39 protein-coding genes and 2 pseudogenes are annotated in these 41,606 nt (G+C 57.9%); 38 read left to right on the top strand and 3 right to left on the bottom strand.

The window, feature by feature from the left end; all coding sequences use genetic code 11:
* Window positions 1-287: 287 nt before the first annotated feature.
* The 37 genes and pseudogenes from HMPREF2129_RS02955 (at window position 288) to HMPREF2129_RS10550 (ending at window position 37,111) form a co-directional block, all read left to right on the top strand.
* Window positions 288-674 carry a hypothetical protein gene (locus HMPREF2129_RS02955; protein ID WP_034662940.1) on the top strand — a complete coding sequence of 129 codons (387 nt, stop codon included), beginning with the start codon at window positions 288-290 and terminating at the stop codon, window positions 672-674.
* A 484-nt stretch (window positions 675-1,158) separates the two neighbouring features.
* Window positions 1,159-1,380, top strand: coding sequence for a hypothetical protein (locus HMPREF2129_RS02950; protein WP_034662938.1), 222 nt, complete (start codon window positions 1,159-1,161; stop codon window positions 1,378-1,380).
* Window positions 1,381-1,416: 36 nt separating this feature from the next.
* Window positions 1,417-2,229, top strand: coding sequence for a TrmH family RNA methyltransferase (locus HMPREF2129_RS02945; RefSeq protein WP_034662935.1), 813 nt, complete (start codon window positions 1,417-1,419; stop codon window positions 2,227-2,229).
* Between the two features lie 59 nt (window positions 2,230-2,288).
* Entirely contained in the window at window positions 2,289-3,104 is an 816-nt protein-coding gene (locus HMPREF2129_RS02940; protein WP_034662933.1) for a class I SAM-dependent methyltransferase, read from the top strand.
* Between the two features lie 48 nt (window positions 3,105-3,152).
* Window positions 3,153-3,476: a cupin domain-containing protein gene (locus HMPREF2129_RS02935; protein WP_373277169.1), complete on the top strand. Its 324-nt coding sequence runs from the start codon at window positions 3,153-3,155 to the stop codon at window positions 3,474-3,476.
* A 175-nt stretch (window positions 3,477-3,651) separates the two neighbouring features.
* Window positions 3,652-4,701, top strand: coding sequence for a phenylalanine--tRNA ligase subunit alpha (gene pheS / locus HMPREF2129_RS02930; RefSeq protein ID WP_232218078.1), 1,050 nt, complete (start codon window positions 3,652-3,654; stop codon window positions 4,699-4,701).
* A 27-nt stretch (window positions 4,702-4,728) separates the two neighbouring features.
* Window positions 4,729-7,239 (top strand): phenylalanine--tRNA ligase subunit beta, encoded by a 2,511-nt coding sequence (pheT, locus tag HMPREF2129_RS02925; protein WP_034662927.1) that lies wholly within the window; start codon window positions 4,729-4,731, stop codon window positions 7,237-7,239.
* A gap of 85 nt (window positions 7,240-7,324) precedes the next feature.
* The gene (gene argC, locus HMPREF2129_RS02920) at window positions 7,325-8,368 is read left to right on the top strand and encodes an N-acetyl-gamma-glutamyl-phosphate reductase (RefSeq protein WP_034662924.1); all 1,044 of its coding nucleotides are present in this window, start codon (window positions 7,325-7,327) and stop codon (window positions 8,366-8,368) included.
* A 38-nt stretch (window positions 8,369-8,406) separates the two neighbouring features.
* A complete protein-coding gene (gene argJ, locus HMPREF2129_RS02915) occupies window positions 8,407-9,567 on the top strand; it encodes a bifunctional glutamate N-acetyltransferase/amino-acid acetyltransferase ArgJ (RefSeq protein ID WP_034662921.1) in 1,161 nt (386 codons plus the stop codon).
* Between the two features lie 31 nt (window positions 9,568-9,598).
* Window positions 9,599-10,555, top strand: a complete 957-nt coding sequence (gene argB, locus HMPREF2129_RS02910) for an acetylglutamate kinase (protein ID WP_034662919.1) — start codon at window positions 9,599-9,601, stop codon at window positions 10,553-10,555.
* Window positions 10,552-11,775 (top strand): acetylornithine transaminase, encoded by a 1,224-nt coding sequence (locus HMPREF2129_RS02905; protein WP_408605815.1) that lies wholly within the window; start codon window positions 10,552-10,554, stop codon window positions 11,773-11,775. The genes argB and HMPREF2129_RS02905 overlap by 4 nt, the downstream gene beginning before the upstream one ends.
* Before the next feature lie 2 nt (window positions 11,776-11,777).
* The gene (gene argF / locus HMPREF2129_RS02900; protein WP_034662917.1) at window positions 11,778-12,728 is read left to right on the top strand and encodes an ornithine carbamoyltransferase; all 951 of its coding nucleotides are present in this window, start codon (window positions 11,778-11,780) and stop codon (window positions 12,726-12,728) included.
* 1 nt (window position 12,729) lies between these two features.
* Window positions 12,730-13,248, top strand: a complete 519-nt coding sequence (locus HMPREF2129_RS02895) for an arginine repressor (protein ID WP_034662915.1) — start codon at window positions 12,730-12,732, stop codon at window positions 13,246-13,248.
* Window positions 13,249-13,306: 58 nt separating this feature from the next.
* Entirely contained in the window at window positions 13,307-14,509 is a 1,203-nt protein-coding gene (locus tag HMPREF2129_RS02890; RefSeq protein WP_034662912.1) for an argininosuccinate synthase, read from the top strand.
* 51 nt (window positions 14,510-14,560) lie between these two features.
* Window positions 14,561-15,997 (top strand): argininosuccinate lyase, encoded by a 1,437-nt coding sequence (gene argH, locus HMPREF2129_RS02885; protein ID WP_034662909.1) that lies wholly within the window; start codon window positions 14,561-14,563, stop codon window positions 15,995-15,997.
* A 196-nt stretch (window positions 15,998-16,193) separates the two neighbouring features.
* Window positions 16,194-17,300, top strand: coding sequence for a hypothetical protein (locus HMPREF2129_RS02880; RefSeq protein ID WP_232218077.1), 1,107 nt, complete (start codon window positions 16,194-16,196; stop codon window positions 17,298-17,300).
* A gap of 14 nt (window positions 17,301-17,314) precedes the next feature.
* The gene (locus HMPREF2129_RS02875) at window positions 17,315-18,889 is read left to right on the top strand and encodes a VWA domain-containing protein (RefSeq protein WP_034662907.1); all 1,575 of its coding nucleotides are present in this window, start codon (window positions 17,315-17,317) and stop codon (window positions 18,887-18,889) included.
* Entirely contained in the window at window positions 18,876-19,505 is a 630-nt protein-coding gene (locus HMPREF2129_RS02870) for a hypothetical protein (protein ID WP_052092584.1), read from the top strand. The genes HMPREF2129_RS02875 and HMPREF2129_RS02870 overlap by 14 nt, the downstream gene beginning before the upstream one ends.
* A gap of 20 nt (window positions 19,506-19,525) precedes the next feature.
* On the top strand, window positions 19,526-19,717 hold the full coding sequence (locus tag HMPREF2129_RS02865; protein ID WP_034662905.1) for a Trm112 family protein: 192 nt from the start codon (window positions 19,526-19,528) through the stop codon (window positions 19,715-19,717).
* Between the two features lie 75 nt (window positions 19,718-19,792).
* Window positions 19,793-21,067 carry a tyrosine--tRNA ligase gene (tyrS, locus tag HMPREF2129_RS02860; RefSeq protein WP_034662903.1) on the top strand — a complete coding sequence of 425 codons (1,275 nt, stop codon included), beginning with the start codon at window positions 19,793-19,795 and terminating at the stop codon, window positions 21,065-21,067.
* Window positions 21,046-21,909, top strand: a pseudogene (locus tag HMPREF2129_RS02855) (tetratricopeptide repeat protein); the annotation flags it as partial. The gene tyrS and the pseudogene HMPREF2129_RS02855, both read left to right, overlap by 22 nt.
* 9 nt (window positions 21,910-21,918) lie before the next feature.
* On the top strand, window positions 21,919-22,941 hold the full coding sequence (locus HMPREF2129_RS02850) for an HAD-IIA family hydrolase (protein WP_034662900.1): 1,023 nt from the start codon (window positions 21,919-21,921) through the stop codon (window positions 22,939-22,941).
* A gap of 5 nt (window positions 22,942-22,946) precedes the next feature.
* Window positions 22,947-23,132: a hypothetical protein gene (locus HMPREF2129_RS02845; protein WP_146014928.1), complete on the top strand. Its 186-nt coding sequence runs from the start codon at window positions 22,947-22,949 to the stop codon at window positions 23,130-23,132.
* A gap of 11 nt (window positions 23,133-23,143) precedes the next feature.
* Window positions 23,144-23,971, top strand: coding sequence for a TlyA family RNA methyltransferase (locus HMPREF2129_RS02840; protein ID WP_034662896.1), 828 nt, complete (start codon window positions 23,144-23,146; stop codon window positions 23,969-23,971).
* Window positions 23,971-24,927 (top strand): NAD kinase, encoded by a 957-nt coding sequence (locus HMPREF2129_RS02835; RefSeq protein ID WP_034662893.1) that lies wholly within the window; start codon window positions 23,971-23,973, stop codon window positions 24,925-24,927. Before HMPREF2129_RS02840 ends, HMPREF2129_RS02835 begins: the two co-directional genes overlap by 1 nt.
* Before the next feature lie 4 nt (window positions 24,928-24,931).
* Window positions 24,932-26,662: a DNA repair protein RecN gene (gene recN / locus HMPREF2129_RS02830; RefSeq protein ID WP_034662892.1), complete on the top strand. Its 1,731-nt coding sequence runs from the start codon at window positions 24,932-24,934 to the stop codon at window positions 26,660-26,662.
* A gap of 66 nt (window positions 26,663-26,728) precedes the next feature.
* On the top strand, window positions 26,729-27,952 hold the full coding sequence (steA, locus tag HMPREF2129_RS02825) for a putative cytokinetic ring protein SteA (protein WP_034662889.1): 1,224 nt from the start codon (window positions 26,729-26,731) through the stop codon (window positions 27,950-27,952).
* Window positions 27,953-27,967: 15 nt separating this feature from the next.
* Window positions 27,968-28,966 (top strand): copper transporter, encoded by a 999-nt coding sequence (locus HMPREF2129_RS02820; RefSeq protein ID WP_034662886.1) that lies wholly within the window; start codon window positions 27,968-27,970, stop codon window positions 28,964-28,966.
* 52 nt (window positions 28,967-29,018) lie between these two features.
* Entirely contained in the window at window positions 29,019-29,693 is a 675-nt protein-coding gene (locus HMPREF2129_RS02815; protein WP_034662883.1) for an NUDIX domain-containing protein, read from the top strand.
* Window positions 29,693-30,598 carry a site-specific tyrosine recombinase XerD gene (gene xerD, locus HMPREF2129_RS02810; RefSeq protein ID WP_034662880.1) on the top strand — a complete coding sequence of 302 codons (906 nt, stop codon included), beginning with the start codon at window positions 29,693-29,695 and terminating at the stop codon, window positions 30,596-30,598. Before HMPREF2129_RS02815 ends, xerD begins: the two co-directional genes overlap by 1 nt.
* 105 nt (window positions 30,599-30,703) lie before the next feature.
* Complete coding sequence (locus HMPREF2129_RS02805) at window positions 30,704-31,579, top strand: ParA family protein (protein WP_034662946.1); 876 nt, start codon at window positions 30,704-30,706, stop codon at window positions 31,577-31,579.
* A 21-nt stretch (window positions 31,580-31,600) separates the two neighbouring features.
* Window positions 31,601-32,440: a segregation and condensation protein A gene (locus HMPREF2129_RS02800; protein ID WP_052092579.1), complete on the top strand. Its 840-nt coding sequence runs from the start codon at window positions 31,601-31,603 to the stop codon at window positions 32,438-32,440.
* 5 nt (window positions 32,441-32,445) lie between these two features.
* Window positions 32,446-33,009, top strand: coding sequence for an SMC-Scp complex subunit ScpB (scpB, locus tag HMPREF2129_RS02795; RefSeq protein ID WP_034662878.1), 564 nt, complete (start codon window positions 32,446-32,448; stop codon window positions 33,007-33,009).
* Window positions 33,010-33,020: 11 nt separating this feature from the next.
* Window positions 33,021-34,061: a pseudouridine synthase gene (locus tag HMPREF2129_RS02790; protein WP_034662876.1), complete on the top strand. Its 1,041-nt coding sequence runs from the start codon at window positions 33,021-33,023 to the stop codon at window positions 34,059-34,061.
* Entirely contained in the window at window positions 34,062-34,766 is a 705-nt protein-coding gene (gene cmk / locus HMPREF2129_RS02785) for a (d)CMP kinase (protein WP_034662873.1), read from the top strand.
* A complete protein-coding gene (gene der, locus HMPREF2129_RS02780; RefSeq protein ID WP_034662870.1) occupies window positions 34,766-36,367 on the top strand; it encodes a ribosome biogenesis GTPase Der in 1,602 nt (533 codons plus the stop codon). Before cmk ends, der begins: the two co-directional genes overlap by 1 nt.
* Window positions 36,368-36,460: 93 nt before the next feature.
* On the top strand, window positions 36,461-37,111 hold the full coding sequence (locus HMPREF2129_RS10550; protein ID WP_198021514.1) for an alpha/beta hydrolase family esterase: 651 nt from the start codon (window positions 36,461-36,463) through the stop codon (window positions 37,109-37,111).
* Here the strand turns inward: HMPREF2129_RS10550 and HMPREF2129_RS02770 are convergent.
* The gene (locus HMPREF2129_RS02770; RefSeq protein ID WP_034662867.1) at window positions 37,108-37,899 is read right to left on the bottom strand and encodes a class I SAM-dependent methyltransferase; all 792 of its coding nucleotides are present in this window, start codon (window positions 37,897-37,899) and stop codon (window positions 37,108-37,110) included. The genes HMPREF2129_RS10550 and HMPREF2129_RS02770 overlap by 4 nt on opposite strands.
* Window positions 37,900-37,966: 67 nt before the next feature.
* Here HMPREF2129_RS02770 and HMPREF2129_RS02765 point away from each other — a divergent pair, with 67 nt between their 5' ends.
* Window positions 37,967-38,929: an alpha/beta hydrolase family esterase gene (locus tag HMPREF2129_RS02765; RefSeq protein ID WP_034662864.1), complete on the top strand. Its 963-nt coding sequence runs from the start codon at window positions 37,967-37,969 to the stop codon at window positions 38,927-38,929.
* Between the two features lie 24 nt (window positions 38,930-38,953).
* Here HMPREF2129_RS02765 and HMPREF2129_RS02760 read toward each other — a convergent pair whose 3' ends face one another.
* Together HMPREF2129_RS02760 and HMPREF2129_RS02755 are read right to left on the bottom strand one after the other, a co-directional pair.
* Complete coding sequence (locus HMPREF2129_RS02760) at window positions 38,954-41,149, bottom strand: hypothetical protein (protein ID WP_034662861.1); 2,196 nt, start codon at window positions 41,147-41,149, stop codon at window positions 38,954-38,956.
* A 179-nt stretch (window positions 41,150-41,328) separates the two neighbouring features.
* Window positions 41,329-41,606, bottom strand: a pseudogene (locus HMPREF2129_RS02755) (hypothetical protein); the annotation flags it as partial.

Raw genomic sequence — 41,606 nt, 5'->3', positions numbered from 1 at the left:
CCTAGTAGTGGGGTGCCCCGTCTACTGCATTAAAAAGCTGTTTAGTTAGGACTCTCGATTTCTCCGAACCATTCACCGAACGCACTACAGGAAAACGTCAACGCTCCGAAGACTGTTTAGGCCCGGCGTCTGCCTGTGCACCCTGCTTTCAGCGATCGCCCCGTTGCTCCGGTTTTACTCCAGGATAGCGGAGCTTTGTGCTGTAATAATCCATGCTTGCCCCGTGATGCTGCCACGGGGTGGAGGAGGGACATGGTGCATTTGGCGGCGGAAAGGCCTAGAAGCACATGGCGCTGCGCGTTGGACAACCGCCATCCGCGGGAGCCAGGCTTTTCTTTGAGCGTGCTTTTCAGGCAGCAGCCGAAGATCCGGAGCGATTCAACCCTACGGATCCGTTCGAGCAATCCCGTCGGCTTGATATGCCGGCCATTCGGCAGCTCTTTGGGGTCAAATACAGCCTGATCATCCTCGGCGTGTTTCTAGGTTTCATGATTATCTTCAATGTGGTGGGCATGATGGTCGTTGTGGGGCGCGAGAACTGGCTGTTTGCGGGCCTCAATACAGCGGTGGTTGGGTTGAGCCTCTTTTACTACCTTCGCCTTCGCCTCGACAGTGGCGGAACAAACGGCGCGCATTCTCAGCTGGGAGCTTGGAGGCGTTGCGTCCTCTTGTAAGGCAGGCCCAGCGCGACACATTCAATGGCTTCGACGCGTACCCATATGCCCGGACGTTTGCGGAGGCCACATATCGCCGGCAGCAGTTGGGGCTGGATCTAGAGAATGCTTTACCCTTTGAGGTGCAGATCTGCCATGACGTCGGGGTACTCCTGCGGAGTAGGGCATCAGTCAGACGTGCCCACGAGAATGACGTGCGGGCAGTAGACCCGATTATCTTCTCTGGCCTCGATTTTTTCCACCGACAGAAGACAGGAGCGGAATCGCTTCCTCGGCTCTCTTCTGGAGCAAGCTCAAAAGGAAGAAGCACTGCGGGTGGGGGAGATAATTTCCACCTGTGGCGGAGTTGTCGTCGCTGATATTAAGTGGTGGAACGGCACATTGACTTTGATGCGGGACGGCCCCATCTCTGGATGAGAACCTCGGTTCGGAGGAGCTGTCCCGCTACCGTTCGATCTGCGCGCTGGCGGATGCTGCCCGCCTTGTGGGCGGTGGGGATATCGAGTTCGTACTCGTCATCGTTTCTGGCGGCAACGTCAAGGGCGGAAAACTGGAGACCAAGATAAGAAAGCAGCGCGTTATCGTCGCCGAGTGGACTGAGGCGATGGGGGAGTTCATCCACCTTGATGCACGCAAGACGGTCGTGCCCCCGACAATAATCGACGAGATCTTGGACCGTACTCCCGTCGCGGGGCGCGCACGTTAGCGCGGCCGGAACGCTCTAGCTATACGCTTGGGTGCCATGAGTCTTGATTTCTCCCAACCATTCACCGAACGCACCCCGCGCGTGGTCAACGCCGCCAAGTTGAACCGGGCTGCTGGCAGGAAGAAGGCCAAGGCCTTCCTTGCGGAGGGGGAGAACTCAGTTGAGGCCGCTGTAGCTACCGGCGCGGCCACCGATCTTTTTGTCACGGAAGCTGCTGCTGATCGCTTCGCTGACATTGTCACCACGGCTGGGTACATGGATGTGTACGCCCACGCGATTACGGACAAGGCTGCCCAGTCGCTCACGGACACGGTGCACACCACCGGCATCTTTGCGGTGTGCAAGCCAGTCACGTGGACGCTCGGCTCGATCCTCAAAGGCCGCCCCAAACTCGTCGCCGTGTGCGTGGAAACCAATGATCCGGGCAACGCGGGCACGATCATCAGGCTTGTCGACGCACTGGGGGCCGACGCTGTAGTCTTCGCCGGCGACACGGTCGACCCGGAATCACCGAAGGTCGTGCGTTCTTCCGCCGGCTCACTGTTTCACGTTCCCGTCGCCCGGGAGCGCGACATCAAGGGAGTGCTTGGTCAACTCCGGGCAGCAGGCTTATCGACGTTGGCAACGACCATGAACGGTAACCTCGACCTGACCAACGCTGGCGATGCGCTGAACAAACCCACGGCGTGGCTATTTGGCAATGAAGCCCACGGTTTGCCGGACGACGTCCTCGCTGCCGCCGACGACACAGCCTCCATCCCGATCAAGGGTTCCGCCGAATCGCTCAACCTGTCCACCGCGGCGTCCATTTGCCTGTGGGAGTCAGCAAAAGCGTTGCGCGAGAGGTGATCCTTATCGCACAGATATAAGGGTAGGCAAGCCTAAGTTTCTGCTGTAAGGTTGGCCTCATGGGAACGAATGGAAGTCAACCGCCATTACCGCAGAGCGACAGATCGACCAACGTTGCTGCAGGCCATTGGGTGCTCGCTCGAGCTGGGAAGCGCGTTTTGCGTCCTGGTGGTTTGAAGCTGACGAATCGTTTGTTGGATGCAGCAGAACTGCAGGATAAAAGGGTGGTGGAATTCGCGCCTGGGTTGGGGCGAACTGCCACCATCATGCTTGAACGGGACATCGCGTCCTATGTCGGTGTAGACCAAGATGTGGATGCAGTGACACGCGCGCAGTCCGTGGTGGGATCGCGTGGCACAGTGGTCAATGCTAGTGCCGAATCCACCGGCCTTGAAAGAGGTTCTGCCCAGGTGGTGGTCGGTGAGGCGATGCTGACAATGCAAGGTGAGAAAGGCAAACGCGCGATTATTGCTGAAGCGTTCCGTTTGCTGGAGCCAGGTGGTTTGTATGCGATCCATGAGCTGGGACTCACCCCCGACACAATTGATGCAGAACTCGCTGATCAGTTGCGGAAGCGCCTAGCGAAAACGATCCGCGTGAATGCTCGCCCACTTACGCGCCGAGAATGGTGTGGATTGTTGGAGGAGTCGGGTTTTGACATTGAATGGGTTGGAACTGAGCCGATGGCCCTACTGTCAATGCGCCGCAATCTTGCAGATGAAGGTTTTGGCGGAGTTTTTCGGATTTTGCGTAACGTAGTGCGGGATAGGGATTTGCGTCACCGTGTACTGGAGATGCGTAGAACCTTTAATGAATATCGAGACAATCTCACCGGCATCGCTATCATTGCTCGAAAACCCGATGGCAGCGTGTAAAAGAAGGAGATTAGATTCATGAGCGGACACGAACACGTGCCAGAAGCCATGCTTGGTTACGTCGAAAATATGGCGGAGCATGTTGAGTATTCCCCAAACTCGATCACATCGACCAAGCTCCTGCGTGCCGAGGGGGTCAACGTGGTGTTGTTCTCGTTTGATCAAGGGGAGGAACTTTCAGAACACACCGCTGCGATGCCAGTGATTGTGCAGGCCCTAGAGGGTGAACTGGAAATTACTGCCCACGGTAAAACGGTGATACTGCGTCCTGGCGGTTTGGTGCATTTCACCACGCGCCTACCGCACGCTGTTAAAGCACTGACCCCGGCAAAAATGGTGCTGTATATGTTGAACCGTCCTACGGCGGTTTAAAAAGGGGTGGTTGTCACGCTCATGACCACAAAACAGCACGAGATTCGGCGTGCGCCCAGAGTCCGCACTGTATAGATGCAGGCACAACTTATCCTCCTAGGAGACAGCCGAATACCCGCGGGTATGCTTGTGAACGTTTTGTGATGCCGCCGAAGTGGAAAGGTGCGGGTGTGCAGTGAGCATTGACAAACTCGAAATTGAACTGACCGAGGAGAACCTGAATCGGGCTGCGGACGAGGCTATCGCGGCGTTCGAAAAAGCCGCGGACCTGGCGGCGCTTGAAGAGGCCAAGCGCGCGCACTTGGGTGAGCAGTCGCCGATTATGCAGGCGCGGAAGTCGCTGGGTTCGATTCCGAAGGACCAACGTAAGGATGCCGGCCGGTTTGTGAACATGGCGCGTGGGCGTGCGGAGAAGGTGTTCTCGCAGCTGCGTGCGGTGCGTGAAGCGGAGCACCGTGAGCAGCAGTTGCGTGCGGAGAAGGTGGATGTGACGCTGCCGACCACGCGTACGCAGGCAGGCGCGATGCACCCGATTACGGCGTTGAGTGAGCAGATCGCGGACATCTTCATCGGCATGGGTTGGGAAGTTGCTGAAGGCCCGGAGGTCGAGGCGGAGTACTTCAACTTCGATGCGCTGAACTTCATCCCGGATCACCCGGCGCGCACGCTACAGGACACGTTCTACGTGGGCAAGGAAGGCTCGCGTCAGGTGATGCGCACGCATACGTCGCCAGTTCAGGTGCGCACGATGCTGGAGCGTGATCTGCCGATCTACATTGCTTGCCCGGGTCGTGTGTTCCGTACGGACGAGCTTGATGCCACGCACACGCCGGTCTTCCACCAGGTGGAAGGGCTCGCAGTGGACAAGGGCTTGACCATGGCACACCTGCGCGGCACGCTGGACCACCTGGCCAAGGTGTTGTTCGGCCCGGAGACGAAGACACGTATCCGCACCAACTACTTCCCATTCACGGAACCGTCCGCTGAGGTGGACGTATGGTTCCCGAACAAGAAGGGTGGCGCCGGCTGGATCGAGTGGGGTGGCTGCGGCATGGTCAACCCGAATGTGCTTCGTGCGGTTGGTATTGATCCCGAGGAATACCAGGGCTTCGCTTTCGGTATGGGCATTGAGCGCACGCTGCAGTTCCGCAATGGTCTGACGGATATGCGCGACATGGTTGAAGGTGATGTGCGCTTCACGCAGCCGTTTGGTGTTCAGGCGTAACAGGGAAAGGTCTAAGGAGAGTAGAAAATGCTGATTTCTCAGAAGTGGTTGACGTCCCTGCTGAACAACGCGGGTAACCCGGGCTGGTCCGTCAGCGCGGAGGAGTTGGATGCTGGGTTTGTGCGTGTCGGTTTTGAAACCGAGGGCTATGAGCCCCTGCCGGAGACCACCGGCCCGCTCGTCATCGGTCGCGTAGAAGAAATTGAGGAGCTCACGGAGTTCCGGAAGCCAATTCGCTACTGCCAGGTAAACGTCGGCAAGGCGAATGGCACTGGTGAGCTGCAGGGCATCATCTGTGGTGCGCGCAACTTCAAGGAGGGGGACTACGTTGTGGTGTCCCTTCCGGGCGCTGTGCTGCCCGGTGGCTTCGAGATCGCCGCGCGTGAGACCTACGGTCACATTTCCAACGGCATGATGGCATCTGAGGCTGAGCTTGGCTTCACATCCAAGAGCGATGGCATCATCACTCTGCCTGAGGGCGTCGGTGAGCTCGGCCAGGATGCGCGCGAGGTGCTTGGTGGTCCGGACACGATCTTCGAGGTGAACGTCACCCCAGACCGTGGGTACGCACTGTCCGCGCGCGGCTTGGGCCGCGAGGTCGCGTCGGCTTTCGACCTTGAGTACAAGGACGTGGCGAAAGATCCTTCTGTCGCGGGTGTCGATGTTTCTAGCGTCCCAGCGCCGACGGGTGATCTCATTCCGATCACTCTTGAGGAGTCCACGAAGGCGCAGCGGTTCGGTCTGCGCAAGGTAGAGGGCATTGATCCGACTGTGCAGGCACCGTTCTGGATGCAGCGCGTGCTCATGCTCGCGGGCGTGCGTTCCGTCAACGCTGCGACGGATGTGACCAACTACGTCATGTTGCTGCTTGGCCAGCCGATGCACGCCTTCGACGCAGATAAGGTTGCCGGTGGTTTGCGCGTGCACAATGCGCAGGGTGGGGAAGAGTTTGAGACCCTGGACCACACCAAGCGCACGCTCACCCCGGGCGATGTGGTTATCTCCGATGACAATGGCATCCAGTCGCTCGCAGCCATCATGGGTGGTACGACCTCTGAAATTGGCGACGATACGACGAATGTTTACTTCGAGGCAGCTTCGTGGGGCGCACTCACCGTTGCGCGTTCCGCACGTCACCACAAGCTGAGCTCGGAGGCTTCTCGACGTTTCGAGCGTGGCGTCGATCCCACCATCATTGAGGTAGCGCTGGATATGGCGTGTGCTCTGCTGGTGGAGATCGCCGGCGGCACCATCTCCGACAAGCGCACCTTGGTTGAGGGCACGGCGCAAAACCGTGAGCCGATCAACCTGCGCGTGGCGCATCCATCTGAGCTCATTGGTGTGGAGTACTCCAAGGAGACCGTGATCAAGCGCCTGCAGGAGGTCGGCTGCGACATTGCCGATAACGGCGATGTCCTCGTGGTCACCCCGCCGGCGTGGCGTACGGACCTCAATGAGCCGGTGGAGCTCATCGAAGAGATTGTTCGTCTGGAAGGCCTGGATGATATTCCGCTGGTGCTGCCCACTCCGCGCGGTGGCCGTGGTCTCTCCCAGGAGCAGCGTCGTCGCCGTGCAGTGACCCACGCGTTGGCCTACTCCGGCTATGTGGAGATCATCCCGACCCCGTTTATGTCCAATACCGTCGTGGATACGTGGGGCCTGGATGCAGACGATCCGCGCCGCAACACCGTTGGTGTGCAGAACCCGCTCGATGCGGATTATGCAGTGCTGGCCACCACGCTGCTGCCAGCCATGCTGGAAGCCGTCGGCCGCAATGTCGCCCGTGGCCGCCATGACCTCAGCCTGTACTCCGTGGCACAGACCGCGGAGAAGACTGCTGATGAATCGCCGATGCCAAGCGTGGCGGAGCGTCCGAGCGACGCCGTGGTGGAGGAGCTCGTTTCCTCGCTGCCGGTGCAGCATCTGCACGCAGCCACCGTGGCTATCGGCAATATTGAGCCCGAAGGTCCGTGGGGCGATGGCCGCGCATACACGTGGGCTGACGCCATTGAATCCGCGCAGGTTGTTGCACGCGCGTGTGGCGTGACTCTGGACATTGAGTCCGTTGAGCACCTTCCGTGGCACCCGGGCCGTTGCGCCCAGCTTTCTGTCGATGGCGTTGTCGTCGGCTACGCCGGTGAGCTGCACCCGCAGGTCCTGGAAGCCCTTGGCCTGCCGGAGCGCACCTGCGCGATGGAGATTGATCTCACCGCCGTGCCCTTCAACCAGACCCTGCCGGCACCGGTGCTGTCATCCTTCCCGGCTCTGCACCAGGACATCGCATTGGTTGTGGATGAGGCAGTGCCGGCGGAGTCCGTGCGCCGCACGATCGAGCAGAATGCTGGGGACTTGCTTGAGGCAGTTGAGCTTTTCGACGTCTACCGGTCCGAGTCCCTCGGCGACGGCAAGAAGTCTCTGGCTTTTGGTCTGATCTTCCGTGCGCCTGACCGTACGCTGACGGATGATGAGGCATCGGCCGGACGTCTTGCGGCAGCAGAAGCTGCTGAAAAGGAGTTCGGTGCGCAGATGCGTGCTTAGGGTTACGGTCCCCCGCTATAAATTTATAAAATAAAACTCACGGAATAGTTTACATTCGTGCGCTTGGGGGAGTAGCCTGTCCGCTATGGCTATTTCTGTCGCTGTGGCGGGTGCTACCGGTTATGCCGGTGGCGAGATCCTGCGCCTGCTGCTGAACCATCCGCGGTACCTTGACGGCACCTTGAGCATTGGTGCACTGACCGGCAATTCTAATGCCGGTCAAAGTGCTGCGGTGGTGCTCCCGCACCTTCCGCAATTGGCGGATAAGACGATCCAAGAAACGACCACAGAGATTCTCTCCGGTCATGATGTTGTCTTCCTGGGGCTCCCGCATGGCTTCAGTGCATCGATCGGCGCTGCTCTTCCGGAAGACACTCTTGTTCTGGACTGTGCCGCTGATTTCCGTCTGCGCTCTGCGGATGATTGGGAGAAGTACTACGGCAGTGACCATGCTGGCGCCTGGCCCTATGGCATCCCGGAGATGCCCGGCCACCGTGAGCAGATTGCGGCTGCTCGCCGCATCGCCGTACCTGGCTGTTTCCCCACTGGGGCAACGCTGGCCGCGTTGCCCGCTGTTGCCGCCGGTCTCATCCAACCAGCCCTGAACGTGGTATCCGTGACCGGTGTTTCAGGTGCCGGCAAGAAAGCGAACGTGGACCTGTTGGGTTCGGAGATCATGGGCTCTTTGAAGGCTTACAACGCGGCTGGCAAACACCGCCACACCCCAGAGATGGTGCAGAACCTCAGCGAGGTCACCGATGAGGATGTGACGGTGAGCTTCACTCCGGTACTTGCACCGTTGCCCCGCGGAATTCTCACTACGATCACCGCGCCTTTGAATGGTGATGTCACTGAGGAAGCAGCACGCGCTGCTTATGCAGAGTTCTACGCCGATGAGCCGTTCATGTACCTGCTTCCGCAGGGCATCCAACCGCAGACGCAGAACGTGGTTGGCTCCAATATGTGCCACATCCAAGTTGAGGTCGATGAGGGGACAGGTGTTCTGGTGCTCACCTCGGCTATTGATAATTTGACCAAGGGCACGGGAGGCGCTGCCGTCCAGTGCATGAATATCGCGCTTGGTTTTGAAGAAACAGATGGTCTGCCACGTGCAGCCGTCGCGCCATAACCATTAACTAATCACTACTGAAAGAGAGTCCGATCACTATGGCAACCACAGGCGTGACTGCCCCAGCAGGTTTTGTGGCCGCAGGAGTTACAGCAGGTATTAAGCCTTCGGGCAATCCGGACATGGCCCTCGTGGTCAACACTGGCCCAGAGTATGTGGCAGCTGCTGTGACCACGCGCAACAAAGTTGTGGCTGCGCCCGTGAAAGTAACCCGCAAGGCTGTAGCCGACGGTGTGCTCAGGGCAGTGGTGTTTAACTCCGGTAACGCTAATGCCTGCAATGGCCGACAGGGCGATGAGGATGCGGTGGCGATGCAAGAGCACACCGCGGCCGCCCTTGGTGTTGCCGCCGATGATGTGGCTGTGTGCTCCACCGGGCGCATTGGTGATCTGCTGCCCATGGATATCATCCGCAAGGGTATTGATCAGATGAGTACATCGCTGGGTGATGATGGCACGGCTGCCGCTACCGCAATCATTACCACGGACACCGTGGCAAAAGAAGCAGTTGTTGTCCGTGACGGCTGGACCGTCGGCGGCATGGCTAAAGGCGTGGGCATGATGGCACCATCCTTGGCCACGATGCTCACGTGTATTACTACTGATGCGTTGGTCACTCCGGAGGTACTGGATCGTGCGCTGCGTGCGGCGAGTGCAGTCACCTTTGACACCCTGGACATCGATGGCACAACCTCCACCAACGACTCTGTGGTGATCATGGCCTCCGGCGCATCTGGTGTGACGCCTTCCGCGGAGGATCTTGCGGACGCGGTGCTGGACATCAGCCGTGATCTGGCACGCCAGCTGCAGTCAGATGCTGAAGGTGTAACCAAGCGCGTGTCCATCACCGTGGAAGGCACCACTACTGATGAACAGGCGCTCAATGCGGCCCGCACGATTGGTCGGGACAACCTGTTCAAGTGCGCGATGTTTGGTTCTGACCCGAACTGGGGTCGCGTTCTCGCCGCCGTCGGTATGGCCGAGGCCGACATGGACCCAGACAACATCAGCGTGTACTTCAACGGCCAGCCAGTGTGCGAGGGAAGCACTGGTGCTCCGGGCGCACGAGAAGTGGACTTGAGCGGTGCGGACATTGAGGTCCGCGTGGACTTGGGCACCGGTGGCTCCGGTATCGCGACCGTGAGTACCACCGACTTGTCCTACGCCTACGTGGAGATCAACTCAGAGTACTCGACCTAAAAAAGCTGGGGAATAGACAATGGACAGCAGTATGAACGCAGTAACGGAACTCACCCGTGGTTTGACCAACCAAGACCGAGCCCATGTGTTGGCGGAGGCTCTGCCGTGGCTTCAGCACTACCGCGACAAGATTGTTGTGGTGAAGTACGGCGGTAATGCCATGATCGATGATGACCTCAAATCGGCATTCGCAGCTGACATGGTCTTCCTGCGCACCGTGGGCGCCAAGCCGGTGGTGGTGCACGGCGGTGGTCCGCAGATCACCACCATGCTTGGCCGGCTCGGTCTTGACAGTGGTGAATTTATTGGTGGATTCCGCGTGACCACGCCAGAGATTCTGGACGTTGTTCGGATGGTTCTCTTCGGCCAGGTCGGGCGTGACCTCCTCGGGCGCATCAACTCCCACGGCCCGTACGCGGTGGGCACCTCAGGAGAGGATGCTGGTTTGTTCACTGCTGAGAAGCGCCTGGTTGAGGTCGATGGTCAGCTGAAGGATATTGGCCTTGTCGGTGAGATTGTGGATGTGAACCCCGCCGCTGTGATGGATATTATCGACGCTGGCAGGATTCCCGTTGTCTCGGGTATTGCACCTGGTGTGGACGGCAATGTGTACAACATCAACGCCGACTCCGCTGCGGGTGCGCTCGCGGCAGCGCTGAAAGCAGAGCGCCTGGTGGTACTCACCAATGTCGAGGGCCTGTACACCGACTGGCCGAATAAGGATTCGTTGCTATCCAAGATCGAAGTCAACGAACTGGAAAAGATCGTGCCCAACCTCGATTCGGGCATGATCCCCAAAATGGAAGCATGCCTCACCGCCGTGAACGGGGGAGTGGCAGCAGCACATGTGATTGATGGGCGTATCCCGCACTCGGTTCTCTTGGAGCTGCTCACCATGGGTGGCATCGGCACCATGGTGTTGCCGAATGACTATGAGCGGGAAAACTACCCGGATGGCACCGTGTTCAGGAAGGACGATGTGCAGTGAGTAACGCAGTGTCGAACACTTCGCTTTCTAACGCGAAGGCGCTGGCCGAATGGTCGGGCGTGTTCATGGATTCCTACGGCACCCCACAATTGCACCTTGTATCGGGCAATGGCGTCACCGTGACGGACGCGGATCGCAAAACCTACATCGATATGTTGGCGGGCATTGCCGTGAATTCCTTGGGGCATGGGCACCCGGCGGTTGTGGAAGCCGTCGAGAAGCAAGTGCGCACCCTCGGACACATTTCTAATTTCTTTGGCTCTGACCCAGCTCTGGCGGTGGCTAAGGAACTGCGTGCGCGCTTTGGTGATGATCAGGCGCGGGTGTTCTTCTGCAATTCCGGTGCAGAGGCCAATGAGGCGGCGTTCAAAATCTCGCGTTTGACGGGGCGGACGCGGGTGCTCAGCGCGGTGCACGGTTTTCATGGGCGCACGATGGGTGCGCTCTCATTGACCGGTCAGCCGGCGAAGCAGAAGCCCTTTGAACCGCTGGTGCCGGGCGTGGAGTTCTACACGTACGGCGATATAGAGAACCTCCGCGGGCTCGTCGAGCAGGATCCTGCCAACACAGCCGCTATTTTCCTGGAGCCGATCCAGGGTGAGACCGGCGTGATCCCGGCGCCGGAAGGCTTCCTGGAAGATGTCCGCGCGCTGTGTGATGAGCACGGGATCCTCATGGTGGTGGATGAGGTGCAAACAGGTGTCGGACGTACTGGAGACTTCTTCGCACACCAGGCAGCAGGCATTACCCCAGACATTGTCACGATGGCCAAGGGTTTAGCCGGTGGCATGCCTATTGGCGCGGTGATCGCCCGCGGTGAAGCGGCGACGCTGTTTACCCCTGGCTCCCACGGAACGACCTTCGGCGGGAACCCGGTGTCCTGCGCCGCGGCGCAAGCAGTGCTGGGCGTTGTGGACGATGAGTTCTGCCAGGCGGTAAGGATGAAGGGGGAGAAGCTCGCACGGAACGTCGAAAAGCTATCTGGCATTAACCACGTGCGGGGCCGCGGGCTCATGCTTGGCGTTGTATTGGACGCGCCTGTGGCAAAGAAGATGGTGGTGCGGGGACTGGAAAACGGCGTGATCCTCAACGCACCCACGGACAACGTTGTGCGCCTGACCCCGCCGCTGACCATCACGGATGAAGAACTGGATGCGGCAGTAGAAGCATTCGCAACAACCCTGACGGAGTGCATCCGCGCGGAAGCTGGAGGAGAGTAAACATGATTCATGCAGCACCACGAAACTTTCTGGCGGACGATGATCTTTCGCCCGCTGAGCAGGCAGAAGTGCTCGCTCTTGCGGCAAAGATGAAGCAGGACCGCTACGCATATCGCCCGTTGGAAGGGCCACAATCCGTCGCCGTGCTCTTTGACAAAACCTCCACGCGCACCCGCTTTTCGTTCATGACGGGTATCGCGGAACTTGGCGGATTTCCCATCGTGGCGGAAACTGGCAATTCGCAGATGGGCAAAGGCGAGACCTTCCAGGACACAGGTGCAACCTTGTCGCGGTACGTCTCCGCGATAGTGTGGCGCACATACGCTCACTCCAATTTCCTGGAGATGGCGCAGGGATCCACCGTGCCCATCATCAACTCCCTTTCAGATGACTTGCACCCCTGCCAGATTCTTGCTGATCTGCAGACCATTATTGAAAACCTCTGCCCTGAGGAAGGGGCCGCGGGTCTCGCTGGTAAAAAGGCTGTGTACCTCGGTGATGGGGATAACAACATGGCCAATTCCTACATGATTGGTTTTGCCACAGCAGGGATGGATATTTCCATCGTTGCGCCGGAAGGTTTCCTGCCCAAGCCGGAGTTTATTGATCGTGCACACACCCGTGCACGGGAGACCGGTGCCACGGTCACGGTGACGACCGATTTGGCTGAGGTTGACGGCGCTGATGTTGTGATCACCGATACATGGGTGTCCATGGGTATGGAGGAAGACGGCAAGGATCGTCGCACGCCTTTCATGCCATACCAGGTCAACCAAACGGTCATGGATCGCGCTGCGAAGGATGCGATCTTCCTCCACTGCCTTCCGGCGTACCGCGGCAGTGAAGTCACTGCTGAGGTCATTGATGGCCCGCAGTCGCGTGTATTCGATGAGGCGGAAAATCGCCTGCACGCACAGAAAGCCCTCCTTACCTGGCTTCTGGAGAACCAGTGACATGACCACACCGAATTCACGCGCCGTGCGCCAGGCAAAAATCCTGGCCATCTTGGATCACACTCGAGTCTCCTCCCAGGTGCAGTTGTCGGAGTTGCTTCTGGACGAAGGCATTGACATCACCCAAGCCACCCTGTCCCGTGACTTGGATGAGCTGGGGGCCCGCAAGGTCCGCCCGTCCGGTGGTGGTCGCTCATACTACGCGGTAGGGGAGGAAGCACAGTCCTTCCAGGCTGCGCCTAAAGGTCCACGGGACAAATTGCGCCGTATGCTCGCTGAGTTGGTAGTCTCCATCGACCACACTGGCAACATCGCAGTGCTGCGCACGCCGGCCGGTGCGGCACAGTATTTGGCCAGCTACATTGATCGCGTGGCGCTCGACCAAGTGGTGGGTACCATCGCGGGTGATGACACGGTGTTCGTGTTGGCCCGAGAACCCCTTACCGGCAAAGAATTAGCCGAGGAGTTCATGGGGGACCGGGACGAGCATTCCGACGGCGATGAGCCCGGGGCCGGGTAGTACGCTGTCATACATTCTTTACTAAGCATTCAACAGAGCTAAGGAGCCCTGAAAACATATGACCAATCGCGTCGTTCTTGCTTATTCCGGCGGCCTGGACACGTCCGTCGCAATCCCGTACCTCGCTGAAATGACCGGCGGTGAGGTGGTTGCTGTTTCCCTCGACCTCGGCCAGGGCGGCGAGGACTTGGAGTCCGTGCGTCAGCGCGCCCTTGACTGCGGTGCGGTGGAGTCCATCGTTGTGGATGCCCGCGATGAGTTCGCCGAAGAGTACTGCCTGCCCACCATCAAGGCGAACGGCATGTACATGAAGCAGTACCCGCTGGTGTCTGCGATTTCCCGCCCGCTGATTGTCAAGCACCTCGTCGAAGCTGCTAAGGAGCATGGTGGCACCCACGTTGCACACGGCTGCACCGGTAAGGGCAACGACCAGGTGCGTTTCGAGGTTGGCTTTGTCAACATGGATCCGAACCTGGAGATTATCGCTCCGGCACGTGATTACGCATGGACCCGTGACAAGGCGATCGAGTACGCCGAGGGCAAGGATCTTCCGATTGAGCAGTCCGCTGCATCGCCGTTCTCCATTGACCAAAACGTTTGGGGTCGTGCGGTTGAGACCGGCTTCCTCGAGGATCTGTGGAACCCGCCGACAAAGGACCTGTACGCCTACACCGAGGACCCGGCCCTGGGGAATGCTCCGGACGAGGTGATCATTTCCTTCGAGGGCGGCAAGCCCGTTGCCATTGACGGCCGCAAGGTGACCATGCTCGAGGCCATCGAGGAGATGAACCGCCGCGCTGGTGCGCAGGGCGTTGGCCGCCTGGACATGGTGGAGGACCGCCTGGTGGGCATCAAGTCCCGCGAGGTCTATGAGGCTCCGGGCGCTGTTGCACTCATCACCGCACACGAGGCACTTGAGGATGTCACCGTCGAGCGTGAGCTTGCACGTTACAAGAGGCTTATCGACGCACGCTGGTCCGAGGAAGTCTACGACGGCCTCTGGTTCGGCCCCTTGAAGCGCTCCTTGGACGCTTTCATTGAGTCCACTCAGGAGCACGTCACCGGCGATATCCGCATGGTTCTGCACGCAGGCTCCATCACGGTCAACGGCCGTCGTTCCAGCCACTCGCTGTATGACTTCAACCTGGCTACCTACGACACGGGCGATACCTTCGACCAGTCCCACGCCAAGGGTTTTGTCAAGCTGCACGGTTTGTCTTCCGAGATCGCTAACAAACGTGACCGCGAAGCTGGGAAGTAAACAGAGCACGGTCAAAAACACGCTCAAGGACGCGAGGGAAGGACGATAGGAATGGAACAGCACTGTACGAATGAAGGTGCGCTGTGGGGTGGCCGATTTTCCGGTGGCCCATCGGAGGCAATGTTCGCACTGTCAGTGTCTACCCATTTCGACTGGATCCTCGCTCCATATGACGTATTGGCGTCCAAGGCTCACGCCAAGGTGCTCAACCGCGCGGGCCTTTTGACCGATTCGGACTTAGAAGCGATGCTCGCTGGCCTGGATCAGCTTGGCCGTGATGTAGCTGATGGCTCTTTCGGCCCAGAACCCTCCGATGAAGATGTGCACGGAGCGATGGAGCGTGGCCTCATTGATCGGGTTGGCCCCGAACTCGGTGGCCGTCTGCGCGCTGGACGTTCCCGCAATGACCAGGTTGCAGCCATGTTCCGAATGTGGCTGCGCGACGCCGTGCGCGCTATCTCCCTCGATGTCACAGACCTCGTGGATGCCCTGAGTAAACAGGCGGCAGCTCACCCGGATGCCATTATGCCGGGCAAGACCCACTTTCAGGCAGCCCAGCCCATCCTGCTAGCCCACTCACTGCTGGCCCACGCACAGCCTTTACTTCGTGATCTTGAACGCGTCCGCGATCTAGACAAGCGGCTGGCAGTCTCGCCGTACGGTTCTGGTGCGCTCGCCGGATCTTCGCTGAAGCTCGACCCCGAAGCGATTGCCGAGGAGCTCGGTTTCGACTCCGCTGCGGATAACTCCCTGGATGGCACCTCCTCCCGCGATTTTGTGTCGGAGGCAGCATTCGTCCTTGCTCAGATTGGGGTGGATATTTCTCGCCTTGCTGAGGAGATTATCGCGTGGTCAACGCCAGAATTCGGCTACATCACGCTTGATGACGCGTGGTCAACGGGATCTTCGATCATGCCGCAGAAGAAAAACCCGGACGTTGCAGAGCTTGCTCGCGGTAAGTCCGGCCGCCTCATTGGTAACCTGACAGGTCTTCTGGCTACGTTCAAGGCCATGCCGCTGGCCTACAACCGTGACCTGCAGGAGGACAAAGAGCCGATCATTGACTCAGTCAATCAGCTTCGGATCCTCCTACCAGCCATGACTGGTTTGGTGTCCACCCTCGTTTTCCATGAGGATCGCATGAGGGAGCTCGCTCCGGCGGGCTTCACCCTTGCTACAGATCTGGCGGAGTGGATGGTGCGCCAAGGCGTTCCGTTCCGTGAAGCACACGAGGCGTCTGGTGCCTGCGTTCGCATTGCGGAGTCTCGAGGAGTTGATCTTGTGGATTTGACGGATGAGGAGCTCGTTAGCGTCGATAAGCGACTCACCCCTGACGTCCGTAAGGTGCTCACTATTGATGGTGCCGTGGCCTCCCGTTCTACCCGTGGCGGCACAGCTGGCGTTCGCGTTGCGGAGCAGCGCCAGCGTGTTGATGAGGCGAATGCACAGGCCCGCGCATGGGCCCGATTCCGTCCCACGGGGGCTTAATTAGCACGACGCACCCCCTCAGCCTGCAAAGTTAACAAGCGCACCTTAAACTGAGAACATGTCCACACAAAAGCCTTACGCCGACCTCGGAAGAAACAGTCCCTCCAGCTTTGGGGCACACCGTGCTGCTAGCCCAAGAAGTAGTTCATCCGGAAAGAGTCGTCAGAGATGGTCCATCGGCCTCGGTAGTTTGCTCGTGATTGTTGCGGTTATCGCCGTGCTCATGGGCCGCGGCATCATTCCCGGATTTACCGGCGCCACCGATCGTTTCGGTCCTGGCGGAAATGGGAGCGCTGGCCCAGCCAAGGGCACACAAGCGGTACACGGTGTCGTGGGTTCTGAAAAGCGGGAGTACTTTGAGGATCCGGCCGTGGTGGAGCGTCTCCGGGAGCTTGGCTACACAGTCACGGTTAACACTGCTGGCTCGCGACGCATCGCAACTGAAGTAGACCTCAAAACAGAGGACTTTGTTTTTCCGTCCTCGAGCCCCGCGACCCAGAAGATTACGGATCAAGGCTTAGGCTATTCCGCCGATTACCCCTTCTTTTCCCCCATGGCGGTGGCCACTTTCCAGCCAATCGTGGACTTGCTTGTTGGGGCTGAAGTGGTGCGAAAAGAAGGGGACACCTACGTCCTGGATATGAACAGGTTCATCGAGATCACCCAGGAGGGGAAACGTTGGCGCGACTTCGGCGATAGTTTCCCTTCACCGCGCAATGTCCAGATTTCCACGACGGACATACGCTCCTCAAATTCCGCGGCGATGTTCTTGTCTATCTTGGCGTGGCAGTTCGGTGAACGTGAACCGGACAAGGCAAACGATGTTGACTGGCTCACGCAGCAGGTCGCTCCGTTTTTTACCGATCAAGGCTATACCCAATCTTCTTCCGCAGGGCCCTTCAATGACTACTTAAGCCAAGGTATGGGGTCCTCGCCGATGGTGCTTGTCTACGAGGCCCAGTTCCTTGGGGAGCAAATGAAGCCGAACTCCCGCATCAAAGACGATATGGTGCTTGTCCAGCTAGACCCGACGGTGCTGGCTAACCATGGCATCGTAGGAATTAGCCCAGAAGGCAAGGAGCTCGGTCGTCTCTTGTCTACTGATGAGACTTTGCAACGGCTGGCTGCTCAACATGGCTTCCGGCCAGCTAGCCACGATTACCTCACGGAAATTCTGGGAGAAAAGGGCTTCCCGCCACCATCGAGTTATGTGTCGTCGGTTGACCCACCGAACTATGACCGGTTGGAAGCACTCATTGAAGGGACGGGTAAACGCTTTGGCTCCATCCCGCCGCGGCAGTAGGAGGAGCAGGAGAAATGAAAAAATTAGTAGCACTGCTTGTCGCTTCGCTCATGAGTTTGACGCTCACCGCGTGCGAGTTGACAGAAGAAGCAAGCCAATCGTTGGGGTCCAACTCAGATACTCCATTGAGCATTGTCGCTGCAACTGAGTTGGAGGACTTGGAACCCCTAGTCCAGCAGGCCGCCGAAGAACTTGGATTTCCCATTAATTTGGAATTCCATAAAGGCACGCTTCAGAACTCCCAAGACCTAAGGGACGGGAAATTTGATGGCTCAGTAGATGCCACGTGGATGGCCACCAACCGCTACGTTGACCTCATTGGTGCGCGTGGTGCGCTTGCGAATGAGACGAAGATAGCCACGAGCCCTGTCGCCTTCGGTGTGCAAAAGGCAAAGGTCCGCGAGCTTGGCTGGGATCAAAAGCAGCCCACGTGGAGTGAATTCGCAGCTGCTGGCCGCGAAGGTAAGTTCACATTCGGTATGACGGACCCGTCAGCGTCTAACTCAGGCTTCTCCGCGCTCGTCTCCGTAGCCACTGCAATGGCTGACACTGGTTCCGCGCTGACGGACCAGGATATTGAGAATGTGGGACCAAGCCTCCACGAACTTTTCCAGGCTCAGTCTCTGGTTTCTGGATCATCTGGGTGGCTCGCTGATTCTTTTCTGGAGGATCCGACAGAGGCAGATGCGATTATCAACTATGAGTCCACATTGCATCAGATGCGCGCCGAAGGAGCTGATATTGATGTCATTGTTCCTGCTGATGGGGTGATTTCCGCAGATTATCCGTTGTCCACGCTAGCTAATCCAGTTAGTGACGATGGTGCGGAGAAGGTTAAGGCACTCGCGGACTGGCTGCTTGACCACCAGCAATCTATCGCGGACTCTTACCGTCGCCCCGTACACGATGTGGAGAATATTCCGGCTGAGCTGCAGAGCCAAACCGTTATTGAACTGCCATTTCCAAGCAACTACGGAACGGTGCAGCACCTCGTCCAGCGCTACAACAATGAGTTCCGCACAAAGGGCAACACCACATTCGTGTTGGATATCTCCGGTTCGATGGAGGGTGAGCGCCTTGATTCGCTCAAACAAATCATGACGTCTCTGGTGGATGGCACTGCAGCAACGACCATTGGAAACGTGTCGTTGCGCGATGGGGAGACGGTGACCTTCCAGAAATTCTCCGCAGAACCGGGAGAGTCATTTACCGGCACGTACAGCACGACTGATCCGGCAGTGCAGCAGCAGTTCCTGGACTATATCAATAGCCTCGTCGCTTTTGGCGGAACGAACATCTACGACACGATTCTGGATGTGACGGAGACGGCGGACCCTAATGCGGGCATCACGTCGATCGTGTTGTTGACGGACGGGGAAGTGACGGCCGGGCGTGGCATGGCTCAGTTCAAGGACGATTACGCGAGGGTGACCGCGGATAAGGGGGTCGTCCCTGTGTTTGTCATCCAGTACGGTGAAGCCAACGTGGAAGAAATGAAAGAACTGGCGGACATGACCGGCGGCGCTGTGTTTGATGCGATTAACGGTGACCTCGCTGACGCGTTCAAGGAGATTCGTGGGTACCAGTAAACACTCCGCCACACCCGCACGCGGCGATAGCTTCTTCACCTCCAACAAGAACTTGGTGGGAATGGGCCTTGCCATTGCGGTTATCGGCGCGCACGTGATTATTGGCCTTGGCTTCCTATGGCCGATTGTTGCGGCCGCTGCTTGGGGCGCTGGCGTGATGCTGACACCTGCGCCATCGCAGAAAACTCTTCCGTCCGTCGCTTCACCACCTCTTCCATCGGGGGAGCAGTTGGAACAAAAGCTCACGGAAAACCTTAGTTCTCTCTATAACGTAGATCCTCCGGTACCTGTTGCTGTACAGGCGATGAAGTTAGAGAACACGCTGAGATTTGTCTTTGAGGAGTGGGATGACCTGGAATCGGCCCCGCAGCACCAGCAGACCATTTGGAGCATTGTGAATATCTACCTCCCTGAGGTGATCACGACTTATCTGGATGCGCCGCAGTACCGAAGCCCAGAAGCCGCCGATGTGGTCACTGGCTCACTAGCCACGTTGACCACCGCTGCCGCGAAAGTGAAGCGGGGCATCTTGGACCAGAACCTGCGTGCTTTGGATTCTCAGGCCCGAATGTTGCGGGAAGCCTTCGGCGACCTGCCTGGGTTGGATAAGAATTAGACAAGGTACGATGAGGCACCATGACGTCCAACACTCCAACGCTTGACCCACTGCTTCTTGACATCCTTGCATGTCCGAAGGACAAGGGGCCCTTGGAGTATCTCAAGGACGAGCAGTTGCTGGTCAATCGTCGTCTTGGCATTGCCTATCGTATCGATGAAGGCATTCCAGTTTTGCTTATCGACGAAGCTGTGCCGTATCCCGCCGAGTAGCACCCGAATTCTGGCTATTTAACCTTGCTAAAGTAATTCCATTTAAAACTCAACGAGGCTTGAAAGAACTGTTCTATGGCTGACAGTGCAAACATTATTGATGAACTAGAGTGGCGCGGACTGATCAATCAGTCCACTGACTTGGATGCCCTGCGGGAAGTCACGGCAGCGCCGATCACCCTGTACGCAGGATTTGACCCGACGGGACCGTCCTTGCACGCCGGCCACCTCGTCCCGTTGCTCATGCTGCGTCGTTTCCAGGAGGCTGGTCATCGTCCGATCGTGCTCGCTGGTGGTGCTACAGGCATGATAGGGGATCCACGTGATGTGGGGGAGCGCTCCATGAACTCGGCCGACACTGTCGGTGATTGGGCGAAGCGTATCGCTGGTCAGCTCGAGCGCTTCGTCTCCTTTGAAGGTGAGAACGCCGCGATTATGGCGAACAACGCTGACTGGATCAATGAAATGTCCGTGATCACCTTCTTGCGTGATGTGGGTAAACACTTCTCCCTGTCCACCATGTTGTCTCGTGACACGGTGAAGCGTCGTCTGGAAAATGACGGCATCTCCTACACCGAGTTCTCCTACATGCTGCTGCAGGCAAACGACTACGTGCAGCTGCGTCGCCGCTACGACTGTGTGTTGCAAGTTGGTGGCTCTGATCAGTGGGGCAATCTTGTTGCTGGTGTGGACCTGAACCGGCGCATTGACAGTGCGTCCGTGCACGCTCTGACTGTGCCGCTAGTGACGGACTCTGAGGGCAAGAAGTTCGGGAAGTCCACTGGTGGTGGCTCGCTGTGGCTCGACCCGGAGATGACCAGCCCGTACCGCTGGTACCAGTACTTCATTAATACCGCTGACGCTGATGTGATCCGTTACCTGCGTTGGTTCACCTTCTTGACCAAGGAGGAGCTGGATGAACTCGAGGTTGAGGTCAAGGAGCGCCCATTTAAACGCGTCGCGCAGAAGAGGCTTGCGCAGGAAATGACGGATCTGGTCCACGGGCCGGAGGCTACAAAGAACGTTGAACTGGCATCCCAAGCTCTCTTCGGCCGTGCCGAGCTGACGGACCTCGATGAGGCAACCCTGGCTGGTGCAGTGTCTGAGACCGATGTGTTTGAGATTGGTGCGGGCGAACCACGCGGAATCGTCGATATGCTCGTGGGAACTGGTTTGGCCGAGTCCAAGGGCGCTGCACGCCGCACCATCAAGGAAGGTGGCGCATACGCGAACAATCAGCGTATTGATTCAGAGGACTGGGAGCCGACAGCCGCGGACTTGCTCCACGGTTCCTGGATTGTGCTGCGCCGCGGTAAGAAGAATTTCTCCGGCGTGAAGGTGAATGGGTAGGTGACGCAATGAGCGAGGACAACAACCAGACACACGGGCGCGTGGGCCGTGAAGGCCGCCCACGTCGTACGCACGCGAACCGTGGTGGCGCCGGACGCGACGGCAGCAACGGCAAAGTGCGCCATGATCGCTCCAACCCTTATCGCCAGGGTTTCCGTGAGGACCGTATGGCACAGAAAGAAAATGAGCCGGCATTGCCGGACGATATTGATGCGTCCGACCTTGACCCTTCGGTGCTGCAGGACCTGCGCGTATTGGCTAAGGACAACGCAGACAAGGTGGCCAAGCACATGATCATGGCGGCATCCTGGATGGCCGATGATCCGCAGTTGGCTCTGAGGCACGCGCGTGCAGCGAAAAACCGCGCCGGACGTGTTGGTGTGGTCCGCGAAGCAGCAGGTATTGCTGCGTACCACGCTGGTGAATGGAAAGAGGCTTTGTCGGAGCTGCGAGCCGCACGCCGCATGAGCGGTGGCCCAGGCCTCTTGGCTGTTATGGCGGATGCGGAACGTGGACTCGGTCGGCCGGAGAAAGCAATTGAGATCGGGCGTAGCCCGGAAGCGAAACAGCTGGATCCCGATTCCCGGATTGAACTGGCCATTGTGGTTGCTGGTGCACGCCACGACCTGGGTCAGCACGAATCTGCGTTGGCAACGTTGCAGCAGATGAACCCGTCGTTAAGTGCCCAAGGTTTCGCGCAGACCCGTCTTGCCTACGCTTACGCGGATGCGTTGCAGCAAATTGGTCGTACGGACGAGGCGCGCCACTGGTTTGAACACGTCGCCGCGGTGGACGAGGACTCGTGGACTGACGCCAGCCAGCGTCTCAAGGAACTGAGCTAGGGGGCTGCGATGAGCGTGATTGCGCCATATGATGCGCTGTTGCTCGATCTTGATGGCACCGTATGGGCTGGTGGTAGCGCTATCCCGCACGCGGTTGAGAACATCAATGCGTGTGCGGCGTCGCAGTGCGCCGTGGCCTACGTGACGAATAATGCGTCCAAAGGCCCGGATGAGGTAGCTGGCAAGCTCCAAGCCATTGGTCTTGAGGCCACCCCGGCTGATGTATTGACCTCAGCGCAAGCTGCCGTGGTGCTTGCACAGCGTCACGCGCAGCCCGGCGCGAATGTTCTCGTGGTTGGGGCAGATTCTTTCAAGGAGTTGGTGCGCGACGCAGGGTTTGTCGTTGTGGACTCCGCTGACGACAATCCGGCGGTGGTTTTGCATGGGCACAATCCGGACACCGGGTGGCGGCAGCTCTCCGAAGCGGCCTTGGCTATCCGCAAGGGCGCGGTGTACCTGGCCAGTAACTTGGACTCGACTTTGCCTGCGGAGCGTGGATTCATGGTGGGCAATGGTTCCATGGTCGCCGCGGTGACTAATGCCACCGGTGTTGTGCCTGAAGCTGCCGGCAAACCAGGGCGCGCCATGTTCGATCTGGCGCAGGAAAAGCTTGGCGTGCACAAGCCATTAGTGGTGGGGGACCGCTTGGATACGGACATCGCCGGTGGTGTGGCAGCGGGGATGGATACCTTGCACGTGCTTACCGGCGTGTCCGGTCCGCGGGCGCTCATTTCTGCACCGATGGAACAACGCCCAACATTTATCGCTGAGGATCTGCGTGTGTTGAACAGCTGTGCAGGAGGCTTTAGCTCTTTGGCTCCGGCTGCTCAGGGTGGTTTCACCGCAGAGGTTGAGCAGCAGACTGCCGATGGCGTTGTTATCGTTCTCGATGGTGGCAATGCGGACGCTACATGGCTCCAAGCGCTACGCACTGTTCTGAGTGTGGCTTGGTCTCTTGAGGGCGCGCCCACAATCATCGATGTGAGGTCAGCTTCCCCTGTGGCAGGTACGGCGATAAAGGCGTGGTGGTAATCCTCATGCAACCTCATAACACCCCGGTTCCGAAACCGCGCGATCCCCGTAAGCCTGAGATAACACCGGATGAGTTGTCCACGCGTTTTGAGGCGGTGCTCTCCCGTCCGATGGATGATCTGGCTGCCGAGTTGGTTGAGTATGAGGCGGCGTATGAGGTGCTTGCAGAAGCACTCCAGGACCGGGCTTGAAGGGGACAGGCATGACGCCAGGGCGGAGACGTTTGGACGCGGAACTCGTGCGCAGAAAGATCGCACGTTCACGCGATCAGGCTGTGGAGTGGATTAAAGCTGGCCGAGTTGAGGTTGGCGGTTTTGTGGCTCAGAAGCCGGCCACCGTTGTGGAACCGGATGTGTCCATCAAGGTTGCGGAGGCTGACGGAGATGATTGGGCTTCACGCGGAGCCCACAAGTTACTTGGGGCACTAGATGCCTTCGAACCTCTTGGCCTCAGTGTTGCTGGTAAACGAGCCCTTGACGCTGGTGCCTCCACCGGCGGGTTTACCGATGTGCTCCTGGACCATGGTGCAAAAGAAGTCATTGCTGTGGATGTGGGGTATGGCCAGTTAGTGTGGCGTCTGCAAAACGATGAACGCGTGACAGTGTTAGACCGCACCAATATCAGGCACCTCACCCCAGACATGATGGGCGGGCCCGCGCAGGTGATGGTGGGTGACCTCTCATTCATATCCCTGGAGTTGGTCCTTCCGGCTATCGCGAACTGCCTAGAAGACGGTGCTGACCTGCTTCCTATGGTGAAGCCACAGTTTGAGGTGGGAAAGGAGCGCCTGGGCAGCGGGGGAGTTGTGCGCTCCCCGGAACTGAGAGCAGAGGTGACCTTGGGGGTCGCGCAATTCGCTCATACTTTAGGCCTAAGTTGTCGCGCTGCAGTGGCTTCTCCGCTTCCTGGGCCGAGTGGGAACGTAGAATACTTCCTATGGCTGGTTAAGGATGATGGCCACAGCGCCCCGAGCGATGGCGAGTTGGCCGCTATGATTCAGCGGGCAGTAGAGGAAGGACCGAAAAACTAATGGCTACAAGCAGTGACCGTGCTGTTCTTTTGGTGCCCCATACTCGCCGTGAAGGCAACATTGCTTCTGCTGCCCGAGCAACTGAGCTGCTGCTTGAGGCCGGCTTCACTGTCCGTTTGTTGGGTGATGAGGAATTGCCTTACGCCGGTAACTACCCGGCTTTGGATGAGCTATGCCGAGTTGAACCGGATGATCATGCTGCGGAAGGGTGTGAGCTTGTCCTCGTCCTTGGCGGTGATGGAACGTTCCTGCGAGCTGCTGGTTTTGCCCGCGCCCAGGATGTGCCTGTCTTGGGCATCAACTTGGGCCACATTGGCTTCTTGGCAGAGTGGGAAGAAGATAGCCTGGAAACCGCTATCCGTCGCGTCATCGACCGCGAGTACTCGCTAAATAGCCGCATGACCATTGATGTCACTGTTCATGACCATAACAATGATTTAGTGGGCACTGGTTGGGCTCTGAACGAGGCTAGCTTGGAGAACTTGGATCGTCGTGGTGTCCTGGATGCGATCCTTGAAGTTGATCTTCGCCCGGTGAGCTCCTTTGGTTGCGATGGTGTGCTGATTTCCACCCCGACGGGTTCTACGGCCTACGCGTTCTCCGCCGGAGGCCCTATTTTGTGGCCAGAGTTGGATGCAATTCTGGTCGTGCCGAATAACGCGCACGCGCTGTTTACTAAGCCCCTCGTGGTGTCGCCTAGTTCCAAGGTCGCGGTTGAGTCCCTGATCACTACCACGCCAGCCGATGTCGTGCTGGATGGTTTCCGCCACCTGGAAATGCCACCTGGTTCGCGCCTTGAAGTTGTTCGTGGCGAGCGCCCGGTGCGTCTCGTGCGCCTGGACGATAGACCATTCACGGACCGTTTGGTGAGCAAGTTGCACCTGCCGGTCAATGGCTGGCGCGGTCCTGTGGTCAAGGATGATTTCTCTTACGCCGATAACGTGACGCAACGGTAGGTCTATGCTCACCGAAATCACTATCGATAACCTTGGCGTTATCCCGCATTCATCCGTCGAATTCTCACCGGGTCTCAATGTCCTCACCGGTGAGACTGGTGCGGGTAAAACAATGGTTGTTACCGGTTTACGTTTGCTCACCGGAGGCCGCGCGGATGCGTCGAAGGTGCGCACTGGGGCTGCGCAAGCCACTGTTGAAGGTGCCTTCAGCACGAACATGCTTATCGACGATGCTCTGGCCGCCATCACCGCCATCACCGACGAGGCCGGGGCGCAACCGGATGAGAACGGTGAATACCTTATAGCCCGCTCGGTGAAAGCTTCTGGCCGTTCCCGTGCGCACCTTGGTGGCCGAACAGTCCCGGCGGCAACTCTGGCAGAGTTCACCTCGCACTTGTTGACTATTCACGGTCAGAATGATCAGCTCCGCCTGCTTGCGCCAGCAGAACAACTCGCTGCATTGGATGCGTTTGACCCGGCGATTGCTCCGTTGAAGGAGCGCTACCGTAAGGCTTACACGCAGTGGCGCGCGACGTCGAAGGATCTGCGAGAAAGAACAGAGAAGCGCCGTGAGTTGGCCCAAGAAGTTGATCGGCTCCAATTCGCCGTCGAAGAAATTGATGGCATTGATCCCCAAGAGGGGGAAGACACCGATCTGGTAGCAACGATCAACCGCTTGCAGGACGTGGATGCGTTGCGCGCATCTGCGCTTGGTGCACTCGTGGCCATCGATGGGGCGGAGGCTGCTGGCGACTATGGGACTGGTGCTGAAAGCACCGATCCTGCTTCCACGCTTATTGGCCAAGCTGCATCATCTTTGCAGCAAGCAAGCGATGGTCATCTGCGTGAACTGGGGAGCCAGTTGGCGGATGTCGCGGCGGTGCTTACGGATGTCTCCGGTGAACTCGGTACGTTCTTGTCTGATCTGCCGAGTGATCCGGATGAGTTGGAACGGTTACTTCAGCGCCAGCAGGAGCTTAAAACCCTCACACGTAAATACGCCCCCGATATCGTAGGTGTGCTCGCTTGGCGTGCGAAGGCAGCAAAACGCTTAACCTCGATTGATACCTCTGCGGAGGCGATCGAGGAGTTGAAGAAGCGCGTTGCAGCCAGCGAAAAAGAAACGACTACTGCAGCGAAAGCCCTCACTAAAGCGCGTACCTCCGCAGCGAAAGCGTTGGAAAAGGCGGTGACCGAGGAGCTGCGTGGGCTGGCGATGCCGAAAGCGCGGATAACCGTGGCCGTCGATAAGCAAGAATTCGACCGTAACGGTGCGGACAGCGTTGAGTTGCGATTGGCACCGAATGATGCGCTTGAGCCACAACCCTTGGCATCCAGTGCATCTGGTGGTGAGCTTTCTCGCGTCATGCTTGCCTTGGAGGTCATTCTGTCCAGCAAACAGGGTGGTGCAACGTTGGTTTTTGATGAGGTAGATGCCGGTGTCGGTGGCCGTGCTGCTGTCGAGATTGGGCGACGCCTAGCCCGCTTAGCGCAAAACAACCAGGTCATTGTGGTCACACACCTGCCACAGGTTGCCGCATATGCCACAACCCACCTGCATGTGTCCAAGAACGTGGGGGATGAATCCGTGACTTCGGGCGTAGACGTCCTTGAAGGTGATGCCCGGATCGATGAGCTCGCTCGGATGCTCGCCGGCATGGATGATTCTGAGACGGGTCGTGCACACGCTACCGAGCTTATGAAGCGAGCCCAGACTGAGATCGCTTCATTCTAAAAAGAGGGCAGTTCTTACAGCGCGCCTCCACCAATAAAGCTGGTTGATGCAGCAAGATCGCGTGTTATGAGCTCTACTTCCAACGCCTCCGCGACGAAAGAACCTACCCCTCAGAAGGTTGGCTTTCCCAATGTCTCAATCCATGCACACCTGCGCGATTGCACACCGCAGGGAAAGGGCCTGCGCAAGTTCAACGCGGGCGATATTGCCGTGGTGGATGCGCCGGACTTGACTCGTCGTGAGGCGCAGGCGCTGCTTCGGAAGCGTCCGGCAGCTGTTGTGAACATTGGAAAGTTCTCTACCGGCAACATTCCTAACTATGGGCCACAACTCTTGCTGGACGCCAACATCCCGCTGTATGAGGAGGCTGGCGCTGCTACGCGCGAGTACTTCCGTGATGGCAAAAAAGCAACGCTTGCCCCTAACGGTGATGTCATCGTGGGTAAGAAGGTGATCGCGCAGGCGACGTATCTGAGTCGCGACAACGCGAACAAAGTTTTTGATACCGCTCAGCGCACCCTCGTTGACAATATGGAAGCTTACTTTGGCAACAGCATCGAGTTCATTCATTCCGAATCGCCGCTGCTTGTCGACGGCGTCGGAGTCCCCGAGCTCGGCGATGTCATGGATGGCCAGAAAGTCCTCATTGTTGCTCCCACCCCCGATGCGCGTGAGCGAGTGAGGAATCTACGAAACTTCATCCGCGAGTACCGTCCCGTAATCATCGGTGTTGGTAGTGCTGCTGACACGTTGCTGGATTTGGGTTACGCCTGCGAGTTCATCGTCGGCGATCCGGCCGATATCTCCACGGATGCGCTGCGTGGCGACGCACGTGTGATCCTACCGGCAGACCCGGACGGGCACGCCGCTGGGCTTGAGCGCATCCAGGATCTTGGCGTTGGCGCGGTGACATTCCCCGCAGCCGCTGATTCGGCTATGGACTTGGCTATTTTGCTGGCTGTCTTCCACGACGCTGAAACAATTGTCACCGTCGGTGACCTCGTCGATCTGGACCGTATCTTCGCCAACGACTTAGCAGCCTCCCCAGCCGCAATGCTCACTCGCCTCAAAGCGGGGAATCGCATTGTGGAATCCACGGTGGTTGAGAACCTGTACAAGACCAGCTCTGGTTCTGGTGCGGCATGGGCCTGGGCAATTCTTGGCCTGTTCGTGGCAATCGCAACAGTGGTCCTCATTGTCGGTTTCATGGGTAACGGCACGTTCGTTGACAACCTCGCCGACACGTGGGACAACTTCGCCCTGACCGTCCGGAACCTTTTTAACCGCTAGAAGGGGTGCAACAACATGTCGAAAAAGAAGACAGGCAGTGCTGGATTGGTTGCCAGTGGCCTCGCATGGGGGCTTGCGGGTGGACTCGCACTGGGCACCCTCGTGGTTGCTCCCTCCCTAGCACCGATTTCTGATTACGCGTTTAACAACATCGACTCCACCAGCGGGGGCGGCGCCGAGAAAAACGAGCAGGAGGGCGAGGCCCCAGGTAACCCGGAGGCGAACTCCGCTAACGCTCTTCTGGCCGGCCACTCCACGCGCATCGTGGAAAGCACGTTGGAGCAGCGCCCCTACATCATCGTACGTGCCCCGAACGCAGATGAGGAGGATGTGAAGGCCATCGAAGCTCTCGCTCAGCAGGCGGGCGCCACGGCTGCGGGAGAAATCTTCCTGACGGACAAGTTCCTCTCTCAAGACGGAGCCGATGAGCTGCGCTCCATCATCGCGAATACTCTTCCAGCCGGTGCTCAGCTGTCAGTGGATAATCAGGCACCAGGCATCCATGCCGGTGAGTCCCTGGGGAGCGCGTTGATGTTCGATGTAGAGAAAAATGAGCCGATTGCAACGGTTGAAGACCGTGCTTTGGTTTTACACGCGCTGCGTGATGCTGGATTCATCGAATACGCTGACGGCACCATAACCCCGGCGCAGGGCATCATCGTGGTAACCGGCGGGAGTGTTGAGGAAGGCGAGGGCGCCCAGGACGATGCGGAAGCCTTTGCCGCCACAGTCCTGGCTGATTTTGTCCAGGGGTTGGACTCCCGCGGGGGTGCTGTTGTGCTCTCTGGTCGCCGCGGGGCAGCAGCGCCGCATGGTTCCATTGAGCTCATTCGTTCCAATGCTGAGGCGAGTGCTGCAGTATCTACCGTGGATTCCGTCGACACCGAGACCGGGCGCATCTCCACCATCCTCGCACTAGCGGAGCAGCTCAACGATAAGTCCGGTGCCTACGGGGCAGCCTCGAATGCGCAGGCACCAGCGCCGGAACGTCCGCGCACTGAGCCAGCTGAATAAAACAAAGGATCCGGCCCGAACTGTGCCTCCGCGCTGGGCTTAGATTGGTGTTATGACTTCCCACTCACAATCACAGCGACACGAATTCAGTGTGACTAACTCTGAGCTGCTGGTGGACGCACCTATTGTGGCGCTCCGCCGTGACTCCGTGACCATGCCGGGTGGTGGCAGCGCTCACCGCGAGATCGTAGAACATTTCGGGGCTGTTGCTGTTGTCGCTGTGGATAGTCAAAATCGCATTGCACTCGTGGAGCAATACCGTCATAGCGTAGGTCGGCGTTTGTGGGAACTTCCCGCAGGTTTGCTGGACGTTGCGGGTGATAGCGAATTGACCACAGCGAAACGTGAGCTGGTGGAAGAAGCCGGACTCAAGGCGCAGGACTGGTCACTCCTGCTTGACCTGGTCACCTCCCCGGGTTTCGCCGAGGAAGCTGTACGTGTATTCATGGCTACTCGTTTGAGTGAGGTTGAACGCCCACCAGCTGAAGATGAAGAAGCAGATATGGGCTTCACGTGGATGCACATTGAGGACGCACGAGAAGCCGTCATGTCCGGCCGGATTGTGAACTCGATTGCCGTTGCTGGGATTCTCTCTGCGGCAGATGTACTTTCAGGACAGTCCAAAACCCGGCCCATCGACACACCGTTTGAGGTGCGACCCACGCATATGGCCAAACGGCGTCAGCGCCAAGGCGTACAACCGGACATGAAAAAGATCGGACAGTAGTGAAAGCACAGGCTGTTGGTCAACTGTGGCTTGATCACCTCGCTGTGGAGAGAGGTGTTTCGGAGAACACGCTGAGCAATTACCGTCGTGATGTTAAGCGCTATGTTTGTTGGCTCGAGCGCGCCGGCAAAACGGACCTCGCATCGGTGACTACAGCGGATCTCGAGGCCTATGTCGCGGATCTGCGCCGCGGCGATGAGCACCGGAAACCACTCGCGGCATCCTCCACGAACCGGGCGCTCGTTGTTGCCAGAGGCCTGCACAAATTCGCCACCGTTGAAGGCATCGTTATTGCGGACGTTGCGGCACGCGTGTCTCCGCCGAAACAAGGTGACAAGCTGCCAGACACTTTGAGTATTGATGAGGTGAGCAAACTTCTCGACGATTGCCCGACCGATACCCCCATCCAATTGCGGGACAAAGCGTTGTTAGAAATTCTTTATGCCACGGGAGCGCGTGTTTCGGAGGTGCTGGGGTTGGTTGTGGATGATGTCTCCCAGATGCCTGGGTACATCAAGGTCACTGGAAAAGGGGATAAGCAACGCATCATCCCGGTGGGGCGCACAGCGAATCACGTTTTAGATGCCTACTTGGTGCGCGGACGTCCTGCGCTATCGCAGGGCAAAACTCATGCGTTGTTTTTGAATAAGCGTGGGGGAGCGCTGTCACGTCAGAGCACGTGGACAATTATCAAGGATGCGGCTTCACGCGCGGGGATTGCAAAGGAAGTCTCACCACACACGCTGCGCCATTCCTTTGCAACACACCTTCTTGAGGGTGGGGCAGACGTCCGTACGGTCCAGGAGCTACTCGGTCACGCCAGTGTGACAACAACGCAGATCTATACTCATGTCACTCCAGAGAACTTGCGTGAAGTCTGGCGCACCGCGCACCCGCGTTCCTAAACCACTCCGAAAACACGGCGAACAGACGCATTACGCGGTAAATAACACCTGTGTAAGATGACGGACAGTAATGTTTTGGTCGACCTGATGATGAAGGGCGGGACCGTGGCAGACGAAGGACTCTTCGATGCGGAGCAGGCGGCAGTCGGACTGACTGGACGCCCACTGCGCGATCTCCCTCAGCCGGAGCCACTGGAGAAGCATGGCCCGGCCACGATCATTTCTATGGTCAACCAAAAAGGTGGAGTGGGTAAGACCACCTCATCCATCAATCTCGGTGCCTGCCTTGCGGAGCAGGGCCGAAAGGTTCTACTGGTTGACCTGGACCCGCAAGGCGCTTTGTCCGCTGGTCTTGGAGTCACTCAAGATGAGGATCAAGTCACGGTATATGACTTGATGTTGGACAATACCTCCACAATCCACTCCGCTATTAAGCACACGAATGTGCCTGGCCTCGATCTCGTGCCGGCCAATATCGATCTGTCAGCGGCTGAAATCCAGTTGGTTAATGAGGTTGGCCGTGAACAAACCCTCGGCCGTGCACTGCGCCCGGTGCGCGGGGAGTATGACTTCATCATCATTGACTGCCAGCCGTCGTTAGGTTTGCTAACCGTGAATGCGCTTGCGTGTTCCCAAGGCGTCATCATCCCGATGGAGTGCGAGTACTTCTCCCTGCGTGGGTTGGCTCTACTGGCGGATACCGTGGAGAAAGTCCGTGACCGTATCAATTTTGACTTGGACATCGTAGGCATCCTGGTCACCATGTTTGACCGCCGTACCACGCATGCTCGTGAAGTCATGGAACGTGTAGTAGAGGTCTTCGGCGACCGTGTCTTTGACACAGTGATTACCCGTACCGTTCGCTTTCCGGAAACCTCAGTTGCCGGTGAACCAATTATTACGTGGGCGCCTAACTCCCCGGGTGCGGAACAATACCGGCGTCTGGCGCTAGAGGTCATCGAGCGCGCGTCCCAGCACTAGTAAGGGAGCCGTTGATCGGGCATGACAACAACGCACACAAATCAACCGGTGGATGGTCATGAGGGCTATCAGCCAGAGATTACTGGTTTCACCATTGTCCTTAACAACTTTGAGGGCCCTTATGACTTGCTGCTGAATCTCATTGGTGCCAGGAAGCTCGACATCACCGAAATTGCTCTGGCTGAAGTCACTGATGAGTTCATCGAATACGTGCGTTTGTTGGGGGAGACGGCACAGTTAGATGAAGTCACTGAGTTTCTGGTCACGGCAGCAACGCTGTTAGCGCTGAAAACACAGCGGCTCTTGCCACGCAGCGGTGAGGACGAAGAGGAAGATCTGGAGCTCCTGTCATCCCGTGACCTCCTGTTCGCCCGCTTGTTGCAGTACCGGGCCTACCAACAGGTGGCCGACCGTTTTGAGGAATGGCAGGCGAATGCGCGGCGGCGCTACCCCCGTGCGGTGGGAATAGAGGAACAGTTCCTGGACCTCATTCCACCAGTGGATTTGGGGCATTCAGCGGGCAGTTTTGCCGAGTTAGCGGCATCTGTTTTTCGTCCTAAGCCACCAGAAACGGTGCGTACTGACCACGTGCATGCCCAAGCAGTATCTGTGCCGGAGCAGGCCGGCAAAATCTTGGACACGTTGAAACTCGCCGGCCCGGATCATTGGCTGACCTTCACCGCACTGACACGTGACTGCACCAAAACAATGGAAATTGTTGGTAGGTTTTTGGCGGTCTTGGAGCTATATAAAGCTCATGCGATTGATGCGCAACAGGATGAAGCCCTTGGACAACTGGACATCGCGTGGACCGGTAAAAATGTTGATCCCGCGGTGGTGGCCGCACAGAACTGGGAGTAGGGACGATGGAGAGTTATTCAGACCAGCCCATGGTGTCGCAGCTGCGCTCGCAGATTGAATCCATCATGCTGGTGATCGATACACCCGCCACCGTTGCGGATCTCGCTGGTGCTTTGCATGCTGCCCCAGAAGATATTGCCTCAGTCTTGAAAGAGTGGGCAGAGGAACTGAATCACCGCGGTTCCGGGATGGACTTGCGTGAAACCGCCGAAAGTTGGCGGCTGTACACCCGGCCAGAGAATGCAGATGCTGTAGAGGCATTCCTGGTGGATGGCACCCAAACCAGACTCAGTCGCGCCGCGATGGAGACACTGGCGGTGGTTGCGTACCGGCAACCGGTCACCCGAGCCCAAGTAGCGGGTGTCCGCGGAGTGAACGTCGATGGTGTCATGCGCACGTTGACCCTGCGAGGGCTTATTGCGGAAGTGGAACCTGATGAATCGTCTGGCGCTCACCGCTACGTCACTACTGAACTGTTCTTGGAGCAATTAGGCATTGACTCTTTGGACAAGCTGCCGGACTTAGCTCCGCTGCTTCCGGAAATCGATTCCATAGAAGATGCCTGGTAGGTTCGGGGACTATGAAACCTACCGCTCGCCGAGAAGGCTCACCGGATAAGGGGCCTAATAAAGGCCACAAGAATCAACCTGAACGGGGCAAGGACCAAAAGTTCTTGCTCTCAAACGCAAAGCCCGCCAAGCACCAGAACGTTAGCTTGAGCGAGCGACGCGCGGCCGCTGGGAAATCCGCAGAAGAACCACACCCGCTCGCTGACAATTGGTGGGACCATCGTGAAGATCCCGTTGCCCCGGAGGGCAAGTCCATCGAACTGGGTGGCCCAGGTAACCAGGAGAATCACTGGGGGGCGGGCAGGAAACGTCGACAAGCAGAAGGCGTGCGCTTGCAGAAGGTCCTGGCGCAGGCCGGCGTGGCATCGCGTCGGAACTGTGAGGTGATGATCGATGAGGGCCGCGTTGAGGTCAACGGCAAGATCATTCGCCAGCAAGGCGTGCGGGTGGACCCGAACGTGGACATCATCCGCGTTGACGGTGTACGTGTGAATGTGAATGAGGAACACCAGTATTTCGCACTGAATAAGCCACGCGGGATGCACACCACGATGGAAGATGAATTCGGCCGCCCGTGCGTGGGCGATGTTGTGGCAGACCGTGTTGTAGCCGGCAATCGCCTCTTCCACGTGGGGCGCCTGGATGCGGACACGGAGGGCCTGCTCATCCTCACCAACGATGGTGAATTGGCTAATCGCCTCATGCACCCGCGTTACGGTGTGTCCAAGACGTACCTGGCCACTGTGCTCGGTGAAGCGAAGCCGGCGCTGGTACGCGAGCTGAAGGACGGTATCGAGCTCGATGACGGTGTAGCCAAGGCTGACTACGCGCAGATTGTGGATACACACCAGGGACAATCGCTCATCCGCCTGGAGATTCATGAGGGCCGCAAGCACATTGTGCGCCGCATGCTCAAAACGGCCGGTTACCCAGTCCAACGTCTCGTCCGCACCAAGGTGCACACGGTGCAGCTGGGTGAGCTGAAGCCGGGCGCGATGCGCGCGCTCAATGATTCGGAGCTGACGGCCCTGTATAAGGCAGTGGAGATGTAAATGGCTAGCACTGAGAGTTTGACAAACATGCCCGATGGCGGCTTGATCCTCGCTGTCGATGGGCCTTCAGGGACCGGCAAATCAACAACGTGCCGTGCGCTGGCTAAACTGCTCAGCGCTAAGTATGTGGACACAGGAGCAATGTACCGTGTGGCCACCTTGGCTGTGCTGCGTGCTGGCGTGGATCCTGCTGATACCGCTGCGGTCATTGACGTGACCCGCAATCTTCCGCTTGAGGTTTCCGATGATCCGGATTCCACCGAGGTGATCCTCGCGGGTGAGGATGTCTCGCGTGAGATCCGTGAACGCGACGTCACGCAGAATGTTTCTGCCGTCTCAGCCATTCCGGACGTGCGCGTGAACCTCGTGGAATTGCAACGCAAGCTCGCACGCGATGCGCATCGCGCCATCGTGGAGGGCCGCGATATCGGCACCGTTGTACTTGTAGACGCCCCGGCGAAGGCCTACCTCACCGCCTCACCGGAGGTCCGTGCGCAGCGCCGCTACGACCAAGATGTCGCTGCAGGCCGGGAAGTCGATTTTGACACGGTGCTCGCGGACGTCATTCGTCGCGATGAGCTGGATTCCTCACGTGAGACAAGTCCACTGCGTCCTGCTGAGGACGCGGAGATCATTGATACTTCCCAGATGAGCAAGGATGAAGTCCTGGCTACCCTTATCGCGTTGATTGAAAGGAGTGCATGATGGCTGACCAGCGCAGTAACAACGAGTATTCAGATGATGCGCCCACACAGTTCCAGTACACCGAGTTCAACCCCGCGGATTATGAGGGTGAGGAATACTTCATCTCCGAGTACGGGGAGGAAGCTGAGCAGCTTTTCGACGACTCGGGGTTCGGCCCCGCTGATTACGGCGACGATGCTGGTGCAGCCGAACTGCATGACGATATGTCGGAGGAAGACTGGGCCGAGGTCGAGGCAGCCTTCGGCATCCAGCGTATCAACGCCGATGGGCACCTGGAGGAAGCGCTGCCCACGGTTGCGATTGTCGGTCGCCCAAACGTGGGTAAATCTTCATTGGTGAACCGTTTCTTGGGCCGTCGTGAGGCCGTGGTGGAGGACCACCCTGGCGTCACCCGTGACCGCGTTAGCTACCTGGCGGACTGGGCAGGCCGTCGCTTTTGGGTGCAGGACACCGGTGGATGGGACCCGGATGCGAAAGGCATTCACGCGTCCATCGCCCACCAGTCTGAAGCAGCAATGCACGATGCGGACATCATCCTCATGGTTGTGGACTCCCACGTTGGTGTGACGGAATCTGATGCCGCGATGGCGCGTAACCTGCAGCGCTCCGAAGTACCGATCATCCTGGTGGCTAACAAGTTTGAGTCCGAGTCCCAGTGGGCGGATGTCGCGGAGTTCTACTCCCTTGGCCTGGGTGACCCGTGGCCTGTCTCAGCATTGCATGGCCGTGGTGGTGCGGATGTTCTGGATGAGATCATTCGCCTCTTCCCAGAGGTGCCCAAGTCCGCCAACTCCATCACCGAGGGCCCGCGCCGCGTGACGCTGGTGGGTAAGCCGAACGTGGGCAAGTCCTCGCTGCTGAACAAGCTGTCCAAGTCCGATCGTGCTGTTGTGGATAATGTCGCTGGCACGACTGTTGACCCGGTGGATGAGCTCATCCAGCTGGACCAAAAGCTATGGCGCTTCATTGACACGGCCGGCCTGCGTAAGAAGGTCAAGAACGCGACTGGCCACGAGTATTACGCCTCTTTGCGTACACGTGGCACGATCGATGCGGCTGAAGTATGCGTCGTGCTTATCGACGCATCGCAGGAGATCACCGAACAAGACCAACGCGTCATCTCCATGGTGTTAGATGCGGGCAAGGCCATGGTCATTGCTTTCAACAAATGGGACCTCATGGATGAGGACCGCAGGTATTACTTTGACCGTGAGTTCGACATGCAGCTAAGCCAGTTGCCCTGGGTGTCCAAAATCAATATCTCCGCCGAAACCGGGCGTGGCCTTCACCGCCTGGAGCAGGAGATGATCACGGCTCTAGAGAACTGGGATCGCCGTATCTCCACTGGTCGGCTGAACAACTGGCTGCGTGAAGCGATTGCTGCCAACCCACCGCCGATGAAAAACAACCGCCTTCCTAAGGTGCTTTTTGCCACGATGGTGGGTACTCGTCCGCCAACCATTGTTCTCTTCACCACAGGTTTCTTGGATGGTGGCTACCGCCGTTACTTGGAGCGTAAGTTCCGTGAACAATTTGGCTACCACGGCACTCCCGTCCGTTTCGCAGTGCGCGTGCGTGAACGCAACCCGAAGCGACGCTAAGAGCTACTGACCGTGCCACACCCTCGCAGAGCCCGCACCGTTACCGTTGACTCACCCAATGGCGGACCACTCGAGTTTTGCTATCACTGCTCTGTGCCACAGATAGAAGAAGGCGAGTTATTGCCACTCATCGTGGGAATCCACGGCAGGGGAGATAACGGCTACGACTTCCTCGTTGGCACCAACCTTGGCGTGGCCAACGCCGTGGTGGTCACCCCCACGGGCCGGGGTCTGGCATGGAGTCCTGCACCTTATGCCATCACCACAGTTGAACAAGACACCGCACTGATTGAAGCGATCATCGCTGACATCAGTACGGCCTATCCGATTGATCCGCATCGCGTGTACCTCGCCGGATTTTCCAATGGTGGGGGACTCGTTGCCGTTCTAGCTACGAACAATCCAGAAAAGTACGCCGGAGCCGCTACCGTTGCTGGCGCCATCCGGACGACACCGGGTGAACTGACAGCGGGCGCTCCCATCGACTACCTGAACATCCACGGCACATGGGATGACGTTGTGCCGTATGCCGGTGAGAATCGCGGTGGCGGGGGAGTGATCCAACCAGCGCGGGACGTTACGGCTGCCTTTGCGCAACGCAACGGTGGTGCGGCACGGACCGTACACATTCCCGTCGAAGGCATGGGGCATGAATGGCCGGCAGGTATCTGGGCACCCAGCAGGGGTATAGACGTGACTGAGACTATTCTCGATTTCTTCAGTGTCTCGTGGGATACGGACTAGACGCGCTCATACACAAACGCGTCTGTGCGATAGGGCAGAGGAATCACATCATCATCTTCAAACCCCAGGCGTTCATAGAGATACCACTGCAGATTCGACTCCACTTTTGATCGTGTCGTGTCTGATGCACGCAACCAGTAAGACCGCGTCTTCGCCAGCGCGATTAAATCCGTGATGGTCGCCTCCTGGTACCAACGCAAGCGGAGTTCCTCAGCCAGAATCCACGGGGGGTGCACCTCTGGGTAGAAGCCTTCTCGGTGTACATCTCCGGAATGGGAAATACGTGAATACCGCAGTACCCACGGGTGGGCAACATCCAGCGTGTTCCAACACAACATGAGTTTGCCTCCTGGCACCACAACGCGGTCGGCCTCAGCGCTGGCTACGCCGGTATCCACCCAATGCCAGGTCTGCGCACTAACGTACGCGTCCACGGAGTGGTCTTTCACTGCAGTTGCCTCAGCCGTGGCGCGCCAGGTGAACACCTCTGGGTGGCGCTGCTTCAACACGGTGAGCATGCCGGCGGACGGGTCCACGGCAAACACCGTCCGTTCAGCACTGAGTAAATCAGCCGAGAGTTTACCCGTCCCGGCACCAACATCAATGACGGTGTGTGCGGAATCGACGAGGTTGATGACGGCGGATGGGTATGAGGGCCGGACGTCATCATAAAGCGATGCCCCTGATTGGAACGCATCCGCCGTACGCGCGCGTGCTGTTGCGTCGCTGAAGCCGGGCGCATTCTTCTTGCTTGGAATGAAGCGACGTGACTCCGGGCGGAAACTCATGAGGAGGAATGTAGCTGGTGCCGGGGCATGGAGCGAACTTTTGGGTGAGTAGCGTAGGTTAGATTGAGTGAAAAACGCCCATCTGAAAACCGCTTTCCGCCCAGCAGTAGCTGCTGCTGTGGTGCTGTTGAGCAGCTTTCATACGGGCGCATGTGGCTTGCTGCCGGTTACACAGACGGTTGAAGACAAGGTGGTGGAAGTCTTCAGCGAACCTCCGGCATACCGCCCCTTGGCTAACGGCCCCACCACGACACATCGTCGCACAATGCAGATTGGTGGGCATGAACGCGAGTATCTCGTCTCCACACCGACGGACGTTTACGCGCTCGAAGGGTTGCCGCTCATCTTGGTGTTCCACGGCTACCGCATGACCATGGATCAGATGCGTGCCACCACGGATTTTGATTCCGCCCACGCCGTTGTGGTGTATATGCAGGGTGTAGATACCGCCTGGGCTCCCGCGCCCTATGCAACGACAACGGGGGAGGAGGACCTGGCATTTTTCGACGCCGTGCGCGAGCAAATGTTGCGTGATTTCCCGGTTAATCCCTCGCGCGTGTTTGCCGCCGGTCACTCCAACGGCGGTGGTTTTGTGGCGTACGCGGCATGCCATCGCCCACACCATCTCACCGGAATAGCTTCAGTGTCTGCCGCCTATTACGAGACGGTTTTTGAGGGCTGTGCGCCGATACCCATGAAACAGATTGATTTCCACGGCACAGATGACCCTGTCATCGACTATGAGGGCGGCTGGCGGTACCACACCCCCTATGAGCCAATACCGCGTGTACTTGCTGAAGCAGAAAAACGGAACCACTGCGATGCTCAACCCATCTCTGCCCCCTTTGAGCGCCCAGGACAAAAACTCACCTGGCAACACTGCGATGCGCCACTGGAGCACTACCGCCTCGAGGGCAGCAGACACGTGTGGCCCGGCGGTCTTATCGACATCGGGCCGGGCGCACTAACAAGCAAGAACTTTGCTACAAAGACGATACTCGACTTCTTCCGCATCCCCCGGCGCAATTAAACACCGGGGGATGAAAACCGAGAATTACTCCGTTTCAGATGACCCATTTCCCTTGTTAGAGGACAGTTCCTCCGTGGCGGCCTTACCCAAAGACTTCTCACCGCACACACCTGGGATCAGAGCCAAAGTGAGCAGGGTTAGTCCACCGAAGGCAGCCGCAATCGCCTGACGGTTGTCGTCGACAGCCTTTGCCAAATGCGGGTTCCAGATACCCATCTGCTTCTGGGTCTCTGCAATGAACTGGTCGATGGCAACGTTCTTCGATCCGCCGACAAGTTGCGACACAAGCGCAACTGCAGGAAGCAGGAACAGCAGCGTCCCACCAACGGTGCCGATGCAGCGACCCAACCCCGAATTCAAGCGACCTTCCAGCTCACTGAGCCTGTCGTTCAGATCCTTATTGGTGTTCTCAAGGTCCGTGATGGCTTTGTCAGCGTCCTTGATGCGATCCTCGAGCTCCTTATTCTTGTCCTGCGCATCCTTGATCGCGTCTTCAGCCTCCTTGATGGCATCCTCCGCGTCCTTGATGCGACCATCGAGCTCTTTATTCTTGTCCTCAAGCTCCTTGTTCTTGCCCTTGAGGTCCTCCGCTTCCTTTTCAGCGTCTTCAAGGCGCTTATTCAGGTCGTCGATGACATCTCGGACGGGCTTTTCTTCACCTTGGTACTCAACAGTGCAGTCGCAGCCGCTTTGTTCAACCCACGTGGATGCTTCAGCCGACTCATCCGTCTCGTAGGTGACGGTGAACTTGAGCTCGCTGTCCTCCTTCGTAGGGGTGTACTTGAATGTGATCTCTTTTTCTTCACCGGGCAAGAAGGAGATCTTCTCGTCTTCGGCCACAACGTTGCCGGCTGCATCCGTCACCTTCGGGTGGGTAATACGCGCGTTACCACCCAAACCGAGCTTCATGGTTAACTCGATTTCCTCGCCAGGCTTAGCCTTGTATGGGTTGTCCTTCGTCCACTCTTTTCCGTTAATGAGGACCTTTGCTGTTGGCTCACGAGTGGCATCGACGGATCCATCAATGCCACTGACCTTTGCTGCAGAGTTCGCTGATGCAAACCCAGCTGAGGTACCTATCTGCGGGTCAAAATCAGTTGGCGCCAAGCGGTAGTTCGTTGACTTGGCTGCAGGTACGAGGCCAATCTTCTTGATATCGTAGCTCACCCGGGCATCCTGCGGAATATTCGAAACCGTCACGCGGAATCCACCGTCTACGGGAGTTACATCAAGCTTAACCGCATCCTTCTGCTCCTGAGTGAGTGGCGGTTGACCAGAACCAGTGATCAACGTGACCCCGGTGATCTTCGGTTCCCAGGAATCCTTATCGGTCATCTTCCACGGTTCGTCGCCATTGTTACCGTCGTTCTTGGGAACGTAAGTCACCGCAGCGGTACCGTTTGGAGGGTTGACGGGGGTAATGGCGTGCATTCCAAGATGCACGTCAAAGCCATTGGGATCAACAAAAGCATCGGTCCAGGATTGGTACTTTTTGTCGTTCTCATTCTGGCCACTGACAATTTGCTTGTATGTGACGCTGAACCCGAATGGAGTTGTATCGGCGGAGCTCACGGTGCCGTCAGTCAGTCGCGTCCAGTACTTCACTGGCTGGCCCTCAAGGACACGGGAACTACCAGTCGGGCCTGACTCTAAACCATCACCAGTACCGTAAAAGGACCCGTGTACGGAAATGGGGACACTGACTGGGACGATGCCCGATACGTCGTCGGCGTTATCCAAGCCCGTGATGGAAATGCCGTTAGCAATTTTGCCGCCGCCGAACCGAGCATTCGTGTTCTTAACTTGAAGGACTTTATTCGAACTTCCGGGAATGCCAAACGTCGCGTCTGCAGTGCCCACGGAGACACCACCGCCAGAGTGTTCTTCTTTAGCAGCACCGAAGAAGACCTCGATTGTGGAACCCTTGGACACCTTTGCCATATCGACATTCAAACGGATCTTCCAGCCCGCCTGCAGTTCAACATTGCCGTTAGCCAATGCGTCATAATCCGCGGTGATCTTGTTGCCGTCCTTGTCAAAGATGCCTTCAACTACGACCGCATCAGCCGGGATATTTGTATTGCTCTGAGCAATAGCCGCCGGCGCACCAAGCGGAGACGCGGTGTCAAGCACCTGGACACCAGAGACAGCGAGGCCAGCGGCAACCGCGATGAACATGACACGGTTGAAGCGGAACGTTGTATCGCGGGGGATACGCATATATGAACTCCTAGCGTTGGGGACCACAAAGGGAAGTGGTAGTGGATCTAGCTGTTCACTGGGCCTGACCCCCGTGGTCAGCATGGAACATCCACGGTTTTGCCAGCACAGTTCCAGCCAGATATAAGATTCCAGTGCAACATAATAGTGGAACTGGTAACTACTGGCATAGCTGGTGGCTAATTGGGGGTAGTTGACGCGGAATTGTCTGTCGGCGGCCCAGCAGATTCGGCACGCAACTGACTTCGTCTGTTCTCAATAAAGGTGCGCTCCGCCAGGGACTCGCCAGCACCATCCTGAAGATGCACAACTACATTAAGGCCAAGGGCTTCGAGGTCTTCGACATCTTCGCGGTACATAGCAACGGAACTGATCGTGCATTCATCCGTATTGATATTCGAGGCGCGGATCTCCTTCACGGTGTCCACGTTCGCGTGTTGTGAAGGCATAGCCAGCA

Origin of the sequence: Corynebacterium tuscaniense DNF00037 (genome assembly GCF_000759055.1) — a bacterium.
Lineage (GTDB): Bacteria > Actinomycetota > Actinomycetes > Mycobacteriales > Mycobacteriaceae > Corynebacterium > Corynebacterium tuscaniense.
The sequence above is the reverse complement of the archived record's forward strand: the minus strand, read 5'-3'. Positions and strand labels throughout refer to the sequence as shown.

Excerpts from the sequence above, each read along its gene's own strand:
- HMPREF2129_RS02845 (WP_146014928.1), top strand. The coding sequence starts at position 22,947 with ATGCAACCTCATAACACCCCGGTTCCGAAACCGCGCGATCCCCGTAAG.
- HMPREF2129_RS02895 (WP_034662915.1), top strand. The coding sequence starts at position 12,730 with ATGACCACACCGAATTCACGCGCCGTGCGCCAGGCAAAAATCCTGGCC.
- HMPREF2129_RS02875 (WP_034662907.1), top strand. The coding sequence starts at position 17,315 with ATGAAAAAATTAGTAGCACTGCTTGTCGCTTCGCTCATGAGTTTGACG.
- HMPREF2129_RS02940 (WP_034662933.1), top strand. The coding sequence starts at position 2,289 with ATGGGAACGAATGGAAGTCAACCGCCATTACCGCAGAGCGACAGATCG.
- argC (WP_034662924.1), top strand. The coding sequence starts at position 7,325 with ATGGCTATTTCTGTCGCTGTGGCGGGTGCTACCGGTTATGCCGGTGGC.
- HMPREF2129_RS02935 (WP_373277169.1), top strand. The coding sequence starts at position 3,153 with ATGCTTGGTTACGTCGAAAATATGGCGGAGCATGTTGAGTATTCCCCA.
- HMPREF2129_RS02820 (WP_034662886.1), top strand. The coding sequence starts at position 27,968 with ATGTCGAAAAAGAAGACAGGCAGTGCTGGATTGGTTGCCAGTGGCCTC.
- recN (WP_034662892.1), top strand. The coding sequence starts at position 24,932 with ATGCTCACCGAAATCACTATCGATAACCTTGGCGTTATCCCGCATTCA.
- der (WP_034662870.1), top strand. The coding sequence starts at position 34,766 with ATGGCTGACCAGCGCAGTAACAACGAGTATTCAGATGATGCGCCCACA.
- HMPREF2129_RS02955 (WP_034662940.1), top strand. The coding sequence starts at position 288 with ATGGCGCTGCGCGTTGGACAACCGCCATCCGCGGGAGCCAGGCTTTTC.
- argH (WP_034662909.1), top strand. The coding sequence starts at position 14,561 with ATGGAACAGCACTGTACGAATGAAGGTGCGCTGTGGGGTGGCCGATTT.
- HMPREF2129_RS02835 (WP_034662893.1), top strand. The coding sequence starts at position 23,971 with ATGGCTACAAGCAGTGACCGTGCTGTTCTTTTGGTGCCCCATACTCGC.
- HMPREF2129_RS02790 (WP_034662876.1), top strand. The coding sequence starts at position 33,021 with ATGAAACCTACCGCTCGCCGAGAAGGCTCACCGGATAAGGGGCCTAAT.
- HMPREF2129_RS02770 (WP_034662867.1), bottom strand. The coding sequence starts at position 37,899 with ATGAGTTTCCGCCCGGAGTCACGTCGCTTCATTCCAAGCAAGAAGAAT.
- argF (WP_034662917.1), top strand. The coding sequence starts at position 11,778 with ATGATTCATGCAGCACCACGAAACTTTCTGGCGGACGATGATCTTTCG.
- HMPREF2129_RS02945 (WP_034662935.1), top strand. The coding sequence starts at position 1,417 with ATGAGTCTTGATTTCTCCCAACCATTCACCGAACGCACCCCGCGCGTG.
- HMPREF2129_RS02760 (WP_034662861.1), bottom strand. The coding sequence starts at position 41,149 with ATGCGTATCCCCCGCGATACAACGTTCCGCTTCAACCGTGTCATGTTC.
- HMPREF2129_RS02800 (WP_052092579.1), top strand. The coding sequence starts at position 31,601 with ATGACAACAACGCACACAAATCAACCGGTGGATGGTCATGAGGGCTAT.
- steA (WP_034662889.1), top strand. The coding sequence starts at position 26,729 with ATGAGCTCTACTTCCAACGCCTCCGCGACGAAAGAACCTACCCCTCAG.
- argJ (WP_034662921.1), top strand. The coding sequence starts at position 8,407 with ATGGCAACCACAGGCGTGACTGCCCCAGCAGGTTTTGTGGCCGCAGGA.
- HMPREF2129_RS02840 (WP_034662896.1), top strand. The coding sequence starts at position 23,144 with ATGACGCCAGGGCGGAGACGTTTGGACGCGGAACTCGTGCGCAGAAAG.
- scpB (WP_034662878.1), top strand. The coding sequence starts at position 32,446 with ATGGAGAGTTATTCAGACCAGCCCATGGTGTCGCAGCTGCGCTCGCAG.
- HMPREF2129_RS02850 (WP_034662900.1), top strand. The coding sequence starts at position 21,919 with ATGAGCGTGATTGCGCCATATGATGCGCTGTTGCTCGATCTTGATGGC.
- cmk (WP_034662873.1), top strand. The coding sequence starts at position 34,062 with ATGGCTAGCACTGAGAGTTTGACAAACATGCCCGATGGCGGCTTGATC.
- HMPREF2129_RS02815 (WP_034662883.1), top strand. The coding sequence starts at position 29,019 with ATGACTTCCCACTCACAATCACAGCGACACGAATTCAGTGTGACTAAC.
- pheT (WP_034662927.1), top strand. The coding sequence starts at position 4,729 with ATGCTGATTTCTCAGAAGTGGTTGACGTCCCTGCTGAACAACGCGGGT.
- HMPREF2129_RS02890 (WP_034662912.1), top strand. The coding sequence starts at position 13,307 with ATGACCAATCGCGTCGTTCTTGCTTATTCCGGCGGCCTGGACACGTCC.
- argB (WP_034662919.1), top strand. The coding sequence starts at position 9,599 with ATGAACGCAGTAACGGAACTCACCCGTGGTTTGACCAACCAAGACCGA.
- HMPREF2129_RS02865 (WP_034662905.1), top strand. The coding sequence starts at position 19,526 with ATGACGTCCAACACTCCAACGCTTGACCCACTGCTTCTTGACATCCTT.
- tyrS (WP_034662903.1), top strand. The coding sequence starts at position 19,793 with ATGGCTGACAGTGCAAACATTATTGATGAACTAGAGTGGCGCGGACTG.